The sequence below is a fragment of the Streptomyces sp. NPDC051740 genome (genome assembly GCF_044453165.1).
Lineage (GTDB): Bacteria > Actinomycetota > Actinomycetes > Streptomycetales > Streptomycetaceae > Streptomyces > Streptomyces atrovirens.
In genome coordinates this window covers 1-45,481 of record NZ_JBITCL010000037.1, presented here as the reverse complement: position 1 = coordinate 45,481, position 45,481 = coordinate 1, and the positions used below count along the sequence as shown (strand labels likewise).

31 protein-coding genes, 1 other RNA gene and 1 pseudogene are annotated in these 45,481 nt (G+C 73.5%); 15 read left to right on the top strand and 18 right to left on the bottom strand.

Annotation, left to right across the window (positions count from 1 at the left end; translation table 11 throughout):
- Window positions 1-194: pseudogene (locus ACIA6T_RS34345) on the bottom strand (ABC transporter permease); the annotation flags it as partial.
- Between the two features lie 145 nt (window positions 195-339).
- Between ACIA6T_RS34345 and ACIA6T_RS34340 the strand changes: the two are divergent.
- Window positions 340-966: a TetR/AcrR family transcriptional regulator gene (locus ACIA6T_RS34340; RefSeq protein WP_383354907.1), complete on the top strand. Its 627-nt coding sequence runs from the start codon at window positions 340-342 to the stop codon at window positions 964-966.
- Between the two features lie 162 nt (window positions 967-1,128).
- On the opposite strand, the gene ACIA6T_RS34335 is transcribed toward ACIA6T_RS34340, so the two are convergent.
- From ACIA6T_RS34335 to ACIA6T_RS34315, 5 genes are all read right to left on the bottom strand, one after another.
- A complete protein-coding gene (locus ACIA6T_RS34335) occupies window positions 1,129-2,061 on the bottom strand; it encodes an ADP-ribosylglycohydrolase family protein (protein WP_399450430.1) in 933 nt (310 codons plus the stop codon).
- The gene (gene galE, locus ACIA6T_RS34330) at window positions 2,061-3,044 is read right to left on the bottom strand and encodes a UDP-glucose 4-epimerase GalE (RefSeq protein WP_399450429.1); all 984 of its coding nucleotides are present in this window, start codon (window positions 3,042-3,044) and stop codon (window positions 2,061-2,063) included. The genes ACIA6T_RS34335 and galE overlap by 1 nt, the downstream gene beginning before the upstream one ends.
- Before the next feature lie 54 nt (window positions 3,045-3,098).
- Window positions 3,099-4,706, bottom strand: coding sequence for a glycosyltransferase family 2 protein (locus tag ACIA6T_RS34325; protein ID WP_399450428.1), 1,608 nt, complete (start codon window positions 4,704-4,706; stop codon window positions 3,099-3,101).
- Window positions 4,707-4,854: 148 nt separating this feature from the next.
- A complete protein-coding gene (locus ACIA6T_RS34320) occupies window positions 4,855-6,315 on the bottom strand; it encodes a nitronate monooxygenase (RefSeq protein WP_399450427.1) in 1,461 nt (486 codons plus the stop codon).
- A 133-nt stretch (window positions 6,316-6,448) separates the two neighbouring features.
- Window positions 6,449-6,946 carry a MarR family winged helix-turn-helix transcriptional regulator gene (locus ACIA6T_RS34315; RefSeq protein ID WP_399450426.1) on the bottom strand — a complete coding sequence of 166 codons (498 nt, stop codon included), beginning with the start codon at window positions 6,944-6,946 and terminating at the stop codon, window positions 6,449-6,451.
- A 136-nt stretch (window positions 6,947-7,082) separates the two neighbouring features.
- Between ACIA6T_RS34315 and ACIA6T_RS34310 the strand changes: the two genes are divergently transcribed.
- Window positions 7,083-7,496, top strand: a complete 414-nt coding sequence (locus ACIA6T_RS34310) for an organic hydroperoxide resistance protein (RefSeq protein WP_030868470.1) — start codon at window positions 7,083-7,085, stop codon at window positions 7,494-7,496.
- Here ACIA6T_RS34310 and ACIA6T_RS34305 read toward each other — a convergent pair.
- The 9 genes from ACIA6T_RS34305 to ACIA6T_RS34265 all read right to left on the bottom strand — a co-directional run bounded on the left by ACIA6T_RS34305 (window position 7,486) and on the right by ACIA6T_RS34265 (window position 25,090).
- Window positions 7,486-9,039 (bottom strand): hypothetical protein, encoded by a 1,554-nt coding sequence (locus ACIA6T_RS34305; protein WP_399450425.1) that lies wholly within the window; start codon window positions 9,037-9,039, stop codon window positions 7,486-7,488. The two genes, ACIA6T_RS34310 and ACIA6T_RS34305, sit on opposite strands and share 11 nt — an antisense overlap.
- Before the next feature lie 98 nt (window positions 9,040-9,137).
- On the bottom strand, window positions 9,138-10,403 hold the full coding sequence (locus ACIA6T_RS34300) for a hypothetical protein (RefSeq protein ID WP_399450424.1): 1,266 nt from the start codon (window positions 10,401-10,403) through the stop codon (window positions 9,138-9,140).
- Complete coding sequence (locus ACIA6T_RS34295; RefSeq protein ID WP_399450423.1) at window positions 10,400-12,610, bottom strand: CDP-glycerol glycerophosphotransferase family protein; 2,211 nt, start codon at window positions 12,608-12,610, stop codon at window positions 10,400-10,402. The genes ACIA6T_RS34300 and ACIA6T_RS34295 overlap by 4 nt, the downstream gene beginning before the upstream one ends.
- A gap of 1 nt (window position 12,611) precedes the next feature.
- On the bottom strand, window positions 12,612-14,825 hold the full coding sequence (locus tag ACIA6T_RS34290) for a bifunctional glycosyltransferase family 2 protein/CDP-glycerol:glycerophosphate glycerophosphotransferase (protein ID WP_399450422.1): 2,214 nt from the start codon (window positions 14,823-14,825) through the stop codon (window positions 12,612-12,614).
- 170 nt (window positions 14,826-14,995) lie between these two features.
- The gene (locus tag ACIA6T_RS34285) at window positions 14,996-17,266 is read right to left on the bottom strand and encodes a CDP-glycerol glycerophosphotransferase family protein (protein WP_399450421.1); all 2,271 of its coding nucleotides are present in this window, start codon (window positions 17,264-17,266) and stop codon (window positions 14,996-14,998) included.
- Between the two features lie 148 nt (window positions 17,267-17,414).
- Window positions 17,415-18,317 carry a carbohydrate ABC transporter permease gene (locus ACIA6T_RS34280; protein ID WP_399450420.1) on the bottom strand — a complete coding sequence of 301 codons (903 nt, stop codon included), beginning with the start codon at window positions 18,315-18,317 and terminating at the stop codon, window positions 17,415-17,417.
- A 91-nt stretch (window positions 18,318-18,408) separates the two neighbouring features.
- Window positions 18,409-19,758 (bottom strand): carbohydrate ABC transporter permease, encoded by a 1,350-nt coding sequence (locus ACIA6T_RS34275; protein ID WP_399450419.1) that lies wholly within the window; start codon window positions 19,756-19,758, stop codon window positions 18,409-18,411.
- Window positions 19,759-19,765: 7 nt separating this feature from the next.
- Window positions 19,766-21,130 (bottom strand): ABC transporter substrate-binding protein, encoded by a 1,365-nt coding sequence (locus ACIA6T_RS34270; protein ID WP_399450418.1) that lies wholly within the window; start codon window positions 21,128-21,130, stop codon window positions 19,766-19,768.
- A 453-nt stretch (window positions 21,131-21,583) separates the two neighbouring features.
- Window positions 21,584-25,090 carry an FHA domain-containing protein gene (locus ACIA6T_RS34265; RefSeq protein ID WP_399450417.1) on the bottom strand — a complete coding sequence of 1,169 codons (3,507 nt, stop codon included), beginning with the start codon at window positions 25,088-25,090 and terminating at the stop codon, window positions 21,584-21,586.
- A gap of 488 nt (window positions 25,091-25,578) precedes the next feature.
- Here ACIA6T_RS34265 and ACIA6T_RS34260 point away from each other — a divergent pair, with 488 nt between their 5' ends.
- The 4 genes from ACIA6T_RS34260 (at window position 25,579) to ACIA6T_RS34245 (ending at window position 31,092) form a co-directional block, all read left to right on the top strand.
- Complete coding sequence (locus ACIA6T_RS34260; RefSeq protein WP_399450416.1) at window positions 25,579-27,276, top strand: serine/threonine-protein kinase; 1,698 nt, start codon at window positions 25,579-25,581, stop codon at window positions 27,274-27,276.
- Window positions 27,277-27,385: 109 nt separating this feature from the next.
- Entirely contained in the window at window positions 27,386-28,630 is a 1,245-nt protein-coding gene (locus ACIA6T_RS34255) for a serine/threonine-protein kinase (protein WP_399450415.1), read from the top strand.
- A 280-nt stretch (window positions 28,631-28,910) separates the two neighbouring features.
- The gene (gene prfB, locus ACIA6T_RS34250; RefSeq protein ID WP_399450413.1) at window positions 28,911-30,017 is read left to right on the top strand and encodes a peptide chain release factor 2; all 1,107 of its coding nucleotides are present in this window, start codon (window positions 28,911-28,913) and stop codon (window positions 30,015-30,017) included.
- Between the two features lie 307 nt (window positions 30,018-30,324).
- Complete coding sequence (locus ACIA6T_RS34245) at window positions 30,325-31,092, top strand: hypothetical protein (RefSeq protein WP_399450412.1); 768 nt, start codon at window positions 30,325-30,327, stop codon at window positions 31,090-31,092.
- A gap of 99 nt (window positions 31,093-31,191) precedes the next feature.
- Here ACIA6T_RS34245 and ACIA6T_RS34240 read toward each other — a convergent pair whose 3' ends face one another.
- Window positions 31,192-31,383, bottom strand: coding sequence for a hypothetical protein (locus ACIA6T_RS34240; protein WP_073932041.1), 192 nt, complete (start codon window positions 31,381-31,383; stop codon window positions 31,192-31,194).
- 332 nt (window positions 31,384-31,715) lie between these two features.
- Between ACIA6T_RS34240 and ftsE the strand changes: the two genes are divergently transcribed.
- The 5 genes from ftsE (at window position 31,716) to ssrA (ending at window position 35,642) form a co-directional block, all read left to right on the top strand.
- A complete protein-coding gene (ftsE, locus tag ACIA6T_RS34235) occupies window positions 31,716-32,405 on the top strand; it encodes a cell division ATP-binding protein FtsE (protein WP_030868506.1) in 690 nt (229 codons plus the stop codon).
- Window positions 32,406-32,434: 29 nt separating this feature from the next.
- The gene (ftsX, locus tag ACIA6T_RS34230; RefSeq protein ID WP_399450411.1) at window positions 32,435-33,352 is read left to right on the top strand and encodes a permease-like cell division protein FtsX; all 918 of its coding nucleotides are present in this window, start codon (window positions 32,435-32,437) and stop codon (window positions 33,350-33,352) included.
- A gap of 67 nt (window positions 33,353-33,419) precedes the next feature.
- Entirely contained in the window at window positions 33,420-34,580 is a 1,161-nt protein-coding gene (locus ACIA6T_RS34225; protein ID WP_399450410.1) for a S41 family peptidase, read from the top strand.
- A 60-nt stretch (window positions 34,581-34,640) separates the two neighbouring features.
- Window positions 34,641-35,120 (top strand): SsrA-binding protein SmpB, encoded by a 480-nt coding sequence (gene smpB, locus ACIA6T_RS34220; protein WP_030834350.1) that lies wholly within the window; start codon window positions 34,641-34,643, stop codon window positions 35,118-35,120.
- Between the two features lie 118 nt (window positions 35,121-35,238).
- Window positions 35,239-35,642, top strand: a transfer-messenger RNA (tmRNA) gene (gene ssrA / locus ACIA6T_RS34215).
- A 224-nt stretch (window positions 35,643-35,866) separates the two neighbouring features.
- Here the strand turns inward: ssrA and ACIA6T_RS34210 are convergent.
- Both ACIA6T_RS34210 and ACIA6T_RS34205 read right to left on the bottom strand, forming a co-directional pair.
- The gene (locus tag ACIA6T_RS34210; protein WP_399450409.1) at window positions 35,867-36,874 is read right to left on the bottom strand and encodes a LacI family DNA-binding transcriptional regulator; all 1,008 of its coding nucleotides are present in this window, start codon (window positions 36,872-36,874) and stop codon (window positions 35,867-35,869) included.
- A 90-nt stretch (window positions 36,875-36,964) separates the two neighbouring features.
- Entirely contained in the window at window positions 36,965-38,311 is a 1,347-nt protein-coding gene (locus ACIA6T_RS34205; protein WP_399450408.1) for an MFS transporter, read from the bottom strand.
- Window positions 38,312-38,394: 83 nt separating this feature from the next.
- Here ACIA6T_RS34205 and ACIA6T_RS34200 point away from each other — a divergent pair, with 83 nt between their 5' ends.
- From ACIA6T_RS34200 to ACIA6T_RS34185, 4 genes are all read left to right on the top strand, one after another.
- Entirely contained in the window at window positions 38,395-39,363 is a 969-nt protein-coding gene (locus tag ACIA6T_RS34200) for a LysR family transcriptional regulator (RefSeq protein ID WP_399450407.1), read from the top strand.
- 181 nt (window positions 39,364-39,544) lie between these two features.
- The gene (locus ACIA6T_RS34195; RefSeq protein WP_399450406.1) at window positions 39,545-41,272 is read left to right on the top strand and encodes a hypothetical protein; all 1,728 of its coding nucleotides are present in this window, start codon (window positions 39,545-39,547) and stop codon (window positions 41,270-41,272) included.
- A complete protein-coding gene (locus tag ACIA6T_RS34190) occupies window positions 41,272-43,470 on the top strand; it encodes a polysaccharide deacetylase family protein (RefSeq protein ID WP_399450405.1) in 2,199 nt (732 codons plus the stop codon). The genes ACIA6T_RS34195 and ACIA6T_RS34190 overlap by 1 nt, the downstream gene beginning before the upstream one ends.
- Window positions 43,467-44,744, top strand: a complete 1,278-nt coding sequence (locus tag ACIA6T_RS34185; RefSeq protein WP_399450404.1) for an acyltransferase — start codon at window positions 43,467-43,469, stop codon at window positions 44,742-44,744. Before ACIA6T_RS34190 ends, ACIA6T_RS34185 begins: the two co-directional genes overlap by 4 nt.
- Window positions 44,745-45,481: the final 737 nt, after the last annotated feature.

Sequence of the window (45,481 nt, the reverse complement as noted above, 5' to 3'; positions counted from 1 at the left end):
GCGGTCAGCTTCGCCCGGGAGAAGGCGAGGATGAAGTGCCGCCGGTCCCAGAGCTGACGGACGTACTCCGTCAGGGACGGCCGGGCGCCGCTGACCGTGAGGCCGTGCCGGGCGGCGAGGGCCGCGAGGTCGCCCTCGGCGGGTGGTGTCGGGGCGCCCGGTGCGGGGGGCGGTGTGTGGAGGACCTGACTCACATCCGGCGCTTTCGCTAGAGGGAGGGGGCGGCGACGGGCCGGCCGTACGTCGGAACGGGACCGTATCGTCGCAACGGGAGCGTAAGTCGAAAGAACGTCGGAACGCAACCGTTTCGTCGTGACGGTGGCGGCCTATGCTGTCCGCATGACGACGAACGCCGACGAGCCCCAGCCGCGTCCGCGCCGCAGGGCCCCCGCCGGGGCCGCCGTACTGCGCCAGGACGTGACGGAGGCGATCCGGGCGGCCGTCTTCGAGGAGCTGGCCGCGGCCGGCTACGCGCGGATGTCGATCGAGGGGATCGCGCGCCGCGCGGGCGTCGGCAAGACCGCGGTCTACCGCCGCTGGCGCTCCAAACTGCACCTCGTCCTCGACCTGGTCTCCGCGATCGCCGTCCAGGGCCTGCCCGCGCCGGACACCGGCTCCCTGGAGGGCGACCTGCGCCTGCTGTACGAGGTCACCTCCCGTGCCCTGCGCCACCCCGTCGCCTCGCAGATCCTCCCCGACCTCCAGGCCGAGGCCGCCCGCAACCCGGACATCGCCGAGGCCCTGCAGAAGGCGCTGCGCGAGGGCCAGGACGGGGTCGCCAAGGGCATCGTCACGGCGGCACAGGAACGCGGCGACCTCCGCCCCGGCGCCGACCACGCCCTGGCCCTCGACCTGATCTCGGGCCCCCTGTACTGGCGCTCGGTGGTCATCCGCAGCCCGAAGCTGCCGAAGGGGTACCTGGAGGCGCTGACGCGGGCGACGGCGGAGGCGCTGAAGGCGCTGTGAGGACGACCGTCCAGGTGACGGCCGAGGGTGCCGTCACCTTCACGGCGCCCGGCCCTTCCCGCGGGGCCCGGGTCGCTGCTCGGCGGCACACGACCAGACGCGGGGCCCCGCGCCCGAGCCGGCCTGCCCCATGAAGTCACGGCCGACCTCCACAGCAGAGGCTCAGCCGCACAACCGCCGGGCGAGACCGGTCAGGTCCGTCGCGGACAGGACTCGCCCGGCGAAGCCCGGCAGGGGCACGTGCAGCGGCTCGGTCCAGCGTGCGGGGACGGCGTCGACGCCGTACACCGCCCCCGCCAGGCCGCCGGTCACCGCCGCCACCGTGTCCGTGTCGCCTCCCAGGTCGATCGCCGCGCGTACGGCGTCCTCGTAGCCGGTCGTCGTCCGTACCGCCCAGACGGCGGAGGCCAGGCAGGGCCAGACCGCGCCGTTGAACTCCGTGGCCAGGTCCGGGTGCCAGTCGGGGGCGAGGACGGTCGCGTAGCGGTCGTGGTGGTCCGGGTGGAGCGCGTGCAGGGTGTCGGGTACGGCGGTCAGCGGGTCGGCGCCGGTCAGGGCCACGCGGACGAGTTCGTGGAGGACGGCCGTGCCCTCCCAGGCCGCCCGGTCGCCGTGGGTGAGGGCGGACAGGCGGCGGGCGGCGTCCATGGTGGCGTCGCGGCCCAGGGGCGCGAAGTACACGGCGGAGGGGGCCGCACGCATCAACGCGCCGTTTCCCGCCGCCCGTTGACTGGTCCGGAAGTGCAGTGCGGCGGCCAGGTCCCACGGGTCGCCGCCGGTCAGTACGGCCTCCGTCTGGAGGCCGATGTCCTTCGGGTCGGCGGCGGCCCACCGCCGGAAGCGGCGGAAGACGTCGGGGAGGTCGAGGCCGCCGCGCTCCAGCAGCGACTCGGCGACCAGCACCGCCATCTGCGTGTCGTCCGTCGCCTCGCCCGGGTCCCAGCCGCCGCCCCCGCACATCTCGCCGCCGGCCCCCGGTGCCGGGAAGCGGGCGGAGAAGGCGCCCTCGGGGCCGAACTCGAAGGGGGCGCCCAGGGCGTCGCCCACGGCGGAGCCGATGACGGCGCCCAGGGCGCGTTCGGTGCGGGTCGGCATCAGGGGCGGGCCGCCGTCGGCGGGTGCGGGCGCTGCCAGCCGGACCAGGCCGAGGTGATCATGTCGTCGATGTCGTGGCGGGCCTTCCAGCCCAGTTCCGTGGCCGCGCGGTCGGCGGAGGCGACGACCCGGGGCGGGTCGCCGGGGCGGCGCGGGGTCACCACGGGCGGGCGGTCGTGGCCGGTGAGGGCGTTGACGCGGTCGATCATCTCCCGCACGGAGACGCCCTCGCCGCGGCCGATGTTGAGGGTGAGGTCCCGGCCGGGGGCGGAGCGCAGCGCGCGGGCCGCCGCCACATGGGCCTCGGCCAGGTCGACGACGTGGATGTAGTCGCGGACACAGGTGCCGTCGGGGGTCGGGTAGTCGTCGCCGAACACGCGCGGGGGCAGGTCGGCCGTCAGCTTCTCGAAGATCATGGGGATGAGGTTGGAGACGCCCGTGTCGGCGAGGTCCGGGCGGGCGGCGCCGGCCACGTTGAAGTAGCGCAGGCAGGCCGTGGAGAGTCCGGCCGCCCGGCCGGCCGCGCGGACCAGCCACTCGCCGGCCAGCTTCGTCTCGCCGTACGGCGACATGGGCACGCACGGGGTCTCCTCCGTCACGAGGTCCACGTCCGGCATGCCGTACACCGCCGCAGAGGAGGAGAGGACGAAGGAGCGGACCCCGGCCGACGTGACCGCGTCCAGCAGGACGCGCAGGCCCTCGACGTTCTCCCGGTAGTAGTGCAGGGGGAGGGAGAGCGACTCGGCGACCTGCTTCTTCGCCGCGAGGTGGACGACGCCGGTGACCTCGTGGTCCGTGAGGGCCCGCGCGACCCGCTCGCCGTCCAGGGTGGAGCCCACCACCAGCGGCACCCCGTCCGGTACCCGGTCGGCGAGGCCGGTGGACAGGTCGTCGTACACCACCGCCCGTTCACCCGCCCCGGTCATCGCCCGTACGACGTGCGCCCCGATGTAGCCGGCGCCGCCGGTGATCAACCAGGCCATGGATGGCCGTCCCCTCGTCGTTGGCCGTGCTTCCGCAATCGAACAGGTCGGCTCTCAGTGAAACAGGCGCCGAAGCCTTCCGCGCAGCACCGGGACGACTCCGCGTGCGCCGGCCGCCACGCGCAGGGCCAGCGCGCCCGAGTTCGTGGCATACGGCCGCACCAGCACCACGCCGTGCCGGCGGCTCGGCATCACACAGCGGCGCAGCAGGCCCGGCCCGGCGAGCGCGTGCGCGGTGACCCGGCGGCTCGAACCGTCCCGGAAGCGCACCCGCAGCCGCAGGTCCCAGGTGCCCGTGCCGAGCGTGGCCAGCCGGTCCGGCCGTACGGTCGTCTCCGCGACCCAGGTGCCGTCGGCGGCCGTCCGCAGCGGCACCGTACGGCGGACCCGGGCGCCGTCCTGGTCCCGGTGGCGCCACTCCACCTCCGCCGCCACCGGCCCGGCCCGCGCCACCCGGCCGTACAGCTCGTGCAGGCGCACCCGCAGCCGCGGGCCGTGCGCGCGGGGGCGCAGTTCCGCGTCCACGGCGAGCGGGAGGAAGGGCGCGGGACGGGTCAGCAGGTGCTCCAGGGTGATCCCGGGCAGGTCGGCCGACCAGCAGGGCGTGCCGTCCGCCGCGCGGGTGTACGGCGGGCACAGCCGGGCCGGCCGGGCCGCCAGCTCCCGCAGCCGGGGCAGGTCGCACGGCTCGGGGGAGGCCAGCACGACCCGCCCGATCAGCCGGCCGGGGGCGACCGGGTCGCGGGCCAGGTCGGCGGCGTCGTACTCCGCGAGGAACGCCCGCGTGCGCGCCCACCACTCCCGCCGGTACTCCTCGTCGTGCAGCGGCAGCTCGCGGACGTACATGCGCAGGTCGTGGTCGAGGAACTTGGCCCGCGCCCTGCGCGCCAGCCGCTTCTGCCCGGCGTCCAGCAGGATCGCGTGGGCGGTGCGGCACGCGCGCGTGCGGGCCCGCCAGTTGCCGACGCCCGCGCGGTCCAGCGAGATCGACAGCCGCCGCGCGGACCGGCGGACGTGCCAGACGTACACCGGGTCGGGGACCAGTGCGACGCGCGGGGCGGCGGCCCACACCCGCGCGGTGAACACGACGTCCTCGTAGGGGAAGCGGCCGTAGGGGAAGCGGATGCCGTGCGCGCGCAGGAAGGCCGTGCCGTAGAGCTTGTTGACGCACAGCGTGTCGTGGACCAGGCGTGGGCGCAGCGCCGGGCGGGCGAGTACGGCGGGCGCGGCGTACAGGGCCGGCTCCCACGGCACCTCCGTCCCCGACGGCAGCTCGCGGCGCACACACAGGCCGCCCGCGACCTGCGCGTGGGCCCCGGTCGCGGCGGTGAGCAGCGCGTCCACCGCGCCGGGCGGCAGCACGTCGTCGCTGTCCAGGAACATCACGTACGGGGAGGTCGCCGCGTCGAGCCCGGTGTTGCGGGGGGTGCCGCAGCCGCCGCTGTTGACGGGGAGCCGGATCACCCGCAGCCGTGGTTCGCCCTCGGCGAGCCGGTCCAGCAGCTCCCCGCTGCCGTCCGTCGAGCAGTCGTCGACGGCGACGACCTCCCGTACGGCGGGCCCCTGCCCGAGCGCCGAGCGCACGGCGTCGGTCACATGGGCGGCGTCGTCGTAACCGATGACGACGACGGTGACGGCGGCCTGGGAGTGGTGGGGGCGCATGGCGTCCTTAGGGATGCTGTGGGGTGAATGTCTGCCTTCTGTCCATCAGTACCCCGGAGGAGCGGCGCGCCCCCGGTCCAGTACCCCGGAGGAGCGGCGCGCCCCCGGTCCAGTACCCCGGAGGAGCGGCGCGCCCCCGGTCGTCCGCTCACACGTGGGAGGCCGTCACCCCCGCGCGCAGCCACCGCACGACCTCCTCGGCGCTGTACGGACCCCCTTCGGGCGCGAGACGGCGCAGGAATCCCAGGTCCTGGCCGATGGTGACGACGGGCGGTTCCATCACATCCCGCGGGCGGCGCTGCCCGAGGCCGACGGCGGCCAGCAGCCCGTTGCACAGGCAGTGCCGCCCCTCGGTCCGCTCGGCGTCCCCGCCCTTGCGGACGTATGCCACCCGCGGTTCCGCCGGGCAGCGGTAGCCGATGGTGCCCTGGGGGGTGCGGTAGGGCGTGCGCAGATAGCCGAGGTCGCAGACGCGGGCGCGGGCGGCGCCGACGCCGGGGTCGGCCAGGGTGCCGGGCAGGTCGGCGACCTTGAACGGGAAGCCGGTCGGGGAGGCCGCCGGATCGTTGCGCACCCGCAGTCCGCCGGCCAGCTCGCGCTCGATCAGCCGCCGCCGCAGCCCGGCGTCCATGCCGGACTCCTCGCAGAGCGCGAAGACGCTGCCGAGCTGGACGCCGGCGGCCCCTGCCGCCCTGGCCTCGCGCAACTGCCGTGGTCCGCACTGGCCGCCGGCGATCCAGAACGGCAGTCCGAGGCGGGTCATCTTCGCGAAGTCGGGTACGTCCCTGGGGCCGTAGACGGGATCACCGGACTCGTCCAGGCCCAGCGGTCCGCGCGGCGGGGCGCTGTGGCCGCCCGCGCGGTGGCCCTCGACGACGAATCCGTCCGGCCGGGTCTCCTGGTCGCGGTTCAGGTACGAGGCCAGCGCGGGCAGCGAGACGATGGCCAGGACGCGGGGGCGGCGCAGCAGGCCGGCGCGGCCCGGCTCCGCCCCGCGCAGCACCGAGGCGGGGTCGAAGCGCACCGTGTGGGACTGCTCGTCGCCCGCCACGTCCACCCGTACGGTGACCGGCTCCGACCGGGCGAGACCGGTGGCGATCCCGGGTATCTGCGCGGGGATGCCCGCGCCGACCAGGACGTAGTCGACGCCCGCCAGGATCGCGCCGAACATGGCGGGCACGGTGGCGAGCTGGACCTTCTCCAGGTAGTTGACGCCGACCGGCCCGTCGTGGCCCTCCTTGGCGAGCCAGACCTCGCAGAAGTTGGCGACCACGGTCAGCGCCCGCGCGGGACACGCCTCGTCGGCCGTCGTCATGGGGGTGGCCGCGAACCGCTCGCCGGGCCCGATGCCGCCCTCGACGAAGTAGCGCTCCCGCAGCTCGGCGGCGAGCGACGGTACGGGGAAGGCGGCCAGTGCCCGCCGGAGGTGGCCGCCCGGGTCGCCGCTCTGGAGCACCCGGATCAGCAGGGTGTCGAGGGCGGTGCCGGAGACGACCCCCAGCTGCCCGGTGCGGGCGACCGCCCGGGCGAGCCGCCAGCCGGACACCCCCACACCCATGCCGCCTTGGATCAGCCAGGGCGGCTCGGCCGCCGTCCGGGGTCCGTTCATGTGGTCCTCGCAAACGTGACGGCAGGACCGGGTGACGCACCGGGTCCGTGCCGGCGTATCCGTGAACTTACGGTTCCGTAAGCTACGGCATCGTAACCTACGCCTGCGTAGGTTACGGAGGCGGGTCCGGCCTCTACGCGCCCTCCGTCACGGCCGTGTCCAGCGCCGCCGTGAGCCGGTGCAGCCGGGTGCTCAGATCGCGGATCTCGTCGATGTCGAAGCCGGTCGCGGCCATGATCCGGCGTGGCACCTCCAGGGCCCGCCGCCGCAGCGCGGTGCCCTCCTCGGTGGGCCGGACCTCCACCGACCGCTCGTCGCGCGCACTGCGCTCCCGGCGCACCAGGCCGGCCGCCTCCAGCCGCTTGAGCAGCGGGGACAGCGTGCCGGAGTCCAGCCGCAGATGCTCGCCGAGCCTCTTCACCGGCAGCGTGCCGTGCTCCCACAGCACCAGCATGACCAGGTACTGGGGATAGGTGAGCCCGAGGTCCTTGAGGACCACCCGGTAGACGCCGTTGAAGGCGCGGGAGGCCGCGTTCAGGTTGAAGCAGATCTGCTGGTCGAGGCGGAGCCAGTCGTCCGCGGCGCCCGGCAGCGGGGTCGTCGCGGGGGGTGGGCTCGGGGTGGCTGTCATGGCTCCAGGGTAGCTCTCGCGGACCATTTGATTGCGCACAACTCAATTGCGTGCTCTACTTGTGGTCGTACGGCGGCCGGACCCACCGAACCGAAGGGCCCGGCCGAGCCACGACTCGAGAGGGAAGGTCCTTTCCATGGACGCGCTCTACACCGCTGTCGCCACCGCCACCCACGGCCGCGAGGGCCGCGCCGTCACCTCCGACGGCAAGCTGGACCTCGGCCTGAGCGCCCCCGTGGAGCTCGGCGGCAACGGCCAGGGCACCAACCCGGAGCAGCTCTTCGCCGCCGGTTACGCGGCCTGCTTCGGCAGCGCCCTCGGCGTGGTCGGCCGGGCGGCGAAGGTCGACGTCAGCGACGCCGCGGTGACCGCCGAGGTCGTCCTCGGCAAGCAGGGCGAGGGCTTCGCGCTCGCGGTGACGCTGCGCGTCGAGCTGCCCGAGGGCATCGAGGAGGAGACCGGCCGCAAGCTGGTCGAGCAGGCCCACCAGGTCTGCCCCTACTCCAACGCCACCCGCGGCAACATCCCCGTCGACCTCGTCATCGAGTAGTCCCCGGCACCCGCGCCAGCACCTCCCCCGTCCGCCGGCTCCACGCCACCACCACCGCCTCCTCGGGCACCCGCTGCGAGGGCGTCAGCAGCAGCCAGCGCGCGTGGTACCGGCGGACGACCGCGGCCCGCTCGGCGCGGGTCGAACCGGGGTCGAGATACGCGCGTACGTCGGCCGCCCGCCGCAGCCGCTCCCCCTCGTCCAGCGAGGCGTCCGGCCAGGCGGGCGCGGCGAGGTTCGGCCCGTACCCGGCGAGCGCGTGGACGGCGTGGTAGCCGTCGGTGATCACGACCTCGCCCGGCCCGACGTACCGCGCGGCCCAGTCGTACGACGGCCAGTCCGGCGGCCGTTCGAAGCCCGTCGGCACCACCGCCCCCGCGTGCACGGTCAGGAACGCGGCGCACGCCCCCGCCGCCGCGGCCCCGCCCAGCAGCCGCCGCCACACCGGCCACGGCCGGGACGCCGCCAGCTCCACCGCGAGCGCGAACTGCGGGGGCACCGGCGTCAGCCCGAGGATCCTGCCGTAGGTGTAATGGCCGCTGACCCAGCCGTACGCCACCACCAGGCAGTCCAGTACGAACATCAGCACCAGCGGGTCACGCCACGAGGTGCGCCGCGCCCGCAGCCACAGCGCCGGCAGCCCGAGCAGCGCCAGCCCGAACTGCCCGCCGAGGTCCAGGTACAGCCGCCGGTGCATCGCGTCCACGCTGTCGTCGCCGGCCAGCGCGAACACGTCGAAGTACGGCCAGCAGGCGGCCGTCAGCAGCGCCACCGCCCCCGTCACCGCCCACCGTCCGGCGACCGCCGGTCCCCACCGCCGCTGCCACCCGGCGACCAGCGCCACCGCCCCCAGCGCCGCCGCGACCGCGGTGATCGGGTGCACGAGCAGGACCAGCCCGTACAACGCGCCCAGCGCCGCGTACCCGGACACCGGGCGCAGCCCGCTCGGCCCCACGTACCGCACGGCCCCCGCGTCCCGGGCCCGCGCCCCCGTCAGCGCCCACGCCCAGAAGGCGAGCCCGATCGCGAACGCCGACGGGTAGGCCAGGCTGCCCGTCATCGACATCAGGTTCAGGTAGCCGCTCCACCAGGCCCGCTCCACCCCCCACAGCAGCGTCATCGCGCCGAGCGCCAGCACCGGCGCCCAGGGACGCGGGGTCAGCACCCGCACGAAGCGGCCGATCCCGGTCAGCAGCACCAGCAGGTTCAGCGGCCCGGTGAGCTTGAGCACCTCCCAGCCGCCCAGCCCCGTCAGCCGGGCGGCCACGCCCTGCGCCAGCGCGAACGGCGAGTAGTAGGGGCTGCCCGCCCCCGGCAGGTCCGCCATCGGATGCCGGGGGTTCAGCAGGTCGTCCTTGAGGCGCTCCACGACCGCCGCGTGCTGCCCGGCGTCGCAGCACAGCGGCACCCTCCAGTACGCCAGCGACATCACGAGCCAGAACAGGAAGCCGAAGAGCTGGTACGGGGTGGGACGCCAGGCCCCGCCGCCGTGCAGCGCCGTGGCACCGCGCACGGCCGGCCGGACGAGGACCGGGGAGCTCATCGGGTGGCGGGGAAGGGGAGCGTCTCGGGCATCTGCCGTATGTTCCCGGCGAGGTCGACGACATGACCTCGTATCACCTCATCGGGTGATACGGCGGTTCAGCGCGCCGGCTCCACCGGAGCCCCCTGCGCCGGCACCACCGCCCGCCGCACCACCGGCTCCAGCAGCAGCGGCACGCCCAGCACCGGCAGCAGCCAGGCCAGCGTGAGCAGCCGGTCGCCCCAGATGTTGATGTCCGGGTGCCCGGCCTGGTTGAGGAACCCCGTGCAGGCGGCGGCCACCAGGAAGGCGCCGAACGCCGGCCGCCGCAGCGCCCCCAGGACACCGGCCGCCAGGAACGCGACGAACACCGGCTCCCACAGCTGCCGCCGCAGCCACTCCGTCCAGAAGTTCCCCTGCAGCTGGAAGAACTCCGCCCACGGCCGCTCCCGGTCCGGGCGGGCGAAGTGATCGGTGAGCAGGTCCTGCACGCTCTCCGACGCCGACGGATACCCCAGCAGCCGGGCCAGCAGCACCGTGCCCAGCACCCCCGCGCACCCGGCCCCCGCGAGCGCCACCACCCCGCGCCCCGGCTCCCGCCCCCGCCACCGGCGCCGTACGGCGATCGCCGCGCCCGCGCCCGCCAGACACAGCCCGAGGAACAGGGCCTGCGAGTGCTTCACGGTGAACAGCGCGAGCAGCGCCGCGCCCACCAGTGCCGGGCCCGCCCGCGTCCTGTGCCCCTGAAGCACCAGCGCACAGCCCCACAGCGCCGCCAGCGTGAGTGTCAGCAGCAGCCCCTCCGCCATCGGGCGCATCGCGGTCGTCCCGCACGGCAGGACCAGGAACAGCGCCTGCCCGGTGAGCGCGAGCTGCACCGGCACCGACAGGGCGCGCAGCACCAGGAAGGCGAGCACCCCGCCCGCGCAGGTCACCACCACGCCCGCCGTCCACACACCCCAGGTCACCCCGAGCAGACCGACGAACGGCGCCAGGAACACCGGGTAGCCGGGCCGCACCTCGAAGATCCGCATGAACCGCTCCGGCATGAACGGCACGGTGTGCCCGCCGGTCCACCCGGCCACCGGCATCGTCTCCACCTGCCGCCACTCCCGCTCCCGGCACTCCCGCAGGACCTCCGGGGCGGGGTCGGGGGCGTGGAAGCGGACCACGTTCACGTTCTGCTCGCGGTGCGCGATCGTCGCCCGGCCCGCGCAGAACCAGTCGATGGTGGCGGTGGCCGCCTCCCGCTTGTCCGCACCGGTCAGACTCAGGGCGTACGACAGGTAGTTCTTGCTGTCGGGGGTGTCCCGGCCGGTGACGTTGGCGAGTTGCAGCAGCGCGAAGACGGCGGCCAGCAGCAGGACCCGGGCACGCGGCGTCACGACGGGGTCAGCAGGTCGGCGCCGGTGGCCTGGGCGGGCACCCGGGCCGGTCCGGCCGGCCGCTCGGGCATCCGCTCGACCGGCATCAGCGTCCGCACCACCCGCTCGGCGGCCCGCCCGTCGTCGAACTCGCAGAACCGCCTCCGGAACGCCGACCGCAGCCGCGTCGCCTCCTCGTCCCGCCAGGTCCCGGAGTCGAACAGCCACGCCAGTTCCCAGGGGGAGCGCGCCACATGGCCCGGCGCCTCGGCCATGACGTCCAGGTAGGTGCCCCGGCTCGCCCGGTAGGCGTCCCAGTCGTCGGCGTACACGACGATCGGGCGGTCCAGCAGGGCGTAGTCGAACATGACCGACGAGTAGTCCGTGACCAGCACGTCGGCGGCGAGCAGCACGTCCTGCACCTCCGGTTCGTCCGTCGCGTCGACGAGCACGCCCCGCCGGTGCAGCTCGGACAGCCCGAGCCCGCGCGCCGGTCCGGCGGCCAGCGAGGGGTGCAGACGGACCACGAGGGTGCGGCCCTCGCCCAGGTCGGCGGCGAACCGGGCGAGGTCGAGCCGCTCCACCAGCCCGTCCCTGCGGTAGTCGCGGCGGGTCGGCGCGTACAGCACCACCGTGTCACCGTCCGGGACACCGAGCCGTGCGCGCACCGCACGCCCCCGCTCCTCCGGCGCCCCGACCAGCACGTCGTTGCGCGGGCTGCCGCTGCGCAGGGAGGTGAAGTGGCAGGGGTAGGCCCGCTCCCACACCAGCTCGGAGTGCCGGTTGGCGACCAGGCTGTAGTCCCAGCGGTCGGCCCGGCGCAGCATCTGCGGTACGTCGAAGCCGAGCCGGGCGCCGGGCCGGTCCAGCAGATCGGCGCCCAGGTACTTCAGCGGGGTGCCGTGGTGGGTGTGGATGTGCACGCTTCCGGGGCGTTTGACCAGCGCTCCGGACCAGTTGACGTTGTTGACGAAGTACGTGGCCCGCTCGGTCACCCGGCGGTATCCGGGCGAGTCGAGCAGCACGTACTCGGTGTCCGGCTCCAGACCGGCCGCCTGCTCCTCGTCGGCCAGCACCCATACGTTCCTGATGTGCGGGGCGAGTTCGCGTGCCGCGCGGTGGATGGCCGCCGGGTCGCCGAGCACGCCCCGGTGCGAGAACGCCGAGTACACGGCGAGGTCCGGGTCGAGCGGACGCCGGAACGCCGGCCGGACACGGGCGTACCGCGCCGCCGTCGCCGTACCCGCCCGCCGGGCCCGCCGCCCCAGCTCCCGCCCGGCCCTCCCCGCCCGCTGCCGCAGGACGTAACCGGCGTAACTCCCCTCCAGTACCCGCAGTTCCGCCGGGACCTGGGCGCCCTCCGGCCGGTGGGCCCGGAACATCTCGGCCGTACGGCGGAAGAACTCGCCCTTGTCGGACGGCGGCAGACGGTCCGGCTTGGAGAGGATGTCGAGGCAGTGCTCGCCCATCTTGGCGTGCAGGAAGGGCCGCCAGTGCGCGAGCGCCGGGCGGGCGTCGACGAACCGGAACACCCGCGCGTACTGCTCGTGGACGTCGAAGTGCCTGCGGCTGGTGGTGGACAGGATGCTGCCCCGGCGGCGCTGCCGGTAGTACACGCAGATCCGGTCCAGGGTGGCGATGCGCTCCGCGCTGAGCAGCACCGGGAACGTCCAGGGCGTGTCCTCGTAGTAGCCGGGCGGGAAGGCGAAGCCCTCCCGTGCGACGAAGTCGCGGCGGTAGGCCTTGTTCCACACCACCATCAGCAGATCGAGGATCTCCGGCCGCTCGGCCGCCGTGAACACGTCCTCCACGGCCAGCAGACGGGCCAGGACGTTGCGGCGGGTGCCGCCCCACCAGTGGGTGCGGGCGTAGTCGAAGACCAGGACGTCCGGGTCGCCGGTCTCGTCGAGGCGGTCGGCCGTCGCGCGCAGCGCGCCCGGGGTCAGGGTGTCGTCGCCGTCGAGGAAGAACAGGTAGTCGCCGGTCGCGTGCTCCATCCCGGCGTTGCGGGCCCGGCCGAGGCCCACGTTCTCCGGCAGGTGCACCACCCGGACCCGCTCGTCGCGGGCCGCGTACGCGTCGAGGATCGCGCCGCAGCCGTCGGGGGAGCGGTCGTCGACGGCGATCACCTCGAGATCGCGGTACGACTGCCCGAGCACCGAGTCGAGGCAGGCGTGCAGGTACCCCTGCACCTTGTGGACGGGGACGACGACGCTGAAGCGGGGCACGTCAGCTCCTCACCGGGGTCGGGGCGGCCGCGGGGGCGGGGACGCGCTCCGCGAGCGGGATCACGGGCGGCAGGGCCTCGGGCGGCTCACCGAGCAGCACCCGGCGTACGACCCGTTCGGCGGCCCGCCCGTCGTCGAACGCGCAGAACCGCTCCCGGAACCGGGCCCGCAGCGCCGCCGACTCCGCGTCCGCGTACGAGCCGTCGCGGAAGACGCGGGCCAGCTCCTCGGGGGTACGGACCACCGGTCCCGGCGGCCCCTCCATCAGGTCGAAGCAGACGCCCCGGACCTCCCGGTAGACGTCCCAGTCGTCGGCGTGCACGACGATCGGGCGGTCCAGACAGGCGTAGTCGAACATGATCGACGAGTAGTCGGTGACCAGCGCGTCGGCGGCCAGGCACACGTCCTCCGACGAACGGTGCGCGGTGACATCAATGACCCGGCTGACCCGGCCCCCGGCCCGCGCGGTGCCCCGGTCGTAGAAGTAGTGGGCGCGCAGCAGGACCACCACGTCCTCGCCGGCCGCCTCGCAGAACGCCTCCAGGTCCAGGCCGGGCTCGAAGCCGGTGCGGTGGTCGCGGTGGGTGGGCGCGTACAGCACGGCCCGCGCGCCCTCCGGGACGCCCAGCTCCGCGCGGATCCGGGCCACGTCGTCCGCGCCGGCCGCGCAGTACACGTCGTTGCGCGGGTAGCCGTACTCCAGGTGCTCGTAGGAGCCGGGGAAGGCGCGCTCCCACACGCGCGTGGAGTGCGGGTTGGCGGAGAGGTTGTAGTCCCAGCGGTCCACCCGGCCCAGCAGCTTGGTGAAGCTGCCGGTGGCGGCGGCCACCACCGGGTACGTCGACTGGTCGACGCCCATCGTCTTCAGCGGGGTGCCGTGCTGTGTCTGGAGGTGGACGCTGCCGGGGCGTTTGACCACGCCCTCCGCGAAGTTGGCGTTGTTGACCAGGTACTTCGCGCGGGCCAGCACCTCCCAGCAGCGTCGGCTGCCGATGACCGCGTACTCGACGCCGTCCGGCACGGTGTGTTCCTGTCCGGCCTCCACCAGGAACACCGAGCGGATGTGCGGGGCGAGTTCACGCGCCTTGGCGTGGATCGCGGCCGGGTTGCAGGCGTAACCCCGGCCCCAGTAGGCGCAGTACACGGCGAGGTTCGGATCGAGCGGGCGGCACAGGTGCATCCGGTACAGCAGCCGGGTGCGCAGGCCCCGCGGACGCGGCACCGCCGCCACGGTCCGCGCCACCGCGCGGCGGGCGCCGCGCAGGGCGGCGAACGCCCCGTAGGAACCCGACGCCAGCAGCCGGTGCTGCGCCCCGAGGCTGCCGCGCGGCGGCCGGTACCCGGCGGGGCGGTGACGGCGGTACAGGGTGCTCGCCCGGCGGAAGAAGGCGCGGCGGCCCGACGGGAGCCGCCGGGGACGGGCGGCCGTCTTCAGCACGGCGGTGAAGAGCTGCTCGAACAACGGCGCCGACCGCTCGGCGGACAGCCCCCGCTCGGCGGCCCGCTCCAGCACCAGCTCGACCTGGTCCAGCAGTTCGGCGTGGTGCTCCCCGGGCAGGTCCAGCCGGCTGCCCTGCCGCCGCACCAGATGCCGTACGACGACCGCGCGCAGCACCGCCACCCGCTCGGCGACGAGCATCGCCTGCCCGCCCCAGCCGATGTCCGTGAAGTGACCCGCCGGGAAGGTGAGACGCCGCTCGGCGACGAAGGCACGGCGCCAGGCCGCGCTCCACGCCGGGAGGCCCACGCCGGTGAGGTGCGGGGCGCGGTCGGGGGAGAACGCGCCGTCGGGGGCCTTCGCCAGCAGGGGTGCGGCAGGGTTGCCGGGCTCGCCCTCCCACCAGGGCGCGCGCTCGTGCCCGAAGTGCAGCACGTCCACCGGACCGGTCGCGGTCAGGCGCGCGTCCAGAGCCGCGAGCGCCCCCGGTACGAGGACGTCGTCACCGTCGAGGAACAGCAGGTACGTCCCCGTGGCCGCCCGCGTCCCCGCGTTGCGCGCGCCCGCCAGTCCGGCCGACGGCGGCGCGTGCACCGGCGCCACCCGCGAGTCCCGCTCGGCGTACCGGGCGGCCACGTCGGCCGCGGCGGACCCGGGCACCTCGCAGACCGGGATCAGCTCGAAGTCACCGAAGGACTGGGCGAGGACCGAGTCCAGCGCCCGGCCCAGCCGGCCGGCGACCCCGTGCGACGGGACGATGATGCTGAAACGGGGCATTCTGCTCTTTCCGTGATCCGTGATCCGTGTTCCGTGATCCGTGAAGGTCGGCGTGGTGCCCTCAGCGGGAGGGGCGCCGACCGGGCCGCCCCGCCGGAGGCCGGGTCGGGGTGGGCCGCGACGATCCGGAGGGCATGGGAACTCCCTGTGTCCACAAGGGGAAACGGCGGTCAGCCGCGGTCGGTGACGGCCAGGACACCGGCGGGCTGCTGCTGCGGCACCGTCGTGAGCGCCGGCGGACCGGACACGGCACCGGCCGACGGCACCGGGCGGCGCCCCTCCAGCGGCACCACCGGCGGCAGGTCGCTCTCCCCGAGCACCACCCGGCGCACCACCCGCTCGGCGGCGCGGCCGTCGTCGTACGGGCAGAACCGGGCGCGGAAGTCCGCCCGCAGCCGGGCGGAGCGGGCGCCGCACCAGTGACCGGTCGCGAAGATGTCGATCAGCTCGTCCTCGCCGCCCGCGACCGCGCCCGGCGGGAACGCCCGCGGATCGAAGTAGGCGCCGCGGGCCGCCTCGTACGCCTCCCAGTCGTCGATGTGCAGCACCACCGGCCGGTCCAGGCCCGCGTAGTCGAACATCAGCGGCGAGTAGTCCGTGACCAGGGCGTCCGAGGCCAGGCACAGCGCGGTGACGTCCGGGTGGCCGGTGACGTCCAGGACCCGGTCGGAGGCGGCCTCGCGCGGCCCGCCGTACGGGTGGTGGGCGGCGAGGGCCAGGACGACGAACCGCGGGCCGAGCCGGCGCACCAGGCGCTCCAGGTCGAGCAGCCGGCGCTGGGTGCGCCGGTAGTCGCGGTGGGCCGGCGCGTACAGGATCGCCACCGACCCCTCCGGGACGCCGAGCGACTCCCGCAGCCGGGCCACGTCCGCACCGGTCGCCGTGTGGAACCGGTCGGTGCGCGGCCTGCCGTACTCCAGGGTGGTGTAGCGGCCGGGGCAGACCCGCTCCCAGGTCAGGGTCGAGTGGCGGTCGGCGGAGACGACGTAGTCCCACTGGTCGACGCCCGCGAGGAGCCGCGCGAAGTCGGTGTCCCGGGCCGCCGCGGGGCGTTCCAGCAGGTCCAGGCCCTCGTGCCCGAGGGGGGTGCCGCGCCGCGTCTGCACCAGGACCTGCCCCTTGCGCTTGACCAGCCCCGGCACGGTGTCGGCGTCGGTCACCAGATACGCGGACCGGGCGAGCGCGCTGAAGTGGGCGGCCGTGCCGGGCGCGAGCCGGCGGGCGCCCGGCGGAAGGGTGTGGTGGTACTCGGGACGGGCCACCCAGGCGGTGCGGATGTGCGGGGCCAGCTCGCGCACCGCCGACTCCAGGGCGCCCGGGTCGCCGCCGTGACCGCGGCCCCCGTCGGCGGCGAAGACGGCCCGGTCGGCGCGGAGCGGGAGCAGCCGCTGGAACCGGTAGTGCAGGCGCAGGGCCGCGCGGCGCAGGGCGCGCGGCAGCCGCCCCGCGATCCGGGCCCACCTGCGGCGCAGCGCCGCCGCCAGCCGCAGCGCCCGGTAGGTGCGGTGCAGTCCGAAACGGACCATCGTGTGGTGCACCCGGGCGCGCGCGGACCCGGACGCGCCGGGCGTCCGATGGCGCCGGCAGTGGACACGCGCCCGGCGCAGGAAGGCGGCGCGCGACCCGCGCGGCAGCCGGTCCCGCCGCGTGTACACCGTCGCCAGGTGGTCGACCATGCGGCGGAACAGCACCGGCCGCCAGCGCCGCAGTCCGGGCCGCTCGTCGAGGAACGCGAAGACCCGGTCGTACTGGTCGAAGACGTCGAAGTGCCGTTCGCTGGTGGTGCGCAGGATGCCGCCGGTCCGGCGCTGCCGGTAGTGCACGCACACCCGGTCCAGGGTGGCGATCGACTCCGCCGTCATCAGGACCGGGTACGTCCACGGGGTGTCCTCGTAGTAGCCGGGCGGGAAGGTGAACCCCGCGCGCTCGACGAACTCCCGCCGGTACGCCTTGTTCCACGCCACCATCAGCAGGTTCAGCAGTCCCGGCCGGTCCTCGAGACGGAACGGCGCCGGTCCGTGCTCGGTGAGTTCGGCGGCGACCCGGTTGCGCACGGTCTCGCCCGACCAGTGGGCGCGCGCGTAGTCGTAGACCAGCACGTCCGGTTCGCCCGTCTCCTTCAGCCGGTCGGCGAGGGCGAGCAGCGCGTCGGGCGTGAGGGTGTCGTCGCCGTCCAGGAACACCAGGTAGTCACCGGTCGCCCGCTCCATTCCGGCGTTGCGGGCCGGGCCGAGGCCCGCGTTCGCCGGCAGGTGCACGGCCCGTACGCGCGGGTCCCGGGCCGCGAACTCGTCGATCACCGCACCGCAGGCGTCCGGCGAGCAGTCGTCGACGGCGATCAGTTCGAGATCGGGATACGACTGGGACAGCACCGATTCCAGGCACTCGTGCAGATACGCCTGAACCTGGTACGCGGGGACAATGACACTGAACCTGGGCAAGGGGCATCCAACGGTCGGTGCGGGCGTTCGGCCCGGCAACGGCCGCCGGCCCCACTTGGTTACGCGCCCTGCGGCATCCGGGGGACGCCCGTCACACGAAGGGGCGGACCTGCGACGGCCCGCCCCTTCAACTCGATGCGCACTTCGGCTACTTCACCGCGCCCGCCATCACACCGGAGACGAACTGCCGTTGGAACGCGAAGAACACGACCAGCGGGACCACCATCGAGATGAACGCGCCGGGCGCCAGGACGTCGATGTTGTTGCCGAACTGCCGTACCTGGGTCTGCAGGGCGACCGTGATCGGCTGGCTCCCGGAGTCGGTGAAGATCAACGCGACCAGCATGTCGTTCCACACCCACAGGAACTGGAAGATGCCGAGCGCGGCGATGGCCGGCCCGGCGAGCGGCATCACGACCCGCACGAACAGCCGCAGTTCGCCCGCGCCGTCCAGCCGGGCCGCCTCCAGCAGCTCCTTCGGGATCTCCGCGAAGAAGTTCCGCAGCAGGAACACCGCGAACGGCAGACCGAAACCGACGTGGAAGAGGACCACACCGGTCACGGAGCCGAAGACGCCGACGCTGCCGAAGAGTTCGGCGATCGGGATCAGCGCCACCTGCACCGGCACCACCAGCAGCCCCACCACCGCCAGGAACCACCAGTCCCGGCCCGGGAACTCCATCCAGGCGAAGGCGTACCCGGCGAGCGAGCCGATCACCACCACCAGCACGGTCGCCGGGACGGTGATGTACACCGTGTTCAGCAGCGAGCCGGTGATGTCGTCGTTCTCCAGCAGCGTCTCGTAGGCGCCGAAGGTGAGCTGCGAGGGCTCGGTGAACACCTTCCACCAGCCGTCGGCGGCCATGTCCTGCGGGGTGCGCAGGCTGGCCAGCAGCAGCCCGACCGTCGGGACCAGCCAGAACAGGCCCACGACGACCAGGAAGACGCGGACCAGGCCGCCGCTCACCCACTCGCTCAGCCGGGAGCCCAGTGACCGCTCGGCCCTGACGGTGGGGACCGCCTTGACGACGCTGTCCGCGTCCGCACTCATCGCCGCACCTCCCGCCTCAGCCGCCTGACGTTACTGTGCCCATCCGGGGGGCGACCCCCGGACCCCCGGCCGCCGCTGCACGCACGCGAGTTCACCGCCGGACCTCCCGCCTCAGCCGCCTGACGTTGAACCACATCACCGGGATGACGAGCAGCAGCAGGAACACCGCGATCGCGCTGGCGATGCCCGGCTGGTCCGACGCGAAGCCCTTGCGGTACAGCTCCAGCGCGAGGACGTTGGCGTCGTCCTGGGACGAGCCCGGGGCGATGATGAAGACCAGGTCGAACACCTTCAGCACGTTGATCATCAGGGTGACGGTGACGACCGCGAGGACCGGCGCCAGCAGCGGCACCGTGACACGTCTGAACACCTGCCACTCGTTCGCGCCGTCCACCCGCGCCGCCTCCAGCAGCTCCCGGGGCATGCCCGCGAGCCCGGCCGCGATCAGCACCATCGCGAAGCCCGCCCACATCCAGATGTACGAGCCGATGATCGCCGGCGTGACCAGCGACGGGCCGAGCCAGTCGAGGCCGTTGTACGGCTCGGCGAAGTTGCTCTTCGGTAGCCGTAGTTGGGCGCCCTCGGCCTTCGAGGAGAAGGAGAACGAGCCGTCGGCGGCCGCCGTGGCCGTCTCCACCACCTCGGCGCCCTTCACGGCCTCGATCCTCATCCCGGCGTAGCCCAGCTCCGAGGCGTCGACGGCGTTCAGCGTGCCGACGCCCTTGCCGCGGGTGAAGTCCTGCCAGGTGGTGCCGGTGATCCGGTCGCTCTCCGGCCGTGGCGCCGCCGCCCGCTCCGCGTCCTTCGGCATCAGGTCCGGGGCGACACCGACCAGCGGCAGCGTCACCGTGTCGCCCACCCTCACCTGCCTGCTGGTGACGAAGCCGCCGTCGTCGTCCTTGACGAGCGGCGAATCACGGCCCGGGTGCGCCTTCGGGAACGCCGACGACTGGGCGAAGGTGTCGTGCACCCCCACCCACACCGCGTTCGCCACGCCCTTGTCCGGGTCCTGGTCGTACACCAGCCGGAAGATGATCCCGGCGGCCAGCATCGAGATCGCCATCGGCATGAAGACGACCAGCTTGAACGCCGTGCCCCAGCGCACCCGTTCGGTCAGCACCGCGAAGACCAGACCGAGCGCGGTCGCGACCGTCGGCGCGAACACCACCCAGATGATGTTGTTCTTCAGGGCGGTGCGGATGCCGTCGTCGGTGAACAGGGCCCGGTAGTTGTCGAATCCGGCGAAGCCGTCGCCGGACTGGTCGTAGAAGCTGCGGACGACGGAGTACCCGATCGGGTAGACCACGAGCGCACCGAGCAGCACGAGCGCGGGCAGCAGGAACAGCGCCGCCACGGTTCCACGGGTGCCGGTGACGCTCTTGCGCGACTTGGGAGCGGCAGGGGCCGCCTTCGGTGCCCCTGCCGCCGTGTCCGACGCCATCGCCGGTTCAGTTCCCGTACGCCGCGGCCGCGTCGGCCTCCAGCTTCGCCTGCGTACCGGCGACGTCCTTCGGGTTCTTCAGGAAGTCCTGGAGGATCTTCCACTCGCCCTTGCCGGGCGTGCCGCCGAACGCCTGCGGGGCCTGGTCGGACATGTCGAAGCGGAAGTCGTCGCCGGAGTCGACGAGCGCCTTGGCGATCTTCCGCTGGACCTCGTTCGGATACGCCGAGTCCGGCACGTTCCTGTTCGGCGAGAGGTAGCCGCCGAGCCCGGCGTGGATGCGCGCGGCGTCCGGGGAGGCGAGGAAGGTCGCCAGCGCCTGGGACGCCTCGGAGTCCTCCAGGATCACCGCCGCGTCGCCGCCGGACACCACGGGCGGGGCGTCACCGACCGCCGGGAACGGGAACACCTTGGCGTCCGTGCCCACCTCCGCCTCGGTCTCGCCGATGTTGACCTGGGCGAAGTCGCCCTCGTAGACCATGCCGGCCTTGGGCTGGTCGCCGCCGGTGAAGGTCTGCGTCACGGACGTCGGGAAATCGGTCCCCAGTGCGCCGGACGCGACGTAGTCCTTCTTGCCCCAGATCCCGGCGAGCGTGGTCAGCGCCTCCTTGACGGAGGGGTCCGTCCACTTGATCTCGTGCCGGGCCAACTGGTCGTACTTCTCCGGTCCGGCCTGGGAGAGGTAGACGTTCTCGAACCAGTCGGTGAGCGTCCAGCCCTCGGCGCCGCCGACCGAGAACGGGGTGACACCGGAGTCGTAGACCATCTGCGCGGCGGTGAGCAGTTCGTCCCACGTCTTCGGCTCGGCGGCGCCCGCGTTCTCGAAGACCTGGGCGTTGTACCAGATCAGCGACTTGTTGGCGGCCTTGTAGTAGACGCCGTACTGCTTGCCGTCGACCTTGCCGATGTCCTGCCAGCCCTGCGAGTAGTTCTCGCCGAGCTCCTTGGCCGCCTCGGCGCCGAGCGGCTTGGCCCAGCCCTTCTCCACGGCCTGCTTGATGGCGCCCGGCTGCGGCAGCATCGCCACGTCCGGCGGGGCGCCGCCCGCGACCTTCGAGCCGAGGAAGTTGATGATCGGGTCCTGGGCGGGGACGAAGGTCACCTTGGCGCCGGTGCGCTTCTCGAACTCCGCGAGGACCTTCTTGAAGTTGGCCTGCTCGGCGCCGGTCCACACGGCGGCGACCTCGAGGCTTTGGCCGTCCAGCTTGGGCAGGGTGACGGTGGTTCCGGTCTCGCCGCCGCCCTTGTCCTTCTCGTCGCCGCCGCTGTCGTCGTCACCGCCACCGCCGCACGCGGTGAGCGAGACCGCGAGCACACCCGCGGCGAGCGCGGCGGCACCACGTATCCGGATGATCCTGCTCGTCCTGCGCATCACTGCCCCGTTCTTCGTACTCCGTCGAACGCCGAGCGCTGTCCCGTGCGCTCTGGTCTACGCCCGGGGGGTAGGGGTGGCAAGACCGCCTCCCATGTCAACCCGAGGATCGTGACACCGTCGTGACCATGAGTCACCGCCCCCGCGGGCAGTCGTGCGCCACCGCTCCCGCGTCCCCGCGGCCGCCCTCCGCGGCCGGCCGCATGCCACCGCCCTCCGCGGGCAGCCACACGCCCCGCTCCCCGCGGGCAGCCGCATGCCCCACCGCTCCCGCGGGCAGTCGTGTCTCCCCCAGTGCCTTAAGGGCCTGGGAGGTACCCCCAGGGCGGCACGGGTGGGCGGTGGGGGCACCTCCCGCTCGAGCGGAGCCGAGAGTGGGGGAGGCGCCCCGTAAGCGCCGGGCCGCGCGAACCTCCCCCGTCCAGCCCCGAGTACCGGCCGACGTTCCCCGGGTCAGAGAAGCGACGGCACCTCCGCCGCCGAGACCTGCCGTGCAGCCCGCTCCAACGCGCTGGCGAGCAGGGCGAGGTCGGTCGGGCCGTTGCCCAGCTCCCGTACCTGCCGCCGAGCCGGCGGATCACCCATGCGGTGCCACTCCAGAGGCACGACCGTCGGCCGCAGAGTCGCCGTCCGCGGAATGCGACCGGTCACCCGGCCCCCCTGGAACGCCGTCTCCCGCCCGTCCGGCCGGACCACCCGCCCCCGCCCCGGCGCGGGCTCCTCCGGCCCGCCCCCCGGCACCACCGCGTCGAGCGCGACCCGCAGCGACGCCTGCCGCACCGGCTCGCTCTGCGCCGTACGGGCGCAGGGCCCGGTGGCCACCACCAGATGCACGCCCAGCCGCTCACCGTCCCGCGCCACCGCCTCCAGCGCCCGCATCACCGATCCGGCGGCGGGCCGCCCGGGCGAGCCGAGCGCCGGGGACACGAGCGCGTCCAGGTCGTCGACGACCACCACCAGCCGGGGCAGCGGCGGCGTGGCCCCCGTCCTGCGCCGGTCCGCCCCCGGCCGCAGCCGCAGCGTCGAACTGGGCGGGGTGTCGAGGTCCCCGTTCTGCTCCGCGCGGGACGCGACCGCCGTGCGCTGGGCGACCATACGGTCCGACAGCTCCCGCCCGGTGTGCCACTCCGCGAAGTCCGACCGGCCCAGCAGCTCCGCGCGCCGCTTCAGCTCGGCGCTCAGGGACTGCGCGAACTCCCGCATCCGCACCGGGTCGTTGGCGCACAGATGCGTGGTGACATGCGGTACGTCCGTACAGACACGCAGGCCCTCGCCGGACGCGTCGCCCGGTGTGGGCACGCCCCGGCCGTCGACCAGCACGATGCCCAGCCGGTCGGGACGCTCGGCGGCGGCCAGCGAGGCGACGACCGCCCGCAGCAGTTCCGTACGACCGCTGCCGGACGGCCCCTCGACCAGCAGATGCGGTCCGTCGGCGGCGAGGTCGGCGGTGACCGGGCCGCGCGGACCGGCGCCCAGTATGGCGGTGACGCGTCCGCCGAGCGCCTGGGTGTCGTCGGCCGCGTCCGCCCAGCGGGCCATCAGCGACGCCGGGGTGGCCCGGGCCAGGCCCAGTTCGTCGAGGAGCCGCGCCGACCGGGGCAGCGGCGTCGACACGCGCGCGTGCCGGTCCCCGCCGGTGCCGTCCGTGCGCAGCGGTGCGAGCGCCCGCGCGAACCGCTCGGCCCAGGCGGGGGAGACCGCGTCGACCGTGGCGAGGGTGCCGTGGCCGACGGGGCCGGTCCCGGCGACCCGCAGCAGCCGCAGGGTGGTCGCCACGTCCCCGCTGAGCAGGGCGACGGCCCCGCACCGCCGGAACGTCGGCGCCACCGCGCAGGCCGCCTCGTAGGTCTCCGTCACCGGGGACGCGGGGGAGGAGGCGGCCGTCTCGGCGAGGCACACCACGTGGATGCCGGCCCGCGAGCCCTCCAGGGCCAGCCGGGCCACGGCCTCGCGCACCTCGGGGCCGCCCGGGTCGCCGTCCACGACGACCACGGTGTACGGACCCTCGCCGCCGGATATGCGGGGGGCCGCGTGGTCGTGGTCCGCCAGCCGGCGCAGCAGTTCCTCGGCGCGGGCCGTGGCCTGCTCGTGGTCGTGCGCGAGGAGCAGGCGGCAGTCCTGGCCGTGCCCCGGGCGTACGTGCGGCAGCCAGCCCAGCCAGGACCACTCGGCGGTGCGCTCCGCCAGGGGGCGGGAGTGGTCCGCGGCGATCAGGACGATCTCCAGGGAGTCGGGGGAGTGCAGCGCGGCGAGCTGGGCGAGCACCGCGCGGGCCAGCCCGGTGAGCCGCTCACGCGGGCCGGCCAGTCCCAGCGCGCCGACCTCGCGCAGCCCCGAGGTCACCGGTACGGCGGGCAGCAGGCCCGAGCCGTCCGGCGCCGGCCGGTCCGCCGTGCCGAGCCGCACCGCGAGCGCCTCCGGGTGACCCGGCCCGCGCTCCCACAACCGGGGGCCGGGGCCGAGCGCGGTCAGCAGCAGCGTGGCGGGGTCCGGCCAGGTCTCGGGCACGACGGGGGCGCTCGCGCCCGGGCCGGGTGCGGCGTCGGAGCCCTCCTCGCCGTGGGCGGCCCACGCGGCCTCCGGTTCCTGCCGCCCGCCGGTCAGCCGCCGGGCCCAGGCGGTGAGCCCGCCGAGTCTGCGCCCGCCCGTCGGCTGGGGGAGGTCGGTGCCGCGCACGGGGGTGCCCTTGCGGGTGCCCGGGAACTCCTCGCGCGGGGTGGAAGGTGCCCCGGTGGGCATGTGGCCGGTGGCGGGCCCGGTGGTCGGGCCGGTGAGGCGGCCGGGTGCGCCGCCGGGCGTCCGGCCGGACGCCGGGACGGCCGTCCCGGCGGCGCCGCGACCGGGAGCGGCACCCCCGGCCGGCTCGCCCCGGACCTCCTCGCCCCGGCCCCCTTCGGGAGCCGTCCCGGCGGAGCGGTCGGCGGCGCCGGGGTCCGCACCGCGCGCGCTCACGCCGGAGCGCCCCGCGTGCGTGTCCCCGTCGGCGGGCAGCGGCCGCGACACGCGGCGGCCCTGGGGAAGGCGGGGCACGTCTCCCCGGGTGACCGTGTGCACCGCGCGTCTCCCGGGAGCGGTGCCGGTGCGCTCGATCCCGGGGGCGCGGCCCTGCCCCGGCACCCGCGGCGGTTCGCCCGCGCTGTCCCACCGCGCGGTGTCCGGCGCCTCCCGTACGCCCTGTGCGTCCCGTGCGTCCGGTGCCGTCACGGCCCAGCCGGCCGAGCCGTGGGCGTGGTGGGTGGGGGCCGTCGGCGCCGTCGCGCGCGCGTGGGCGTCCTCGTCGCCGGCCTGCCCGGCCGGGGGCGGCGGCACCCGTACGTGTCCCTCGCCGTCCGGTGTCGTGGCCGCTCGCGCGGAGGGACCAGCCGCCGGGGTCAGGCGCAGGGCCGACTCGCCGATGCGCAGGAGCGCGCCCGGGGCGAGGCGGACCGGGCGGTGGCCCACGCGCCGGCCGTCCAGGGTCGTGCCGTTGGTGGAGTCGAGGTCGGCGACCGAGACACCGCCGTCCGGGGCGACCGTCACGGCGCAGTGCAGCCGGGAGACGTCCGGGTCGTCGAGCGGTACGTCGGCGTCGGCGCTGCGGCCTATGCGGATCTCGCCGCCGTGCAGCAGGTGCACCCCGCCCGCGTCGGGACCGGCGACGACGTGCAGCCGGGTCGGGGCCTCGTCCAGTTCGGGATGCGGCTCGGGCTCACCGGGGGCGCCCACGGCCAGCACCGTGCCGTCGATCAGCGGCGGCTCGCCCAGTGTGCAGCGCTGGGCGTCGAGCCGCCGCTCACCGGCGTACAGCACCGGTGAGCCGGACGAGCCGTCACCGCCGGAGACCACCGAGGCCAGCGCGGAGGCGACCGCGGCCAGGGCCGTGCCCGCGGGCGCCGTGACCAGCACGTCGCGGCTCGCGGCCCGCTCCCGCGCGGGGGAGGAGGGGCCCAGCGGGTCTACGACGGTCAGCCGGATCTGCATCGCCGTCAGCGGTCCCTTCTGCGCGGGCGCCCGCGACGCGGGGGGACACCACCGCCCCGCGGTCCCCCACCGCGGACTTCCCCCACCGCCACACGCGCACGTACGGCCAGTACTGCACGCATCCTCGCACCTGCCACCGACAACGCGCCCGCCCTCCGGCAGCGAATGATCTTGATTGGTCGGCTCTGCCCGCAAAAGTGCCTGACCAGTGAGGAGCGAATGATCGTTCCGGGCCCACTTGAGATCGGTCACGTCCGGCATACGGCAACCGGCGGACCGGGTCGAGCGTCTTTCCTTCGGAACACCCGGAACATTCGGAACCTCCGAACCCGGACGGGGGCCGGTGCACAGGACCCACCGTGAGATCACCGTGAGATCACGTCGAAGACGACCAGCCGGTATCCCGCGCGGCGGCACTACAGTGGGTCGGAACATTCCGTAGCACGGTGGACCACGGTGTACGCCAGGCAAGCAGCAGGGAGCGCGACGTGCGGCCGGTTGGCAGCAAGTACCTCCTCGAGGAGCCGCTCGGTCGCGGCGCCACGGGGACCGTCTGGCGAGCCCGCCAGCGGGAGACCGCGGGCGCCGAGGCGGCCGTGCCGGGACAGCCCGGCGAGACCGTCGCGATCAAGGTCCTCAAGGAGGAGCTCGCCAACGACGCCGACGTCGTGATGCGCTTCCTGCGCGAACGGTCCGTCCTGCTCCGGCTCACCCACCCCAACATCGTCCGGGTCCGCGACCTGGTCGTCGAGGGCGATCTGCTGGCGCTGGTCATGGACCTCGTGGAGGGCCCCGACCTGCACCGCCACCTCCGCGAGAACGGCCCCTTCACCCCCGTCGCCGCCGCCCTGCTCACCGCGCAGATCGCCGACGCGCTCGGCGCCAGCCACGCCGACGGCGTGGTGCACCGCGACCTGAAGCCCGCCAACGTCCTGCTCAAGCAGCAGGGCGGCGAGATGCACCCGATGCTGACCGACTTCGGCATCGCCCGCCTCGCCGACTCCCCGGGCCTGACCCGCACCCACGAGTTCGTCGGCACGCCCGCGTACATCGCGCCCGAGTCCGCCGAGGGCCGCCCGCAGACCTCCGCCGTCGACATCTACGGCGCCGGCATCCTGCTCTACGAGCTGGTCACCGGCCGCCCGCCGTTCTCCGGAGGCTCCGCCCTGGAGGTGCTGCACCAGCACCTGAGCGCCGAACCGCGCCGCCCCTCCACGGTCCCCGACCCGCTGTGGACGGTCATCGAGCGCTGCCTGCGCAAGGACCCCGACCAGCGGCCCAGTGCCGAGAACCTCGCGCGCGGCCTGCGCGTCGTCGCCGACGGCATCGGCGTGCACGCGAACTCCGCGCAGATCGCCGCCGCCGAGAACGTCGGCGCGCTCCTCGCCCCCGACCCGGCGCCCGCGACCGTGCCCGGTGCGCCCGGTGCGCCCGGTGACGCCGACCCGACGCAGGTGCTGCCGCACAGCGCGGGCGGCTACGACCCCAACGGCGCGACCAGCGTCCTGCCGCAGACCGGCGGCCCGGCGGGCGCCGCCGACCCCACGGCCGTCATGCCCCCCGTACCGCCCGGACAGCCTGGTGGCCCCGGTGCCGGTCCGGAGGACCCGCACCCCTGGCAGAACCAGCTCCGCGCGGCCCGCGACCGCAACGAGCAGACCCAGGTCCAGTACCTCGACCCGAGCGAGGACCCGCTGCGCCGCCGCCCCCAGCGGCAGGTCGCCCGGCCCCCGCAGCAGCCGCAGCAGCCGCAGCAGCGACGCCCGCAGCCCCAGCAGCAGCCCGGACCGGGGTACGGCTACCCGCAGCAGCCCCCGCAGCAGCAGTACGCCCCGCCGCCGGAACCGCAGCGCCGACAGCAGCCCCAGCCGCAGCCGCAGCGGTACGCACCGCCGCCCCCGCCGCCGGAGCCGCAGCGTCCGGTCCGGGAGCCGCGGCAGCCCCGGCAGCGCGGCGCCAACCCGATGCGCATCCCCGGTCTGGGCTGTCTGAAGGGCTGCCTGTTCACGATCCTCATCCTGTTCGTCGCGAGCTGGCTGATCTGGGAGCTGAGCCCGCTCCAGGACTGGATCGGCACCGGCAAGGGCTACTGGGACCAGCTCAGCGACTGGTTCGGCTCGGTGACGGGCTGGATCGAGGACCTGGGCGGCTCCGACGAGCCCTCGGTGCCCTCCGGGACGAACTGAGCATGTTTGCTGATTTGTCGACATCTGAGGGCTGATTTCCGGATCCGCTGTGAAGGCCGGCGCCCCGGACGCGTAGCTTTGGCGACAACACGCGTCGGTAGGAGCAGTCTTGGCACGGAGAATCGGCAGCCGGTACACCGCCCACCAGATCCTCGGGCGGGGCAGCGCCGGCACGGTGTGGCTGGGCGAGGGCCCCGACGGGCCCGTCGCCATCAAGCTGCTGCGTGAGGATCTCTCCTCGGACCAGGAGCTCGTCGGCCGCTTCGTGCGGGAGCGGACGGTGCTGCTCGGTCTGGAGCACCCGCACGTCGTCTCCGTGCGCGACCTGGTGGTCGACGGCAACGACCTCGCCCTCGTCATGGACCTCGTCCGGGGCACGGACCTGCGCACCCGCCTCGACCGGGAACGCAGGCTGGCCCCCGAGGCCGCCGTGGCGATCGTCGCGGACATCGCCGACGGGCTGGCGGCGGCCCACGCGGCCGGGGTCGTGCACCGGGACGTGAAGCCGGAGAACGTACTGCTCGACATGCAGGGCCCGCTCGGTCCCGGCGGCTCCCACCGCGCCCTGCTCACCGACTTCGGCGTGGCGAAACTCATCGACACCCCGCGCCGCACCCGCACCACGAAGATCATCGGAACGCCCGACTACCTGGCCCCGGAGATCGTCGAGGGCCTGCCCCCGCGCGCGTCGGTCGACATCTACGCGCTGGCCACGGTCCTGTACGAGCTGCTCGCCGGCTTCACACCGTTCGGCGGCGGCCACCCGGGTGCGGTGCTGCGCCGTCACGTCACCGAGACGGTCGTCCCCCTCCCCGGCATCCCGGACGAGCTGTGGCAGCTGCTGGTGCAGTGCCTGGCGAAGGCCCCGGCGTCCCGGCTGCGCGCCTCCGAGCTGGGCGCGCGGCTGCGGGAGCTGCTGCCGATGCTGGCGGGGATGCCGCCGCTGGACGTGGACGAGCCGGACACCGAGCCCGCGGAGGAGACGGGCGAGGAGCTCCAGCGCTCCGGGCCCGCCCCGGCCGCCGGGGAGCCGGTGCGGCGCCGTGGCGCGGTCCCGCTGGTACCGGGCGCGAAACCGGCCGACTCCAACCGGGACACGCATACGTCGATGAGGGTGCCGGCCCCCGACGAGCTGGCCGGCGGCGCCCTGGGCACGGCCCGCGCCCCCCGCGCGGCAGGCGCACGCCGCCCGGGCTCCGCCCGCAACCGGGCGGTCACCCGCCGCCGCCGACTCACCCTGGCGGTGGCGGCAGCGGTGCTCGTGGCGGCGGGTGTGGGCACGTGGCTGGCCACGACGGAGGACGAGGCGGCCCCACCCCAGGACACGCGGAACTCGGCCCCGGCCACTCCCTGACCCCCTAGGGGCGCGGGGAACCGCGCGCAAAGGGGCGCGGGGCTGTGCCGATGTGCGGCTCCGCCGCGTGGGCGCGAAGGGGGTCTGGGGGCGAAGCCCCCAGGGACGATGGGGGCACCTCCCGCTCGAGCGAAGCCGAGAGTGGGGGAGGGAAGGGGCGGCGGGGGCGAAACAAACGAGCGCCCCACGGCCGGAAGCCGCCCCGCCCCGACGGGTAATGCCCCGCCCCGGCCCCGCCGCCCTGCGTGAGCCGGTCGACGGAGCCGTTACGCTGGAGGGCGTGGCAGTCGTCGACGTATCCGAAGAGCTCAAGTCCCTCTCCTCGACCATGGAGTCGATCGAGGCCGTTCTGGACCTCGACAAGCTGAGGGCAGACATCGCCGTGCTCGAGGAGCAGGCGGCCGCGCCGTCCCTGTGGGACAACCCGGACGAGGCGCAGAAGATCACCAGCAAGCTCTCCCACCTCCAGGCCGAGGTGCGGAAGACCGAGGCGCTCCGGGGCCGGATCGACGATCTCTCCGTGCTCTTCGAGATGGCCGAGGAGGAGGACGACCCGGACACCCGCGCGGAGGCCGAGTCCGAGCTCGCCGCGGTGAAGAAGGCGCTGGACGAGATGGAGGTCCGGACGCTGCTCAGCGGCGAGTACGACTCCCGCGAGGCGCTCGTCAACATCCGCGCGGAGGCCGGTGGCGTCGACGCCGCCGACTTCGCCGAGAAGCTCCAGCGCATGTACCTGCGCTGGGCCGAGCGGCACGGCTACAAGACCGAGCTGATCGAGACGTCGTACGCGGAGGAGGCCGGCATCAAGTCGACCACCTTCTCCGTCCAGGTGCCCTACGCCTACGGCACCCTCTCCGTCGAACAGGGCACGCACCGCCTGGTGCGCATCTCGCCCTTCGACAACCAGGGCCGCCGCCAGACCTCCTTCGCCGGCGTCGAGATCCTCCCCGTGGTCGAGCAGACCGACCACATCGAGATCGACGAGTCCGAGCTGCGGGTGGACGTGTACCGCTCGTCCGGTCCCGGCGGCCAGGGCGTGAACACCACCGACTCCGCGGTGCGGCTCACCCACCTCCCCACCGGCATCGTGGTCTCCTGCCAGAACGAGCGCTCCCAGATCCAGAACAAGGCCACCGCGATGAACGTCCTCCAGGCCAAGCTCCTGGAGCGGCGCCGCCAGGAGGAGCAGGCCAAGATGGACGCCCTCAAGGGCGACGGCGGCAACTCCTGGGGCAACCAGATGCGTTCGTACGTGCTGCACCCGTACCAGATGGTCAAGGACCTGCGCACGGAGCACGAGGTCGGAAACCCCGAGTCCGTGTTCAACGGTGAGATCGACGGCTTCCTGGAGGCCGGAATTCGCTGGCGCAAGCAGCAGGAGAAGTAACCCCCGGCGCGAACGCCGATTTGTCGACAAGGCAACTGCCGTCACTTGGACGGCAGTTGCCTTTTTCGTCCGGTGGCATACGGGATTTACATCACACTCACAGTTTCGTTGTCCCGCAAAGCGCGCGTAGGCGGACATCGCGTACGCAACGGCCTTGACGTTCTTTTGGAAAATGGGAAGGGTGAAGCGTGGCATGCGTATCTCTGGGGCGCATGTGAACCGGGGGGCGTTTCATCGCAGTTACCCCCGTTGATCACCGCCCCGAGCGCGGCCTCATTGACGATGAGCTACTGGGGGTAGCAACCATATGACGAAGAAGACGCGGATCCGTGTCGCTCGGATCGCGGCCGGCGCCGTGATCGCGGCCGGTGCCTCGCTGTCGGCGGCGGGTGCCGCTTCGGCGCTCGACCTCAGCATCGGCATCACCGCTGGTGAGGAGCCGGACCCGAACTGCACCGTCGGAGTCGACCCGAATTGCCCCGACCCGGGCAACGGCGGGGAGGACCCCGGTAACGGCGGGGAGGACCCGGGCAACGGTGGCGAGGACCCCGGTAACGGCGGGGAGGACCCCGGTAACGGTGGCGAGGACCCGGGTAACGGCGGGGAGGACCCCGGTAACGGCGGGGAGGACCCGGGCAACGGCGGGGAGGACCCCGGTAACGGCGGGGAGGACCCCGGTAACGGTGGCGAGGACCCGGGCAACGGCGGGGAGGACCCCGGTAACGGCGGGGAGGACCCGGGCAACGGGGGCGAGGACCCCGGTAACGGTGGCGAGGACCCGGGCAACGGCGGGGAGGACCCCGTAGAGCCCGCCCCGGGTGACGACGACAACCCCGGCACCACCCCGGACGGCGGCAACGACGCCTCTCCCCAGGATCAGGGCTCCTCGGCCCTGACCGAAACCGGTGACGACGCCCCGGCCACCTCGGCCCAGGGCGGCGACGGCAAGGAGCTCGCCGAGACCGGTGCCGCCGAGACCACGTTCCTGCTGATCGGTGCCGCCACGATGATCGCCGGCGGTATCGGCTTCCGGGTGCTGCCGCGCATGATGTCCGGCCGCGGCGCCGCCGCCTGACGGTGGCCACGCGTGTACGCACCGTACGCATGACGTAGGGCGAAGGGCCCGGAGCGCAACCGCGCTCCGGGCCCTTCGGCCATGTCCGTGTACCCGGCGTCAGACGGTCTGGTGGGCGAGCAGCGCCACCGCCGCGACCAGCACCGCCAGCAGCGCGATCAGCGTCATGGGGTTCAGACCCGCGAAGAAGTTCTCCTGCTGCAGCCGCTCGCGGTTCGCGCGGCACACCGGGCACCGGCCCTCGCTCACGGGCGCGGCGCAGTTCGCGCACACCAGCCGGTCGTACGTCATGCGCTCGCCCTCCTCGCACCGGTTCCAGATGAACAACGCCCACCTTCTCGCGAACGTTCCCCCTCCACTGTGCCAGGTTCCTGCGGAAGCTGCGCCGGGTCGCTCCCAGAGGGGTGGTTTCGGGGGTTTCGCGACTGCGGCGGCGTGGGGGCCGGTCGCGCCCACGCGGCGGAGCCGCACATGTCACAGCCCCGCGCCCCTGGGGGTGCTGTGCCCACCCGGCGCTGGAACAAAAGGGCGTAAGTCCTGCACAACGGCTCCGGTGCCTGCGCACGCCTACCCGGTTCGCGTATGGTCACGCTCATCTACCCCCGGCTAACCGTGGTGCATCCGTGATCCGATTCGACAACGTGTCCAAGGCCTACCCCAAGCAGAACCGCCCCGCACTCAGGGATGTCTCCCTGGAAGTGGAGAAGGGCGAGTTCGTGTTCCTCGTGGGGTCCTCCGGCTCCGGAAAGTCCACCTTCCTGCGGCTGATCCTCCGCGAGGAGCGGGCCAGCCACGGACAGGTGCACGTTCTGGGCAAGGATCTCGCCCGCGTCTCCAACTGGAAGGTGCCGCAGATCCGGCGCCAGCTGGGGACCGTGTTCCAGGACTTCCGTCTGCTGCCCAACAAGACGGTCGCCGAGAACGTCGCCTTCGCGCAGGAGGTGATCGGCAAGTCGCGCGGTGAGATCCGCAAGTCCGTGCCGCAGGTGCTCGACCTCGTCGGGCTCGGCGGCAAGGAGGAGCGGATGCCCGGCGAGCTCTCCGGTGGTGAGCAGCAGCGCGTCGCCATCGCGCGGGCCTTCGTCAACCGGCCCAAGCTGCTCATCTGCGACGAGCCCACCGGCAACCTCGACCCGCAGACCTCCGTCGGCATCATGAAGCTGCTCGACCGCATCAACCGGACGGGCACCACCGTGGTGATGGCGACGCACGACCAGAACATCGTGGACCAGATGCGCAAGCGCGTCATCGAGCTGGAGAAGGGCCGTCTCGTCCGCGACCAGGCACGCGGCGTCTACGGCTACCAGCACTGACGCTCCACGGAAAGGCTTGATCAGACGCCATGCGCGCCCAGTTCGTCCTGTCGGAGATCGGCGTCGGTCTCCGCCGCAACCTGACGATGACCTTCGCCGTCGTCGTCTCCGTTGCCCTGTCGCTAGCCCTGTTCGGTGGGTCGCTCCTGATGAACGACCAGGTGAACACCATGAAGGGCTACTGGTACGACAAGGTCAACATCTCCATCTTCCTGTGCAACAAGGCTGACGCCGAGTCCGACCCCAACTGCGCCAAGGGCGCGGTGACCGACGACCAGAAGGGCCAGATCAAGACCGACCTGGAGAAGATGCCGGTCGTCGACTCGGTGACGTACGAGTCGCAGGACGAGGCGTACAAGCACTACAAGGAGCAGTTCGGCGACTCCCCGCTGGCCAGCTCCCTGACGCCGGACCAGATGCAGGAGTCGTACCGCATCAAGCTGAAGGACCCGGAGAAGTACCAGGTCATCGCGACCGCCTTCGACGGGCGGGACGGCGTGCAGTCGGTGCAGGACCAGAAGGGCACCCTGGACAACCTCTTCGGGCTGCTGGAGGGCATGAACATCGCCGCCCTCGCGATGATGGCGCTCATGCTGGTCGTCGCCCTGATGCTGATCGTGAACACGGTGCGCGTCTCCGCGTTCAGCCGCCGCCGCGAGACCGGCATCATGCGCCTGGTCGGCGCCTCCGGCTTCTACATCCAGACGCCGTTCATCATGGAGGCCGCGGTCGCCGGGCTCATCGGCGGCATCCTCGCGTGCGGGTTCCTGGTGCTCGGCCGGTACTTCATCATCGACAACGGACTGGCCCTGTCGGAGAAGCTGAACCTGATCAACTTCATCGGCTGGGACGCCGTACTGACGAAGCTCCCGCTGATCCTCGCGACCAGTCTGCTGATGCCGGCGTTGGCCGCGTTCTTCGCGCTACGCAAGTACCTGAAGGTGTGACTCTTGCCAAGAGGGGCGTACGGCCAACCGACCGTGCGCCCCTTCGCGTTGTCCTAGACTCACCGGCATGTCAGGTCGTGCCCTGTTCTGTCAGCCCCGCCGCCTCCGCCGTGGGGCCGCCCTGACCTTGGTGTTCGCGAGCGTGCTCGTCGCCGGCGCGGCCACGGGCAACCTCCCCGGGGCGGACGGCGGGGCCACGCCGGAGGGAGCCCCTCCGGCCGCTCCCGTCGGTCACCGGGCCGATGTCACCAGGGCGGCCGAGGAGGCCGCCGCCGACGGCGCCTCCCCCATGGAGGCCGCCCAGCGGGCCGTCAGCCGCAGCGGGGACCGCTGGGCCGCCGTCTACTCCCCGGGCGAGTACGAGGAGTTCGAGGAGGCCCTGGACGGCCGGTACACCGGCGTCGGCCTGTGGGCCCGCGAGCGGGAGGGCCGTATCGAGGTGACGAAGGTGGGCGACGACACGCCCGCCGCCGACGCCGGTATCCGCGCGGGCGACCGTCTGCGCAGCGTCGACGGCGAGAAGGTCGACGGCCGGCCCGTCACGGAGGTCGTCTCCTTACTGCGCGGCGAGACCACCGGCGAGTCCGCCGGCAGCACCGTCCGGCTCGGTCTGGAACGCGGCACGCGCGCGTGGCAGGAGACCGTGCGCCGGGCCAGGCTGTCCCGGGACACCGTCACCGTCCGCGAGCTCGCCTCCGGGGTGACCGTCGTCGAGGTCGGCGCCTTCACCAAGGGATCGGGCGACGAGGTCCGCACCGCCGTACGGCAGGCCCCGGCCGGTGCCGGCATCGTCCTCGACCTGCGCGGCAACTCCGGCGGTCTGGTCGCCGAGGCGGTCACCGCCGCCTCCGCCTTCCTCGACGGCGGCCTGGTCGCCACGTACGGCGTCGAGGGCGAGCAGCGCGCCCTGCACGCCGAGCCCGGCGGCGACACCACCAGACCCCTGGTCGCGCTCGTCGACGGCGGCACGATGAGCGCGGCCGAGCTCCTCACCGGCGCCCTGCAGGACCGCGGACGGGCGGTCGTCGTGGGCTCCCGCACCTTCGGCAAGGGCTCGGTCCAGATGCCGACCGAGCTGCCCGACGGCTCCGTCGCCGAGCTGACCGTCGGCCACTACCGCACCCCCTCCGGCCGCGGCGTCGACGGCCATGGCCTCACCCCCGACCTGGAGGCCGACGAAGAGGCCCTCCGGCGCGCCGAGACGGTCCTCAGCGGACTCGGCCGGTAGGGCACCGTCGGTAATCGGCTTTCCGCCGACCCCCTCCGTGGTGCGAAAATGGGCGGCACTATGGCTAAGGAAAAAGGGCGCAAGCTGATCGCGCAGAACAAGAAGGCGCGGCACGACTACCTCATCATCGACACCTACGAGGCCGGCCTGGTCCTCACCGGCACCGAGGTGAAGTCCCTGCGTCAGGGACGGGCGTCGCTGGTGGACGGCTTCGTCCAGCTCGACGGCAACGAGGCGTGGCTGCACAACGTGCACGTCCCGGAGTACAGCCAGGGCACCTGGACGAACCACAGCGCGCGGCGCAAGCGCAAGCTGCTGCTGCACCGCGAGGAGATCGACAAGCTGGAGTCCAAGTCCCAGGAGACGGGGCACACCATCGTGCCGCTCGCCCTGTACTTCAAGGACGGCCGCGCGAAGGTCGAGATCGCGCTGGCCAAGGGCAAGAAGGAGTACGACAAGCGGCAGACGCTCCGGGAGAAGCAGGACCGGCGCGAGACCGAGCGGGCGATCTCGGCGGTCCGCAGGAAGCAGCGCGCGTAGGCCCTCGCGGAGTGCCGGGGAATACGCTGGCACCGACCCGCGTTGGTCACGTACGATGGCGACAGCACCCCACAGCGGGTGCGGGCCCCCTCCTCGGAGGGACTTGAAAAAACAACATGGGGATGATCGGTTTCGACAGCGGCTGTCGAAGCAGGGGAAGCGTGTCGAGGAAGCGGCCATGATCTCGTAAACCACAGGCCGAAAAAAATAATCGCCAATTCCAAGCGATCTGTCTCCCAGGGCGAGCTCGCCCTCGCTGCCTGATTTTCAGGTAGCGAGCAGCGGCTCCCCTACTTAAGGGAGTGTCAGCCCGGGGATGTTCCCGACCCGGATCCTGGCATCAGCTAGGGGACTAAACCTTGATCCCGGTCACGGGGTGAAGAGGGAAACCACACAGTGACTGGGCCCGTCGGAGACTTGTCGGCGTGATCTCCGGGGCCGAGAAAAGCACAGCCGACTGCACACGGAGAAGCCCTGGTTCCGCACCGTTGGACGCGGGTTCGATTCCCGCCATCTCCACTCCACCCCATGTGGGCACAGGCCCCGTCGCTTCGAGCGGCGGGGCCTTTGTCGTACGGTCCGGGAAGCCCGAGGGCCGGGACCCGCACCGCGGCCCTCACATCCCGCGCGGTGCCGTGCTCGCCCGTTCCATGGCGGCGGCGGGGCCTTTGTCATGTGTCCCGGGGGAGAAGCCGGGGAAGGCCCGGAAACGCCCGCGAGTCGGACTGGGACCCGCACCGCGGCCCTCACGCCCAGCGCGGTGCCGTGCTCGCCCGTTCCGTCAGCCGGGGCGGCAGCAGGGTGGCCTCCGGTACGGGGAGGCCGGACAGCTTCCGTACGAGCAGGTGCACCGCGCGGGTGCCCAGTTCCGCCGACGGCACGGCGACCGAGGTGACCGGGGTGCGGGCCGACGCGGCGACGGGGGAGGGGCAGACGGCGGTCAGGGACAGATCGCCGGGAATGCTCAGCCCCAGCTCCTCGAAGGCGTCGATCAGCGGATCGATCAGCGGTTCGTTGTGCACGACCACCCCCGTCAGGGCCGGCAGCTCGCGCACCAGCCGCCCGGCGATCGCGCGGGCGGCGTCACGGCCGGCCTCGCACGGATGCACGGCAGAGGTGAGCCGGTGCCGGTCGGCGGCCGCCGTGAAGCCCTCCACCAGCCGCCGCGCGAACGCGGTCCGCCGCACGTACACCTCCGGCGGCGAGCCGACCAGCGCCACCGCCCGGTGCCCGAGCCGCGCCAGATGCTCCACACACAGCTCACCGGCCGCCCGGAAATCCAGGTCGACACAGGTCAGCCCGTCCGGCTCGGCGGGCACGCCGATCAGCACGGACGGCAAGGCTCCCGCGCGCAGCAGCGGCAGCCGGGAGTCCTGGAGCTGCACGTCCATCACGATCACCCCGTCCGCCAGCCGGGTCTCCGCGACGCGCCCGAGGCCCTCCTCGCCCTCGCCCTGGGTGAGCATCAGCACGTCGTGGTCGTGGGCGCGGGCGGCGGTGACCACCGACACCGCGAACCGGGTGACCACCGGTACATGGACGCCGGAGCGCATCGGGACCGCCAGGGCCAGCACCTTCGACCGGTGGCCGGCCGCGCCCCGGCCACCGCCGTCCGCGCGGTAGCCCAGCTCGCGGACGGCCGCCTGCACCCGGAGCCGGGTCGCGTCGGAGATCGGACGCTTGCCGCTGAGCGCGTACGAGACCGTGCTGGGGGAGACCCCGGCACGCCGGGCCACATCCGTGATCTTCACCATCGGGGGTCCTCATCTGCACGGTCCGTGGGGATGCAGAAAGCGGTTTCGAAGCGCTTCGACGGGTGAAGGTATGTGCGGGACCCGTACCCGTCAATGGGTCGGGAGGGAATCGGCGGAGCGGTTCGACGGCCCGAACAGGACAAGGGTGCAGAGGGCCACGAGAAGGGCGATCGCGGCCGCCGCCACCGGCACGCCGTACCCGGCCGTCGCCGAGACGTGCTCCACCGTCCAGCCGCCCGCCGCGCTGCCGCAGGCGATCCCGCCGAGCAGACCGGTCACCGCGAGCGTCATGCCCTCGTTCAGCCGGCCCTCGGGCGTGTACCGCTGGACCAGGGTCATGGTGGTGACCATGGTGGGGGCGGTCGCCATCCCGGCGACCAGCAGCGCCCCCGCCAGCGGCACCAGCGAACCGGTGAGCCCGGCCGCGAGCAGCGGCAGGGTCATCAGCGCGGCCATCGCGGCCAGGCACCACGGCAGCCGGGCCCGCGCGGACCCCGCCGGGCGTATCGCCCCGTACAGCAGCCCCGCCGCACAGGAACCGGCCGCCTGGAGCGCGAGCACGGCGCCGGACGCCGCGCGGTGCCCCCGTTCGTCCGCGAACGCGAGGGTGACGACCTCCAGCGAGCCGAACACCGCGCCCGTCGCGAGACAGACCACCAGCAGCGGCCGCATGCCGGGCGACCGGAACGGCGACCGCGCGGAGGAACGCCGTGCGGCCGGCGGCTCGGTCGACCGCTGGGCGGTGAACAGCACGGTGCCCGTCAGCAGCAGTACGGCACCCACGAGTGTGCCCGCCTCCGGGAACGACGTCCCGCACAGGAAGGCCGCGAGCACCGGGCCGAGCATGAAGCACAGTTCGTCGGCGGCCTGTTCGAAGGAGTTCGCGGTGTGCAGGGCCTCGGCGTCCCCCTTCAGCAGGTGCGCCCAGCGGGCCCGCGACATCCCGCCGGTGTTGGGGGTGGTGGCGGTGGCGGCGTAGGAGGCGAACAGGGTCCAGTCCGGGGCGCCGTACCGCACGCAGAGCAGCAGCGCGAGGGAGCCGAGCACGGCGAACACCGTGGCCGGCAGCGCGACACGGGCCTGCCCGTACCGGTCGACCAGGCGCGCGGTCCACGGCGCGACCACCGCCGTCGCCGCCAGGCCCGTCGCGGTGACGGCGCCGGCCAGGGCGTACGAGCCCCGCGTTCCGGCGATCATCACGACCGCGCTCACGCTGAACATGCCCATCGGCAGTCGCGCGATCAGGTTCCCGGCGGTGAACGCGCGGGCGCCGGGCAGCGCGAAGAGACGGCGGTACGGGCCCTCGGGGCGGCGGTACGGGTCCTTCGCGCGGGGTTCGCTCCGCCCGCGCGGGCCGAAGTCGACGGCGACCAGGGTGTCGGCGGTGACCGTGAGCAGGGGAGTGTCCCGGGTGGCCCGGGAGGTCGGCTGAGGCATGACACCACCGTCGCCCGCGGCCGTACGGCCGGTCCAACACCTTCCCGGCACCGATTGACGCACCTGTGTTGTAAATTCCCGGCATGCCCGCCCCCGCCCACCTCGACCCCCGCCTGCTGCGTGCCTTCGTGACCGTCGCCGAGGAGCTGCACTTCACCCGGGCCGCCACGCGCCTCTACGTCGCCCAGCAGGCGCTCAGCAGGGACGTACGGCGGCTGGAACGGGAGCTGGGCTGCGAGCTGTTCGTACGGACCACCCGGCAGGTGACCCTGACCGCCGACGGCGAGCGCCTGCTGCCGTACGCCCGCGCGGTGCTCCAGGCCCAGGACGACCTGCTCGCCGCCGCCGGGCAGGCCCGCCCCCTGCTGGTGGACCTCAACTCGCCGGGCCTCACCACCCCGCGCCGGGTACTGCACCGGGCCCGCGAGCTCGCCCCCGCCCACGAACTGATGGCCCGCTACGAGAGCGGACTGACCGGGGCCGCGGGGGAGCTGCTCGCGGGACGGCTCGACGTGTCGTTCGGACGGTTCGCGGGCCTCGCCCCCGCACTGCGGGCCGGACTCGACCAGCAGCCCGTGCGTCACGAGCCGATGGCGGTCGTCCTGCCCGAGGACCACCCGCTGGCCGCACTGACCGAGGTGCCGCTCGCCGCACTCGCCGGCGAGACGGTCTACGCCGGGGCCGGCAACCCCCGTACGCCGGAGTGGACGGACCTCGCGCGGTCGCTGTTCGAGGGGCGGGGGATCGCGCTCGCGCCGCCCGCGCCGCTGGCCGTCGGGGAGGAGGAGTTCCAGCGGATCATGTCCAGGACACGTCATCCGATCCTCGCCGTGGTCGATTTTCCGCCACTGCCAGCGACGGTGCTGCGCCCTCTCGTGGACCCGATTCCGCTGTCACCCGTGTCCCTGGTGTGGCGGAAAGGGATGATTCATCCCGCTCTGGATGCCCTGCGGCGGGCGGCGGCCGCCGTCGCCGCCGAGGAGGGCTGGCTGCGCCGACCGGACGGGGGATGGTTGCCCGATCGGGATATTGTCGTGATGGCGGGCCGGTGATGTCTCACTCCTGATACGAACGGCCGTCACGGGAACACAGGACCTCCACGTACGCTACATTCGGTCCCCGAGCACAGTGTGATAAACGGGGCGCTCGGATCGGGTGGGGGCCCGGTCCGCCGACGGGTGCTCGAGTCGTACGCGCGCACCGTAAGTGCCCTGTGGGGGGAAGTGCGTGCGCGTGGATGAATGGCGAGAAGACACCCAACCGGAACGGTACGAGGGCGCGTCGGCGATCGAGAAGAACGCCGGGGACGAGGACCTGCGCGAGACGAGGGTCCTCCCCCTGAGGGAGAAGCCCGCCGACACGGACGTGCGCGACGCCGGCCCCGGCTCCCTCGAGGACCGCTGGGCCCGCCTCGGAGTCTTCCCCAGCGGCAACGACAAGACCCAGGCCCTGCCCGACACCGCCCACCGCGCGGAGCCCCCCGCCCGGCCCGGGCCGCGGGCCGACGACACCCGTGGCCCCGCGGCGCCGGGTCGGACGGCACCGTCCGGGGGTCGGCCGGATGCCTCCTGGAACGCCGGGCGTCCCGCGGCGCCGGGTAGGACGACGCCGTCCGAGAGCCCGGCGGACGGTCCCCGGGGCGCCGGGCGTCCCGCGGCGTCGGCGCCGGGTCGGCCGGATGCCTCCTGGAACGCCGGGCGTCCCGCGGCGCCGGGTAGGACGACGCCGTCCGAGAGCCCGGCGGACGTTCCCTGGGACACCGAGCGCACCACCGCCCTGCGCGTCCCCCGCCAGCCGGGCGGCGACCCCGGCGCCAAGCCGACAGACCTCTTCTCCCGGCCGGGCGGAGCACACTCCTCAGGTGACCGGGGCGCGACCGGTTCCCCGTCGGCCTCCCGACGCCCGTCGTCGGCCCCCGGAGCAGCCGGCTTCCCGCCGGCTTCCGGAGGCCCGTCGTCCGATGCCGGGACCGCCGTTTTCCCGGCGGCTTCCGGGCGCCCGTCGTCCGCCCCCGGAGCAGCCGACGCTCCGACCGAGTTCCTGCGCCCGTCCTCGGACACCGGCGCCCCGACCGAGTTCCTGACCCCGTCCTCGGACTCCGGCGCTCCGACCGAGTTCCTGCGCCCCTCCTCAGGCCCCGGCGCCCCGACGGCCTCCCGCGCCCCCGTCCGTGACCCCTGGCAGGAGGAGGCCGGCGACTCCGCCGCGGCCACCCACGACCCGCACGAGGTGACGGTCCAGCTCGACTCCGTGCAGATAGGGGAAGGCCTCGAACTGCGCCGTGCGCCGGGCCGGGCGGGCGGCGGCGGGCAGGACGCCGCCGCCGGACCCGTGTTCGTCGACGAGTCCGGCCGCCGCAGCCGGCTCTACCGCCGTATCGGCCTGGCCGTCGGCCTCGCCTGCGCCGGCTACGCCGTCGTCATGGTCGCCACGCTGCTGTCCGGCAACTCCGACGCCCCCTGGATGCCCGTCCCCGGCCAGGAGGACAAGCCCGCCGGTCAGGTCGAGACGACACCACAGCCCACCGGGACGGACGCCACACCCGGCTCCGGCGCCGGCCTCGCCCCGAGCGGCACGCCGACCACCGGCACCCCGACACTGCCCGCGCCCGACACCACCGCCCCCGCGACGGGCGGCGGGACCGGCACCGGGAACCAGCCGGACACCACCGACCCGACACCGCCGACGACCGGGCAGAACAGTACGAACCCGGCCGCCGGCGGTGACGGCACCACCTCCACACCCTCGGACGACACCGTGAGCACACCGCCCGCGGACCAGCCGGTGTCGGAGACCCCGGACCCCGTGACGACCGCCCCCACGGTCGGCGGAGAGGCCGGGGGCACCGACAACCTCGCCGGTGCCCCCGCCGACCAGCCGGTCGTCGCCGACGACGGCTCCGCCGCTCAGCCGGAGCCGTCCACCACCCCCGCCGCACAGTCCCCGGAGAACGTCGTCTGATGGCATCCCGCTCCCCCCGCCGCAGGGCCGCCCGCCGGTCCCGCGGCGGCTCCCCGCGCCGCCGCGTGCCCTTGCGCCTGCTGCTCCCCGTGCTCGTCCTCGTCGCCCTGGCGGCCATGCTCATGCTGCGCGGCTACGTGCACAGCGAGATCCTCGCCGACCACCGCGTCCAGAAGCCCGCTCCCACCACGCACGTGCCCAAGGAGATACTCGAGGGCGGCCCGGTCATCGACGCCCGTGCCGGGCAGGCCCAGAGCCTGAGCGTGCCCGACCACCGCCTCGTCCTCACCTTCGACGACGGCCCGGACCCGACCTGGACCCCGAAGGTGCTCGACGTGCTGAAGAAGCACGACGCGCACGCGGTCTTCTTCGTCACCGGCACCATGGCCTCCCGTTACCCGGACCTCGTCCAGCGCATGGTCGACGAGGGCCACGAGATCGGTCTGCACACCTTCAACCACCCCGACCTCGCCCTCCAGTCCGAGAAGCGCATCGACTGGGAGCTGTCGCAGAACCAGCTGGCGATCACCGGCGCGGCCGGCATCCGCACCTCGCTCTTCCGCCCGCCGTACTCCTCGTACGCCGAGGCCATGGACAACGAGACCTGGCCGGTCACCCAGTACATCGGCAGCCGCGGTTACCTCACCGTCGTCAACAACACCGACAGCGAGGACTGGAAGCGGCCCGGCGTCGACGAGATCATCCGCCGCGCCACGCCGCACCACGGCAAGGGCGCCATCGTCCTGATGCACGACTCCGGCGGCGACCGCAGCCAGACCGTCGCGGCGCTCGACAGGTTCCTGCCCGACCTCAAGGACAAGGGCTACGAGTTCGACAACCTCACCGAGGCCCTGGACGCGCCCAGCGCGCACAGCCCGGTCACCGGCGCCGACCTCTGGAAGGGCAAGGCGTGGATCTTCCTGGTCCAGGCCTCCGAGCACATCACCGACGTCCTGGTGGTCGGCCTCGCGATCATCGGCACCCTGGTCATCGGCCGCTTCGTCCTGATGCTCCTCCTCTCCGGCGTCCACGCCCGCCGGGTCCGCCGGAAGAACTTCCGCTGGGGCCCGCCGGTCGACGAACCGGTGACGGTGCTGGTCCCGGCGTACAACGAGGCCAAGTGCATCGAGAACACCGTCAACTCCCTGATGGCGAGCGAACACCCGATCGAGGTCCTCGTCATCGACGACGGTTCCACCGACGGCACCGCCCGCATCGTCGAGGCGATGGGCCTGCCCAACGTACGGGTGATCCGCCAGCTCAACGCGGGCAAGCCGGCCGCGCTCAACCGGGGCCTGGCCAACGCCCGTTACGACATCGTCGTGATGATGGACGGCGACACCGTCTTCGAACCGTCCACGGTCCGCGAACTCGTCCAGCCCTTCGGCGACCCCAGGGTCGGCGCGGTGGCGGGCAACGCCAAGGTCGGCAACAAGGACAGCCTCATCGGCGCCTGGCAGCACATCGAGTACGTGATGGGCTTCAACCTGGACCGCCGCATGTACGACATCCTCGGCTGCATGCCGACCATCCCCGGCGCGGTCGGCGCGTTCCGCCGCTCCGCCCTGGAGCCCATCGGCGGCATGAGCGAGGACACCCTCGCCGAGGACACCGACGTCACCATGGCGCTGCACCGCGCCGGCTGGCGCGTGGTCTACGCCGAGAACGCCCGCGCCTGGACCGAGGCCCCGGAGTCCGTCAGCCAGCTGTGGTCCCAGCGCTACCGCTGGTCGTACGGCACCATGCAGGCCATCTGGAAGCACCGCCGCGCGGTGATCGACAAGGGCCCCTCGGGCCGCTTCGGCCGCATCGGCCTGCCCTTCGTCTCCCTGTTCATGATCGTGGCCCCGCTGCTGGCCCCGCTGATCGACGTCTTCCTGCTCTACGGCATCGTCTTCGGCCCGACCCAGAAGACGATCACGGCGTGGCTGGGCGTCCTCGCCATCCAGGCGGTCTGCGCGGCCTTCGCCTTCCGCCTCGACCGCGAACGCATGACCCACCTGATCTCGCTGCCACTGCAGCAGATCCTCTACCGCCAACTCATGTACGTCGTGCTGCTCCAGTCCTGGATCACCGCACTCACCGGCGGCCGCCTGCGCTGGCAGAAGCTGCGTCGCACCGGCGTCGTCGGGGCGCCCGTCGCCGGAGCGGTGCCGAGCCAGAGCCGGCTCAGCGATGATCGGAGGCCCGTGGCATGACCCACGGATACACGACCGGTACGGGCGTGAGCCCGGAACCGACGGGCCCGTACGGAACGCCGCACGCCGACGTCCCGCAGCAGCGCACGACCGAACCCGTGTCCGCCCCGGAGCCCAGGAAGCCGGGCCGCGACCGGTACCTGGACCTGCTGCGCTCCGTCGCCCTGGTCCGCGTCGTGGTGTACCACCTCTTCGGCTGGGCCTGGCTGACGGTGCTGTTCCCGTCGATGGGCGTGATGTTCGCGCTGGCGGGCTCGCTGATGGCGCGTTCGCTGAAGCGTCCGGCGTGGAGCGTGATCCGCGGGCGGGTCCGCCGGCTGCTGCCGCCGTTGTGGGCGTTCGCGGCGGTCGTGCTGACGCTGTTGTTCGTGGTCGACTGGAGCCCCTCGAAGGACCCGGACCAGGACGGGGCCTGGGGTCTGATCAACCTGGTCAACTACGTCGTCCCGATCGGCGCCCCGCCCTACCCGGTGGAGGCCGGAGTCGTGGGTCCGCTGGAGAGCACCTGGGCGGACGACACCGTGGGGCCGCTGTGGTACCTGCGCGCCTACCTGTGGTTCGTCATCGCGTCGCCGCTGCTGCTGTGGCTGTTCCGCAAGGCTCCCTGGCCGACGCTGCTCGCCCCGCTCGGCCTGACGGCGATCGTCGGCACCGGCCTGGTGACCATCCCCGGCGAGCTGGGCAACGCGGTCACCGACTTCGCGGTCTACGGCGGCTGCTGGGTCCTCGGCTTCGCCCATCACGACGGCATGCTGAAGCGGATCCCGCGCTACGTCTCCGTCTCCTGCGCGTCCCTGGTGATGGCCTTCGGCCTGTGGTGGGCCTCGAACCACCTCGGCCCCTCGGGCTGGGACCTCAACGACATCCCGCTGGCCGACGCCGCCTGGTCGTTCGGTTTCGTGGTGATCCTGCTCCAGTACTCCCCGTCGTGGAGCGAACTCCCGGGACGCCTGGCGAACTGGGACAGGCTGGTGACCCTGTCCAACAACCGGGCCGTCACCATCTACCTGTGGCACAACATGATGATCATGGCGACGTTCCCGATCATCGACCTGCTGTACGAGCTTCCGTTCATGCAGAGCGAGCGGGCGGCAGCCGCTCTCGACAGCACGTACACGATCTGGACGTTCGCGCTGGTCTGGCCGCTCATCGGTCTGATGATCCTCGCGGTCGGCTGGGTCGAGGACCTCGGGGCGAAGCGGAAGCCACGCCTGTGGCCGAACGGCAGCCAGAGCAAGCGCCCCCAGCCGAGCACCGGGACGCACCGGGGCTGACGTCGCGGTTGCCCGCGACACCGGGATTCACCGGTGGCCGTGGGGCCGCTCGCTTCCTCGTCAGTGTCGTGCTTCCGCGAGCCGCGTCAAGGGCGCTGCGTTCCGCTGCGCTCCACTCCGCGTCGGCTGCGCCGATGGCCCTGCGGGCCACCCTTGACCCGGCTCGCTCCAGCACGGGGGGAGAAGCGGGCGAGCGGCCCGGAGGAACGGGTGGCCGGCCTGCGCCGGTCCCCTCGGTCGGTTGGCCGGTCACCCGGCGTGCGGGGTGCGTGCTCGCGCCTCGCCTGCACGCCGGGTGGGCTCGACGGCTTGAGGCGAGTGGACGGTGCGGGGTCGCAGCGGGTGGGGTGGCGGCACGCCGGGTCCGCTCAGCGACGAACGGCCGGCGGGTGGGTGGAGGGGTGGTTGGCGTCCCGTCGGGTGGTGTGGGGGTCGTGGTGTGAGGGTCGTGGTGTAGGGGATTGCGGCGTCGGAATCTGCGGGTGGGAGGGCCGGTTCTGCCGGGTCGGGTATCCGGCCCGTCTCCACGGGATACTTCGCGGGCAGCCGTTTTCCTGGAGGTCGTCACGGCCCTCGTGCCGGGAAGCGAACGGCTCGGCCGTCTGCGCCGCGTCGTGGGCGTGGTCCTTTGGGGTGCCGTCGGGTCGTGCCCCGTGGTGTGGTGTAGGCGATCATTCGTCGGTGGCGGGCAGCAGGGTGGTCTTGTCTGGATAGAGGCTGTCCATGCTCTCGTTGGA

Excerpts from the sequence above, each read along its gene's own strand:
- ACIA6T_RS34315 (WP_399450426.1), bottom strand. The coding sequence starts at position 6,946 with ATGACAGCCACCCCGAGCCCACCCCCCGCGACGACCCCGCTGCCGGGC.
- ACIA6T_RS34280 (WP_399450420.1), bottom strand. The coding sequence starts at position 18,317 with ATGAGTGCGGACGCGGACAGCGTCGTCAAGGCGGTCCCCACCGTCAGG.
- ACIA6T_RS34270 (WP_399450418.1), bottom strand. The coding sequence starts at position 21,130 with ATGCGCAGGACGAGCAGGATCATCCGGATACGTGGTGCCGCCGCGCTC.
- galE (WP_399450429.1), bottom strand. The coding sequence starts at position 3,044 with ATGGCCTGGTTGATCACCGGCGGCGCCGGCTACATCGGGGCGCACGTC.
- ACIA6T_RS34305 (WP_399450425.1), bottom strand. The coding sequence starts at position 9,039 with ATGAGCTCCCCGGTCCTCGTCCGGCCGGCCGTGCGCGGTGCCACGGCG.
- ACIA6T_RS34205 (WP_399450408.1), bottom strand. The coding sequence starts at position 38,311 with ATGCCTCAGCCGACCTCCCGGGCCACCCGGGACACTCCCCTGCTCACG.
- ACIA6T_RS34335 (WP_399450430.1), bottom strand. The coding sequence starts at position 2,061 with ATGCCGACCCGCACCGAACGCGCCCTGGGCGCCGTCATCGGCTCCGCC.
- ACIA6T_RS34320 (WP_399450427.1), bottom strand. The coding sequence starts at position 6,315 with ATGAACGGACCCCGGACGGCGGCCGAGCCGCCCTGGCTGATCCAAGGC.
- ACIA6T_RS34310 (WP_030868470.1), top strand. The coding sequence starts at position 7,083 with ATGGACGCGCTCTACACCGCTGTCGCCACCGCCACCCACGGCCGCGAG.
- ftsX (WP_399450411.1), top strand. The coding sequence starts at position 32,435 with ATGCGCGCCCAGTTCGTCCTGTCGGAGATCGGCGTCGGTCTCCGCCGC.
- ACIA6T_RS34190 (WP_399450405.1), top strand. The coding sequence starts at position 41,272 with ATGGCATCCCGCTCCCCCCGCCGCAGGGCCGCCCGCCGGTCCCGCGGC.
- ACIA6T_RS34275 (WP_399450419.1), bottom strand. The coding sequence starts at position 19,758 with ATGGCGTCGGACACGGCGGCAGGGGCACCGAAGGCGGCCCCTGCCGCT.
- ACIA6T_RS34340 (WP_383354907.1), top strand. The coding sequence starts at position 340 with ATGACGACGAACGCCGACGAGCCCCAGCCGCGTCCGCGCCGCAGGGCC.
- ACIA6T_RS34265 (WP_399450417.1), bottom strand. The coding sequence starts at position 25,090 with ATGCAGATCCGGCTGACCGTCGTAGACCCGCTGGGCCCCTCCTCCCCC.
- ACIA6T_RS34185 (WP_399450404.1), top strand. The coding sequence starts at position 43,467 with ATGACCCACGGATACACGACCGGTACGGGCGTGAGCCCGGAACCGACG.
- ACIA6T_RS34290 (WP_399450422.1), bottom strand. The coding sequence starts at position 14,825 with ATGCCCCGTTTCAGCATCATCGTCCCGTCGCACGGGGTCGCCGGCCGG.
- ACIA6T_RS34245 (WP_399450412.1), top strand. The coding sequence starts at position 30,325 with ATGACGAAGAAGACGCGGATCCGTGTCGCTCGGATCGCGGCCGGCGCC.
- ACIA6T_RS34200 (WP_399450407.1), top strand. The coding sequence starts at position 38,395 with ATGCCCGCCCCCGCCCACCTCGACCCCCGCCTGCTGCGTGCCTTCGTG.
- ACIA6T_RS34225 (WP_399450410.1), top strand. The coding sequence starts at position 33,420 with ATGTCAGGTCGTGCCCTGTTCTGTCAGCCCCGCCGCCTCCGCCGTGGG.
- ACIA6T_RS34325 (WP_399450428.1), bottom strand. The coding sequence starts at position 4,706 with ATGCGCCCCCACCACTCCCAGGCCGCCGTCACCGTCGTCGTCATCGGT.
- smpB (WP_030834350.1), top strand. The coding sequence starts at position 34,641 with ATGGCTAAGGAAAAAGGGCGCAAGCTGATCGCGCAGAACAAGAAGGCG.
- ACIA6T_RS34210 (WP_399450409.1), bottom strand. The coding sequence starts at position 36,874 with ATGGTGAAGATCACGGATGTGGCCCGGCGTGCCGGGGTCTCCCCCAGC.
- ACIA6T_RS34240 (WP_073932041.1), bottom strand. The coding sequence starts at position 31,383 with ATGACGTACGACCGGCTGGTGTGCGCGAACTGCGCCGCGCCCGTGAGC.